The organism is Mycobacterium sp. E183, assembly GCF_001667735.1.
In the GTDB taxonomy this organism is placed as follows: domain Bacteria; phylum Actinomycetota; class Actinomycetes; order Mycobacteriales; family Mycobacteriaceae; genus Mycobacterium.
In genome coordinates this window covers 1-54,457 of record NZ_LZJN01000080.1, presented here as the reverse complement: position 1 = coordinate 54,457, position 54,457 = coordinate 1, and the positions used below count along the sequence as shown (strand labels likewise).

Sequence of the window (54,457 nt, the reverse complement as noted above, 5' to 3'; positions counted from 1 at the left end):
CGCGAACCCAGCCGATCCCGGATGGCCAGGCAGTCCTCGACCGTTCGCAGCATCAGCACCCCGTCGGGAACCGGGCCGCCCGGCCATTCGCGTGGCACCGCGCCGCTGGCGATCACCAGCCCGTCGAACGGCAAGCCGAACTCCTGGTCGGCATCGCGCACGTGGATGGTGCGCGAGGACATGTCCAGCTTGAGAGCCGATGCGCCACGCAAGACGCGCGCTTCGGTGTCGAATTGCGGCGCCAAGTCGACGCCGGCCCGGTGCACCGTGCCGGTGAGGAACTTCTTCGACAGCGGCGGGCGATGGTACGGGGCGTGCCGCTCGGCGCCGACGATGGTGAGTGCGCCGTCAAAGCCCTCCTGCCGCAGCGTCTCTGCCGCGCGGGTGCCCGCCACGCCGGCACCGACGACGACGACCTCTTTCAGGTTTCTCTGCTGGCGACCCGGCATCGCTTCAGTCCTTCACCGTGATCGCTTGGGTGGGACACGACACCTGGGCGCCAATCAACTGCTGGCGCAGCGCCTCTGGTGCCTCCTCCTGCAGTACGTGCAGACCGTCCTCGCGCACGTCGAACACCTCGTGGCAGATGCTCATGCACACGCCGTTGCCGTCGCAGGTATCAAGATCTACCGAAACCTTCATCACACCTTCGCCTTTCGTGCTCCGTTGCCGGAAGTCTCGATCCCTTGGGTTTGATCCGGCGACTTCCCTTGGGATCGCGCCCGCTCCTTGGCGGCCTTCGCCACCGGCGAGTACGCCAGGTAGTCGATCGCCATCTGTGTGGACCCTTCGTCGTTCGGGTGGTGGCTGGGCCGCAGATACCGGACCGGCGTCGTCACCATCAGCTTCCACGGGCCCGGAAGCTTGTACTCGCGAGCGGCCGATAGCCAATCCCGCCAACGCCACTTTTGGTCGATGGTCGGGTCTTGGGCCATCAGGTAGCGCGCTCCCGCGACCCACCAGGCGATGAACAGCGGCGTGGTGAAGAACATCGAGAACGCCCTGATCCAGTAGTTGCCGCTGACGTGCTGGAAGACGTCGTACACCAGCGCGCGGTGCTCGACCTCCTCGGCCCCGTGCCAGCGCAACAGGTCGAGCATCATGGGGTCGGCCTTCGCGTAGTCCAGACCTCGGTTAGTCAGCACCCACTGGCCCAACATCGCCGTGTAGTGCTCAAGCGCGGCTACGTCGGCCAGGCGCCGATAGAGCCACCACCGCTTCATGGCCGGCGGAAACCACTTGGGCGGGTCGCCCAGCGTCATCGACAACAGCCTCCCGAGCCGATCGGTATACGGCTTGGTGTCGATCCCCTGCTCGGCGAGGTGGTCGAGCACCACCTGGTGGGCCCACGCATGCCAGGACTCCTGCTGGATGAACGGTTTGATCGCCGCCTCCAACTCCGGATCGTCGACCAGCGACGACGCTTCGAGAACGGCCTTGATGAAGTGGCGCTCGCCCTCGGGCAGCAGGAGGTGCAAGACATTGATCATGTGTGTCGAGAACGGGTCGTCGGGCACCCAGTGCAGTGGCGTCTCCGACCAGTCGAAGCGAACCATCCGGCGGTACATGGGATGGCCGTCGTGGTGAAGTTGGACCTCGGGCATCGAAAGCTCCCTCCCGGATTGTCTGCGAACAGCCGTTCACTCGGCCGCGTACCCACGCCTGCCGCCGGTTATGCGTACCGGCGGTACGAGGTTTCTGAGAGTTGCCTACCGAGGCACGGATGTCCCCGAGCGGCGCGTAATCGGCGCAGATAGGACGGGGTCGCTCGTCGCCGGCGCTTCCGACATTGACTCGACACGGTGAAGCGCAGAAACCGATTGGATATCGACTAGTACGCGCCACTTATGTTGACAAAAGTCACAAATTTAACATCACGCGATGCAGGATTTGTCGGCGAATGTGCGGCCGTCGCGCCCCATTCCCCGGCGCGATTTATTGCGCTACGCCATTCCCCTGGCGGTACTACCGGCGCTGTATGCGGCATCGACGAGTGTGGCCCGCCCTGCCGCAGCGGCCGTCCCTCCCAGATTGATCGACTTCGCCATGCGCCAAATCCCGGCGGACCACATTCGGGCCGCCGGCTACTCCGGCGTCATCAACTACGTTTCGCTATCGCGTCCCGGCTCGACCATGGGCGCCAAGCCGATCACACGGCCCTACGCCGAGCAGCTGACCGCCGCCGGGCTGATGATCGTGAGCAATTACCAATACGGCAAGCCGGGCGGGACGGCACCGTCGGACTTCAGGCGCGGGTTCGAGGGCGGCGTTGCCGATGCTCGCACCGCGTGGGATTTGCATACCGCGGCGGGTGGCGGTCAGAGTGCGCCGATCTTCTTCAGCGTCGACGAAGACATAAACCACGACACCTGGAACAATTTGGCGCTCAAGTGGTTTCGCGGAATCAATTCGGTATTGGGAGTGCAGCGCACCGGCGTCTACGGCGGTATCGATGTGTGCCAGTGGGCCGCGGCCGACGGCGTCATCGGCAATTCGCGCACCCCCGGCCACCGCTGGGCCTGGCAAACCAAGGCCTGGTCCCGGGGCCAGGTCGACCCTGCCGCCGTCCTCTATCAACGCGTGGTGAGTACGCCGTCGAATCCAGGTCCGGAAGTCGGGGGCCTCCAGGTCGACGTCAACGACGTCCTCGCCGCGGATTGCGGTCAATGGAACCTGCACCGGTGAGGCCGCATCCCGCTTGATCCGCCCATTATCACCGCCGTCACTCTTTCCCACACTCACGCCACCGGGCGATCACCTGGCCGGCGAAGTCCAGCATCTGGTCAAGGGTGGGGAACAATGCGAAGGCATCCACGATCGCCTCGTCGGCACCGGACTGGGCGAGGCGCTCGAGCTTGTCGGTGACGGAGTCAACTGACGTGCCCGGGTCGAGGTTGATCCGCATGGCCGTCTTCAGCGCGTCCGGATCGCGGCCGGCGTCCTTTGCCGCCCGGCGCGCAATCGACCACAAGTGGTCGGTGACCTCGTCCTGCAGCCCCTCGACCCCGAGCCAGCCGGTGCCGCTGCGGCCGACCCGGCGCATCGCCGCCTCGCTGGCACCGCCGATCCAGATGGGCGGACCGCCGGCCTGGACCGGGCGCAGGTCGGCATGAACCGGCGGCAGGGAGAAGAACTCGCTCTCCCAAGAAACCGGGTTGGTCGTCCACCACTCGTGCAGGAACGCCAGCAGGTCATCGAGCATCCTCCCGCGCCGGCTCCAGTCCGCGCCGCGGGCGATGTCGTGTTCGTCCTTCATCCATCCGATTCCCACGCCAACGTCCAGGCGGCCGTCGCTGAGCACGTCGAGCGTGGTCAGCAGACGGGCCAGGTGCACCGGCTCGTAGTAGAACGTGCTGAGCGTGCTGGCGTTGAGCCGCACCCTGTTGGTCGCGGTCGCGGCGACGGTCCAGAGCAGCACCGGGTCGAGGTAGCGGGTCATCTGCGGCGGGTACGGCTGCTCTTTGCCCGGATAGGTGCTGTGCATGTCGACCGGCGTGACCAGGCGATCGCCGACCCACAGTGTGTCGTAGCCGAGGTCCTCGAGCCCGCGGCAGAACGCGCCGAGACCAGCGGCGCCGCGGACGGCGGGCCCGACGATGGGAAGTGCGAAGCCAAGGTTCATCGCTCGAATCCCTTCGGTGATAAATCAACCATTACTTTGGGGGCGCGGGCGCCCTTTGCTCGTTCACTCCTGGGCCGGGCGGCTCAGCCGGCAACGGTGGCGCCGAGGGCGAAGTCGAAATTCCCCACCCCGTGGCGGGCGAGGCCCATCACGACCAGGCCCGTTCCTTCCAGCCAGTGCGCCATGTTCAAGCCGCCGACGTCGAGCGGGCGCAGCTCGAGGCTTTTGATGAACTCCTCCACGGCCGCCTTGGCCCGCGCGTCGTCGCCGGCGATGAAGACGTCGAGCGGCCGGCCCTGCGCCAGGACAGCGCCAAAGATGGTGTTGAAGGCCTTCACCACGCTGGCGCTGGCCGGGGCCGTCTTGGCGACTTCCTGCGCGATCGAGGTGTCATCGGGGATGGCCAGCCCGTCGGCCGCGGCATTGAAGGGGTTGCTGATGTCGACGATGACCTTGCCCGCGAGGGCGTCTCCGTACTGGGCGACAACCGGAACGACATCGGCGTACAACACGGAAACGATGACGATGTCCCCGGCCGGGACGGCGCCGAAATCCCCCGTCGTCGCGCTGCCGCCGAGGCTCTTGGCCAGGTCGGCGGCCTTGGACTGATCGCGGCCGATGATCTCGACGGCGTTGCCGCCCGCTACGGCCAGCGCGCCAATGGTACGAGCCATGTTCCCGGTCCCGATGATGCTGATGCTGCTCATGAGATGTCCTGTCCTGAACTAGTGGTCGGAATGGTTGATGCGTCCACCTTATGGGGATTTTGATGACACGTCAACCACTTACCGGTAGCATGGGGGCCAATGGAACCGAACTGGCTGAACCCTAGGGAAGACCGCGCCTGGCGGGCCTTCCAGCACGCGCACCATCAGCTCGACGTGCACCTGAACCGGGGCCTGCAGAAATCGGGACTGTCCGGGGCCGACTACGAGATCCTGGCGGTGCTTTCCGGCCACGACGGGGACCGCATGCCCGCCCGCGACCTGTGCAATGCACTGGGTTGGGAGAAGAGCCGTGTCTCACATCAGGTGCGGCGCATGCAGAAGGACGGGCTGATCTGTCGCGAGCCCAACCCCGACGACGCCCGCAGCACCATGGTCTGCCTGCTGCCTGCCGGCCGCGCCGCCATCGAGAAGGCGGCGCCCGGGCACGTGGAGGACGTCCGCCGGAACTTCATCGACCTGCTTACCCCGGCCGAGCTCGAGATGCTCGCCGCCCTGAACGAACGGGTCCTGCGCCACTTGGCCAAAGACGAAGACTCCGCGGCCGACGACGAGCCCGCATAGCCTCGTCAGCCCTGAGGTGATGCCGGGCACGTAACGCGGTGGTCGAACCTCCCGCGACGAATCGCGGACCCGTGAATATCTGTGGAGCTAAGGGGACTCGAACCCCTGACCCCCACACTGCCAGTGTGGTGCGCTACCAGCTGCGCCATAGCCCCAAGTCGTGCCAATCGAAGCTACACCACTGGCCACCGACGTTCAAAGCTGCTGGTCAGGCGGGCTCGAGCGCCGTCCGCGTCTCGGGCGCGGGCACCCAGGCGACGGCGGCGACCAACAGAACAACCCCACTGATCGCGAACGCCCAGCCGTAGCTCAGCCGCTCGGCGACCCAGCCGACCGCTATCGAGCCGACGATCGCGCCCAGATCCGACGCCATCTGCACCGCGGCCACCGGCGTGCCCGCGCGAGCCTCCCTGCCGAGGATGTCGGCGACGGCGGCCTGCATAGGAGACATGAAGATCCCCGTCGTCACGCCGGACACAAACCCCACGACCATGAACGCGGGCAGCGACGTCACGACGCCCAGCCCGGCGGTGGCCGCACCGGACGCCGCCAGACCGACAATCAACAACGTGCGCCGCCCCATCCGGTCGGACAAGTAGCCACTGGGAATGACGGCCACCGCATTGCCGGCCGCGAACGCCGCCAGCACCACGCCGATGACCCCGACGCTGCGGCCCATGACGTCGGAAATGAACAGCGGGACCAGCGCGACGCGCAGCCCAAAAGCCGACCAGCCCATCGCAAAATTGGACAACAGCGCCGACCGATACGCGCGGAACCCCAACGCTTCTCGGATCGTCACCGTCGATCGTGTCGGCGGCAAAGGTGCGGCCAGCGTCGAATTACGCAAGCCATAGAACAGCACCACGGCCACCACCAGCATTGCGGCACCGTAGACGATGAAGGGAGCCGTCAGCCCCCAGCCCGCCGCCAGGGCGCCGACCGCCGGCCCACCGACCGCGCCGATCATGAACGAACTGGTAAAAATGCCCGCGATTCGCCCGCGGGCGTCGGGCGGGCTGATGTGGATCATCAACCCCAAGGCCGCGACGTAAAACAGCGTCGAACCCAAGCCGCTGAGGGCGCGAAAAAACAGGAGTTGCCAGTACGCCCGCGAGAACGCGCACGCGGCAGTGGCCAACCCCACGATCAGCAAACCACCGATGTAGATCCGCCGTTCACCCAACCGTTGCGCCAACAGTCCGCTTATCGGTGCGAAACACAGTCGGGTCAACGAGAAGACGGTGACCAAGAAAGTCACCGCCTCGATGCTGACCCCGAAGGTGCGGGCGAAGGCGGGCATTGCCGGCGAAATGACGCCGTAGCCCAGTGCCACCATGATGTTGGCCCAGCTGAGGATCCACACTTCGCGCGGAAGCCGCGCAGCAGAAGAGCCGCGTCCCCCCGGGCGGGCAAGTCGGAGGGAACAAGTCACCCAATGACTTTATTAACTACCTCGCGCGCGGTTTCCTGCACCTCCACCAAATGCTCGGGTCCGTTGAAAGACTCGGCATAAATCTTGTAGACGTCTTCGGTGCCCGACGGCCGCGCAGCAAACCACGCGTTGGCGGTCGTCACCTTTAATCCGCCCAACGGCGCGCCGTTGCCGGGCGCGGTGGTGAGTTTCGCGGTGATCGGCTCGCCGGCCAATTCGGTGGCGGTCACCTGCTCGGGTGAGAGCTTGGAAAGCCGCGCTTTCTGGTCGCGATCGGCAGGCGCGTCGACTCTGGCGTAGAACGGCGTCCCGTACTCGGCGGTCAGCTCCTGATAGCGCTGCGACGGGGTCAATCCGGTGACGGCCAGGATCTCGGAGGCCAGCAGCGCCAGGATGATGCCGTCCTTGTCGGTGGTCCACACCGAGCCGTCGCGCCGCAGGAACGACGCGCCCGCGGATTCCTCGCCGCCGAACCCGATGGTGCCGCCGATCAGGCCGTCGACGAACCACTTGAAGCCGACCGGGACCTCGAGGAGCTTGCGGCCGATGCCGGCGACCACCCGGTCGATGATGGACGAGCTGACGGCGGTCTTGCCGACGGCGATGCCGTCCGGCCACGACGGCCGGTTGGTGTACAGGTAATCGATGGCGACCGCCAGATAGTGGTTGGGGTTGAGCAGCCCACCGTCGGGCGTGACGATGCCATGCCGGTCGGAGTCCGCGTCGTTGCCGGTGGCGATCTGATAGCTATCGCGGTTGGCAATCAACGAGGCCATCGCGTCCGGTGAGCTGCAGTCCATCCGGATCTTGCCGTCGTGGTCGAGCGTCATGAACCGCCATGTCGCGTCGACGAGCGGGTTGACCACGGTCAGGTCCAACCCATGCCGCTGCGCGATCTCGCCCCAGTAGTCCACGCTCGCCCCGCCGAGCGGGTCCGCACCGATCCGCACCCCCGCCGCGCGGATCGCGTCGATGTCGACCACGTTCGGCAGGTCGTCGACGTAGGTGCCGAGATAGTCATAACGCTGGACGGCATCCAGCGCTCGCGCGAACGGCACTCGCTTCACCCGGGCGCCGTCGCGGAGAATTTCGTTGGCGCGCTTGGCGATTGCGTTCGTAGCGTCGGTGTCCGCGGGCCCGCCGTTGGGCGGGTTGTACTTGAAGCCGCCGTCGGGAGGCGGGTTGTGCGACGGCGTCACGACGATGCCGTCGGCCAGCGCGTCGGTGCGGCCGCGGTTGTAGTTGAGGATCGCGTGGCTGACCGCCGGTGTCGGCGTGTAGCGGTCGGCATTGTCGACGACGGCCACTACATCATTGGCGGCCAGCACCTCCAGCGCCGAGACCCATGCCGGCTCGGAAAGGCCATGCGTGTCCCGGCCGATGAAGAGCGGGCCCGTGGTGCCATGTGCGGCGCGGTACTCGACGATGGCCTGGGTGATCGCGACGATGTGGGCCTCATTGAACGCCCCGTTGAGCGCGGAGCCGCGATGGCCCGACGTGCCGAACACCACCTGCTGTGCGACGTCGTCGGGGTCGGGCTGAACCGAGTAGTAGGCCGTCACCAGGTGCGGCAGGTCGACGAGGTCTTCGGGCTGGGCCGGCTGACCGGCGCGAGGGTGGGCCATGGTTACCAATTCTGCCCGCGGCGCACGTCGCCGACCTGTCAGGTACTTTTCTGACGTCCCGGATTCACCCACCCGTAAATCCTGCACAGGGGAAAGGGATCACGTGGCGCACGACTATCGCGAACTGGCCGCGGTCTTCGCCGGCGGGGCGCTGGGCTCGCTGGCCCGCGCCGCCCTGGGCGTCCTCGCCGCGGGCGACCCGGCGAGGTGGCCGTGGCCGACCTTCACGGTGAACATCGTCGGCGCCTTCCTGGTCGGGTACTTCACCACCCGGTTGCTCGAACGGTTGCCGTTGTCGAGTTATCGGCGTCCCCTGCTCGGCACCGGGTTGTGCGGTGGGCTCACGACGTTCTCGACGATGCAGGTCGAGACGCTCAGGATGGTCGAGCACGGCCACTGGGCATTGGCCGCCGGCTACACCGCCACCAGCGTCGTGTTGGGACTGCTGGCCGTACACCTGGCCACCAAATTGGTGCGCCGGGTCCGGGTCCGCGGATGACGGCCGGCGCGGTCACGACGGTCGCGGTGTGGGTCGGTGTCGCGCTGATCGGCGGCGTCGGCTCGGTGCTGCGCTTCGTCGTCGACCGCGCGGTGGGCCGCCGGGTGGCCCGGTCCTTTCCGTTCGGCACGTTGGCCGTAAACGTCAGCGGCGCAGCGCTCTTGGGCTTTCTCGGGGGCCTGGTGCTGAGCAAGGAAGCGGCCCTGCTGGCCGGCACCGCGTTCGTAGGCGCCTACACCACTTTTTCCACCTGGATGCTGGAAACTCAACGGCTCGGCGAGGAGCGCCAGGTGCGCGCGGCAATCGCCAACATCGTCGTCAGCGTCGCGCTCGGCGAGGCGGCCGCGTTCTTGGCGCAGCGCATCGCCGAGCAGCTCTGAGTCAGCCGCCGGGCACGTCGTCGGGCGTGCGGGGCAGCGCGTAAAGCGCCATCCGCCGGTTCGACATGTCGTGCTCACCGAGGAAGACGCAGCCGCCCCGTTCGCAGAACGTGCGCGCCAGGACGTTGCGGTGATCCGGATCGAACATGATGCGCCGGCATTGCGGATCGAGGCCCAGGATGCTGCCCACCAGGTAGGGCAGCAGGTAACTGACGTGGCCCCGCTTGATGTAGTCCAGATCGGCGACCGCGACGTGCAGGCCCAGATCGTGGGGATCGTAGTCATAGCGGTCAGCAATGGAATCCTTTGCCGCCCGGTACAATTCGATGTAGGCACGAGGCATCGCGTACAGCGTGGCGATGAAGGGCCGGGAGAACCCGCCTTCGAGTTGCGCCCTCAGGTAGCGGTGCCAGCGGGTCACCGGCCAGGCGGACTCCCACGCTTCGGCCAGGTGCGGCCGATTCATCCACTCGGCGACCATCTCCGCGTCGGCGTCCGGATCGGCCAGACGCAACCCGTACGGCTCGGGCAACGCCGGTATGGGCGGGGGCGGGACGGCGCGGACCTCATCGGGGATCTCGGTCAACTCCCGCGGCAGTATCGGGTCGTCCTCGCTCACGCGGGCGCCCCTGCCATCCACCGTTCGGCCAGGGCCGAAACCCATTCGGCGGCCGCAGCGGGCCGCTCGGGCGGCGCCGCGACCAGAACCAATTCGTCGATGCCCAGATCGGCGAGGGCGCCGACATCACCGACGCCCGGATCGCGCAACGCCACCGAGAGCCGCAACTGCCCACGATCACGCCCCGCCTCGGCGCATAGCCGCTCCAATTCGGCGAGCCGGTCGTGCACGGCTTCGACGCCGTCGAGGTTGAAGCCGTACCAACCGTCAGCCCACGTCGCCGCCCGCCGCAGCGCCGAATCACTATTGCCGCCAACCACTATCGGGATGTGGCGGTCGCGCACCGGCTTGGGGTTGACCCGAATCGAGTCGAAGCTGACGAAATCGCCGTCGAACGAGGCGATGTCGTCGCGCCACACCGCGCGCATCGCGGCAACGTATTCGGCGGTGCGCTCGGCCCGACGGGCGAACGGCACCGAAAGCGCGGCGAACTCCTCCCTCGACCAGCCGACGCCGATCCCCAGGGTCAGCCGCCCGCCGCCGAGCCGGTCCAGGCTGGCGGCCTGCTTGGCCACCACCACCGGATTGTGCTCGGGCAACAGGAGCACGCCCGTCGCCAGCCCGATCCGGGACGACGCCGCCGCGGCGAAGCTCAGTGCGATCATCGGGTCAAGCCAATCCGCTTGTGCGGGAACGGCGATGACGCCGTCTTCGGAGTAGGGATAGCGGGAGGCCGGTCGGTCGACCATGACGACGTGTTCGCCGGCCCACAGCGTGGCGAAGCCGCAGTCGTCCGCGGTCGACGCGACGGCATCGATCACGGCGCGATCGGCGCCGGCGCCGATCCCCAGGGCGTGCAATCCCAGCCGCATCGCACGATCGTCTCACGCGCTCAGTGGCTTTTCAGCAGCTCCGCGAGGACGGCGGCATGGCTGATGTCGGGGTCGCGGGTCGCGGTGACCAGGGTGACGACGCCGCGCCGGGCCAGCTCGCGCAGCTCGTCGAGCGCCGGGTTGTCGTCGAGTTCCGCCTCGTAGCGCTTGGCGAATTCGTCGAAGTGTTCTGACCGGTGGTGATACCACTCGCGGAGGTCCTTGGACGGCGCGACGTCCTTGGACCAGATCCCCACCCTCGGGTCGCCCTTGCGCACTCCTCGCGGCCACATGCGGTCGATGAGCACGCGCTGGCCGTCGTCGGGGCCGACGTCGTCGTAGACCCGCGCCACCCTGATCCGGCTCTGGCCGCTCACACCCGCCAGCGTAGCGGCGGGCCTGTCGGTGGTTCCGGTTAGCATCGCACGTATGTTCGAAGAATTGGCGGTCATCGACCCGTCGGCCGACGAATCGGCGCTGATCGAGCGCATCGCGGAGCTGGAGGCGGCCAAGTCGGCGGCCGCCGCCGGGCAGGCCCGCGCGACGGCCGCGCTGGACGCGGCGCGTCGAGCTGCCGAGGCGGCTGCCGGCGTATCCGCGGCGCGGCGCGGCCGGGGCATGGCCACCGAGGTCGCGCTGGCGCGCCGCGATGCCCCGGCTCGGGGCTGCCGGCACCTGGGCTTCGCCAAAGCCCTCGTGCACGAGATGCCGCACACGTTGGCGGCGCTGGAGCGCGGGGTGCTGTCGGAGTGGCGGGCGACGCTGATCGTGCGCGAGAGCGCCTGCCTCGACGTCGAGGATCGCCGCGCGTTGGACGCGGAACTGTGCGCCGAGCAGGCGAACCTGGACGGCATGGGCGACGCGCGGGTGGCCGCGGCCGCCAAGGCGATCGCCTATCGCCTTGACCCGCATGCCGTCGTCGACCGGGCGGCCAGGGCAGAGCGGGAGCGCACGGTGACCATCCGGCCCGCGCCCGACACGATGACGTATCTCACCGCGTTATTGCCGGTGGCCCAGGGCGTTTCGGTGTACGCGGCGCTCCGCCGCGAGGCGGACACCCGCGGCGACGGCCGCTCACGCGGGCAGCTGATGGCCGACACCTTGGTGGAACGGGTCACCGGCCGCAGCGCGGCGGCCCCCACCCCGGTCGCCGTCAACCTGGTGCTCTCCGACGACACGCTGCTTGGGGGCGCCAACGCGCCGGCGGACATCTGCGGCTACGGCCCGATCCCCGCGGCGGTGGCGCGCGCGATGGTCAGCAGCGCCGTCACCGACCGGCGCTCGCGCGCGACGCTCCGCAGGCTCTACGCGCACCCCGGGCCGGGGCGCTGGTGGCGATGGAGTCGCGGGCACGGATCTTTCCGCGCGCGCTGGCCGCGTTCATCGAATTGCGCGACCAACGTTGCCGCACCCCGTATTGCGACGCGCCCGTCAGGCACCGCGACCACGCGCAGCCGTGGGCCGACGGCGGTCCCACCACCGCGGACAATGGTCTGGGCCTATGCGAGGGCTGCAACTACACCAAGGAAGCCGCGGGGTGGCGGGTGAGCGCCGCCGTCGACGAAAACCACACTCACACCGCGCAATTCACCACTCCCACCGGAAAGAGCTACCGATCGACGGCCCCGCCGCGAGCGCCCGTGATCACGGTCAGCGAGGTGGAATTCCGCATCGGGGTCTCCATCGCGCGCCATGCGGCCTAGGCACTGTTCAGGATTGGCCGGTGAGGCGCTCCACGTCGACGACCTCGCCGCGGTTGATGCTGACCCAGTCGCGTCCGTCCAGGTAGGGGCGCAGCGCGCGGCCGATCAACTCGGCGTCGGCCGGTGTCTTGGGCCGTTGCAACTCGTACACGTGGGGCAATTCGGCCATCCCGGTGACGACGTTCCACAGCGTCAGGGCCTCGGGCCCGGTCGGCGGGTCCACCAGTACCGGACCGAACAGGCACTGCCCCGACAAAAACAGTGTCGGCACCCCGTAGCCGCCCGCGTCGACGACCCGGTGGTGGTCGTGGTGGATCTCGTCGTGGGTGGTCGGGTCGTCGAGCGCCGCATCGAGGAGCGACGGTTCGGCGCCGATCTCGCCCAGCAGGCGGCGCGCAACCGCGGGGTCGTGCGGTTTGCCGCCCAGCGTGTGCAGTTCGCGTCCGATGGCGGCGTACCACCGGTCCAGCAGCGCCATGTCCGTTCGGCGCAGCAGCGCGCCGATCCGCATCAACGACCACCCGTAGGACCACTCCCGCTCCCAGGGGTGCTTCTGGCCCTCGGACCGGTTGATCTCCTCGAGGCTGAAAAATCGCCAGTCGACGGTGATGCCGAGTTGCTCGCGAACGTCGCGGATCCACAGCGAGGTCTGATAGGCGAACGGGCACATCGGATCGAAATGAAAATCCACCACGACGCTCATCTCGGACCCGCTTTGTCGCTCAGTAGTGATAGGTGTCCGACGGCGCGGGGGAATGATCCCGTTCTTCGTCGTCGAAGTCCGACGATTCTATGTCGTAGGCGCGGGCCAGCTCGAGGATCTTCGTGGCCCTGGCAATCCGCGGCAGGTCGGACCCGTTGCGGATCTCTCCCCCGTCGCGTTCGAACTCGGCGAAAAACTCTTTCGCCCAAGAAATTTCGTCCTGTGATGGCGACAGACCCTCGTTCACCACGCCGCATTGGTCCGGGGTGAGGCAGATCTTGCCCGTCATCCCGAATTCCACGGAGACGGCGGTGGCCTCGATCAACTTCAGGGCATTCGAGCCGATCGTGGGCCCGTCGATGGCGCTGGGCAGACTCGCCGCCTTGGCGGCGATGGTGAACCGGGACCGGGCGTAGGCCAGCGTGCTGGGGTCTTCTCCGAAGCCGGTGTCGCGGCGGAAGTCGCCGATGCCGAAGGCGAGCCGGAAGGTGCCCTTAGCCGCGGCGATCTCGGTGATGCGCTCCAGGCCGCGGGCCGTTTCCACTAGCGCCACGATCGGCACGTTGGGCAGCCGTTGCGCCGTCTCGGTGACGTGGTCCACCGATTCGACCATCGCCAGCATCACCCCGCCCACCGGTGTGCCGGACAGCGCGGCGAGGTCGTCCGCCCACCACGGGGTGCCGAAACCGTTGACGCGGACCCAATCGGTGTTGCCGGCGCCCAGCCAGCTCACCACGTTGTCGCGGGCGGCGTGCTTGTCTTTGGGGGCGACGGCGTCCTCGATGTCGAGCACGACGATGTCGGCCCGGGAGTGCGCCGCGGATTGGAACCGGTCAGCGTGCGCGCCGTTGACCAAGAGCCAGCTCCGGGCCAAAACGGGATCGATGCGGTAGCCAATGACGTCGTCGGGCTCCGTCGCGCTGCTGTTGACCTGGTCGTACATTCGTCTCTCGGGGTTATCGATATCGGACTGGTGCCTTAACCGTAGCGATGTCCCCCAACGGGCGGTCGGGTATGCCCCCCGGGCACAGAAATGGCTGGGCCGCCCGGGCGGAGGAACCCCTCGCCCGGGCGGCCTGGCTTTGAATGCTCGGCTAGTTGATGCCGACAACCTCCTGCGCGATCGCGGCGACACGCGTCTGGGCGGCCGACACGACCCGCTGGCGATTCTTGTTCGCCTCTTCGTAGGCGATGATGGCCCGCACGTCGCTCGGATTCGCAAGCTCCTTCACCTCGGCGACGGCCTCGCTGACGTTCAGCTCGTCGTAGTTGGCGATGGGCAGCTCGTCGGCGTCGAGGACCCCCACAGCGGCGCGTGCCGCATGCAGGGCGTCGGCCGTCTGCCGGGCACCTTCGCTGCGGGTGACCTTCTCGGCCGCCTCGAGCGCGGCGTTGCGCGACGCGGTGAGCGCGCGGGTTGCCACGTCACCGGCGTGCGCACCCCGGCTCACCAGCTCGTTGAACGTCGGCCGGGCCGAGCGCAGCGCGTCCGCGGCCCTGTCGACGCCCCGGACCGACCATTCGACCGGCAGGTTGACCAACTTCACCGCGGTTCCGGCCGCGGCCTGCAGCGGCGTGCGGCGCAGCGCGGCCGGGCCGCCGAGGGCGTCTTCGGCCAGCACGGTGGTCAGCCAGTCCACGGTCGCCGAATGCGCCGTGATCAGCCGCGTTGCCAGGCTCTCGACCTCGGGAAGCTCGGCCGCGACGGCCAGGGCCTTCAGGTAGCGGGACCGGTCCAGCAACTGATCTTCCAGCGCGAGGTCGCCCAGGAGCGCCTCGTCGAACGGCTGGGCCTGCTCGGTCAGCGCCTTGACCGCGGCCGCGGCCCGGCCCAGGAACGGCCCGACGATGTCGGGGACACCGCCGAGCCCACGGATCGCCTTCTCGATCGCCTCGGACCGCTCGCGGGCGTTGGACGCGTTCTGCGTGAGCTCACGCTGAACGGCCTCGGTACGTGCCTGCGCGATGCGGGTTTCCGCGACCTGGATCTCGGTGTTGGTCAGCTGGTGAAGCGCACGCAACTGCGCCAGCACCGTCGTCTTGTCCGATGAAGTCATCGAAAAATTCGCCTCCTGCGTTGATTGTGTGGATCGGCACGAAAGCGCCTTTCTAGCGGCTACCCGTTCGACCCTCGGCAGATAACATCCAATCCGGCGTGTGACGCAGATCGCTTTCGCGCCCGGCCACGTATCGTCGTGGTCGGCCCGGCCGGCAAACGAAAGTTGTTGCCTACTCAGATCTTTGGAGAGACGGCGGCCGACCTGCTGGCGGGGCACACAGGGCCCGTTTAGCCCCCTACGCAGCGGGTATGCGTGGCGAAGGCGCACACAGCCCACAGTGCGCAACCGAATTCGCAGAAACACTGGAGGTATCGGCGATGGCCGACATGATTGTCCAGTCGCCCGAGGAAGTCGTCGCATTCCTGAAGGCGCAGCACAACCTCATCGAGGACCTGTTCGACGAGGTGCTGCACGCATCCGATCCCCAGGCACGGGAAAAGCCGTTCGCGACGCTGCGTCAACTGCTGGCCGTGCACGAGACAGCCGAGGAAATGGTCGTGCACCCGCGCGTGCGCCGGGAGTCCGACGCCGGCGACGCGATCGTCGACGCTCGACTCACGGAGGAACACCAGGCCAAGGAGTTGCTTTCGAGCATCGAAGACCTCGACGTCACCTCCCAGCAGTTCATCGACGAGTTGAAAAAACTTCGCGAGGCCGTGCTGGACCACGCGCAGCACGAGGAAAGCGAGGAGTTCCCCGTGCTGCAGAAGGAAGTTGACGAAACCGACCTCAAGCGGATGGGGGTGGCGGTGCGCGCGGCTCAGGCCATCGCGCCGACGCACCCGCACCCCGGCGTGGAGTCGGCGAAGATGAACTTCGCCCTCGGACCGTTCGCGTCGATGCTCGACCGCGCCCGCGACCTCATCGGCCAGGCCCTCGGCTCGTAATTCGCCGTAGGCTCGTTGAGGTGAGTGTCGCCCCGGATATGACGGTCGCCCTGCAGGACCGGTTCTTCCGCGCATTGCCGGAGATGGCCGTCCGGTGGCAGGCGGAGCCGCCGGCCGAGCCGCGGTTGCTCGCCCTCAACGAGCGGCTCGCGGAGGAACTAAGCCTGGACGCCGACTGGCTGCGAAGCCCGGACGGGTTGCGCTTCCTGGTGGGCGACCTGCTCCCCAGCGACGCCGTTCCAGTGGCCCAGGCCTACGCCGGGCATCAGTTCGGGGGCTTCGTCCCCCGCCTCGGTGATGGTCGCGCCCTGCTGCTCGGCGAGCTCGCCGACGGCGACGGACGCCTGCGCGACATCCACCTGAAGGGCTCCGGGCCGACACCGTTCGCGCGCGGCGGCGACGGCCTGGCGGCCGTGGGGCCCATGCTGCGCGAGTACATCGTCAGCGAGGCGATGCATGCGCTCGGGGTGCCGACCACGCGATCGTTGGCCGTCGTCGGCACCGGCCGTCCGGTCCTGCGCGAGGCCGAACTCCCCGGGGCGGTGCTGACCCGCGTGGCCAGCAGCCACCTGCGCGTGGGCAGCTTCCAGTTCGCCGCCTCCACCGGCGACATCGACCTGCTGCGGCGCCTCGCCGACCACGCGATCGCCCGCCACCATCCCAGCGCCGCGAGCGCCGACCGGCCCTATCTCGCGTTGTTCGAGGGGGTGGTCGCCGTTCAGGCGGCGCTCGTCGCGCGGTGGATGCTGATCGGGTTCGTCCACGGGGTGATGAACACCGACAACATGACGATCTCCGGCGAGACGATCGACTACGGGCCGTGCGCCTTCATGGAGGCCTATGATCCCGACACGGTCTTCAGCTCCATCGACTTTTGGGGCCGTTACGCCTACGCCAACCAGCCCGTCGTCGCCGGCTGGAACCTCGCCCGGTTCGCCGAGACGCTGCTTCCGCTGCTCTCCGAGGATCTCGAGCAGGCGGTCGCGCTCGCGGAGACGTCGTTCGGCGTCTTCCAGCGCGAGTACGACGCCGTGTGGTCATCCGGGATGCGCGCCAAACTCGGTGTGCCCGACGCCGAGGACGGCGCCTCGGCCGCCCTGGTCGACGAGTTGCTCGCCCTGCTCAAGGACAGCCACGTCGACTACACCTCGTTCTTCCGCCTGCTCGGTCGGGCGGCGCGCGGCGACGCAGAGCCCGCGCGGGGCGTGTTCGTCGACCTCGCCGGCTTCGACGCGTGGCTTTCGCGCTGGCAGGCGCTGGGCCCCGACGCCGATGTCATGGACCGCGTCAACCCGGTCTACATTCCGCGCAACCACCTGGTGGAGGAAGCTCTGACCGCGGCGACCGCGGGTGATCTGGGCCCACTCGAGCAACTCCTCGCCGCGGTGACGTCGCCCTATGGCGAACGGCCGGGCCTGGAGCGCTTCGCCAGCCCGGCCCCGGAGGACTTCGGCAAGTACCAAACGTTCTGCGGCACTTAGCCTTACGACAACTTGGCGGACTCGGCCTGCAGCTCGTCGAGGCGCCGCAGCGTCTCGTCGCGCGGCTCGGTGGGCAGTTCCACCAGCAGGTGCTGCAACCCGAGAGCGCGGTAGCCCTCGAGCTCTTCGGCCGTCGGCGCGCCGCCATGGAAGCTGATCACCGGAACGTCCGGACCGGCCACGCCGCGCAGCTGCTCCAACTGGGGCGCCAAGACGTCAGCCGACGGTGTCATCGACAGCCAGCCGGCATGCAGCCGGGCGATGCGTTTGAAGCCCGCGGGCCCGCCGCCGAAGTACAGCGGCGGATAGGGCTTCTGCGCCGGCTTGGGCCAACTGTAGAGGGGCCCGAAGTCGACGAATTTGCCGTGGAATTCCGCCTTTTCGTGCGTCCAGATCTCGATCATCGCGTCCAGCCGCTCGTCGACCACCCGTCCGCGAACCGACGGGTCGACCCCGTGGTTGGCGATTTCCTCGCGCAGCCAGCCCACACCCACTCCGAACCGGAAGCGGCCCCGCGACACCAGATCCAGCGACGCCACCTCTTTGGCCAAGTGAATCGGATCGCGCTGGGGAACCAGCGCGATCCCGGTGCCCAGGACCAGCCGCTCGGTGGCGGCAGCCGCCGCGGTCAACGCGACGAACGGATCCAGGGTGCGGTAGTACTTCGGCGGGATAGGACCGCCTGCCGGATAGGGCGTGACGTCGCCCGCCGGAATGTGGGTGTGCTCGGCGAGGAACAGCGACTCGAATCCACGCTGTTCCAGCGCCTGCCCCAGCTCCCCCGGGCCGATCCCCTCATCGGTTACGAATGTCAGTACGCCTAAACCCATGGCGTCCAGTCAACCGCATCTACCTTGTTCCGGCGACCACCTGGCCGCGATCCGGGCCTCACTGCGCCGGTTCCTCGCTCCCCCGCGTGGTCCGGCGCGTCGCGCCCCACAGCCCCACGCCGATGCCGACGACGGCGCCACCCAGGCCGATGATTCGTTGCGACGGTCTCAGCTCTTGGTGGACGCTCATGCCGCCGAGCAGGTCCGCCGCGTCGGCACCGCCCGACGCCAGGAACCAGCCGCGGGTGTTCTTGCCGCGCAACGCCGCCGCGGCGAGCAGCCCACCGATCAACGCGTCGCGATATCCCATGGACCGCAACAACAGTCGCGCCGTCGGCGTCGGTTCCTCCGGATCCCCCCAGAATCGGTTCGCGCTCAAGGGGTCGACGAGGAACCAGACGCCGGAGGTGAGTCGGATACTGCCCGCCAGAAGTGCCGCTCGGTCGATTGACATGCCCGGCAGCCTAGGAGCAAACCGCTCCTCCGCGCACGGGTTTACCCCAACGGCGGTCACGGAGCCGGGCAGGCGTGGGCGATTTGGATGGAGGCGGGCCACAATGCCGTGGTCAAGCCGAAGGCCACGGCGTCGGCTCCCGTAGGGAACACCGCCTCCACCCGCGCCTGAATCTGTCCAGCCTCGTCGGGGTGAAAAACGGTCCACGCGAACCCGATACACAGGTATGGGATCGCCATCCACAGGGCCAGTTCGATGAGCGCGCCGACCCGGACCTGGTATCGCATGGTGCGCCGAAGCAGATCCACGGTCACTCCAGCGCGGGATCGGGTAGGCCGCACAGCCAGCACAGGGTGGCGAGGCCGTCGGGTGTGCCGGGCCAGTGCCTGGCCAGCGCATCGGGTCCCGCGATGCGGCTGATCCAGCGCAGCACCAGGCCGACGATGACCACGTCGTCGGCGAATCCGATCACCGGAATGGCATCAGGTATCAGGTCGATCGGTGAGACGACGAACGCGATCAACGCGACCAACACGACGCGGATCCGCCGCGGCAGTTCTTGATCGGCTGCGAGGCGTTTCAGCAGCCGAAGTACGTCGGGCAACAGCCGCACCAGGTCTTGCAATCTGGCCTTGGGCCTCAGCAGCCAGAAGGTGACGGCGAGGATCAGCCAGATCACCACGAACGCGCTCAGGATGCCCAGCGCGATCATCCACCAGTCGGGCCACATCTAGTCCATCTTGGCGGGACAGGCTGCCGCGTGCCAGCCCGGCTGCGAACGCCTGGCCTTGCTACGCCGCACCGGGCGGCGGAAACGGAATCCAGGGGAACATTCCGGTGTTGGTCGGAGGCGGCGGTGCCACCGTGTCCGGTTCCCCAATGTGCTGGGGGCAGTAGGCGTTCACCGCGCTGGTCGTGAAGCTGGTCGCCTCCGCCACCGTGAACCCGGCGTTCTCCGAGGACACGCTTTGGATGACAGCGGCTTTGGAGTGACCCTGGTCCATCAGTGCGCAGGCCTTCTTGCCCACCCGAATGGCGACGGCGCCGTCCTTGTAGGGAACGCCGGCCTGATCGAGCGCCGCCAAGAAGCTCGCATCGGGATTGCCGGCCGGATCGGCCCGCGCGGGCGTGGCCGCGCCGATGACGGCGGCGAAGCTCGCCAGCGCCAGAAGCATCCGCACCGTCTCAGCCTTCTACAGATGTTCGGCGTTGTCCTGTCGACCCGTTGCCGACCCCGTTAAGCAAACATTTTCCCAGGGCCCGGGTGTGGTACACAAGGCTTATGCCCGCGCCGAACCGTCAACCTGGTTGAGGGCGCCGTGGGCGACGATCGACTGTTGATCCTTGGGCGAACGTGCTGGCGTCTGGAGCGTGCCGACCGGTTCGGTCACATCATCGACGCGGCCGATTATTTCCGGCATGTCAAGACGGCGATGTTGCGGGCCCGGCACCGGATCGTGCTGATCGGTTGGGATTTCGACGCCAGGATGACGTTCGAACGGGGGGTCAAGACCCTTCCCGGCCCGAATCAGCTGGGCGCCTTTCTCTATTGGATGCTCTGGAAGCGGCCCGAACTCGAGATCTACCTATTGAAGTCCAATCTGCGTCTGCTGCCGGCCTTCGACGGCATCTGGTTCGGGCTGACTCCGGTGGCGCTGGTGAACCAGATCAGCAGCAGGCGAATCCACTTCGCGATCGACGGGGCCCACCCCACCGGCTCCGTCCATCACCAGAAGATCGTGGCCGTCGACGACTCCGTGGCGTTCTGCGGCGGGATCGACCTCACCATCGATCGATGGGACACCCGCGCACACGACCATGACGGTCCTGTTCGTCGGACGTTGGGACGCAGCTATGGGCCGCGGCACGACGTCGCCGCGGCGGTCGATGGCGCGGCCGCACGGGCACTCGGCGAGCAAGCCCTTCAACGGTGGCGGACGGCGACCGAGCAGTCGTTGCAACCGGTCACCGCCAAGCACACCGCGTGGCCCAGCAAACTCAAGCCGGCGCTGCGCGGCGTTGACGTGGGAATCGCTCTGACCCTGCCGGAACTCGGCCGGCGCCCCGAGACCCGGCAGGTCGAGGCGCTCAACCTGGCGGCCATAGCGGCGGCACGGGATTCGATCTATCTGGAGAACCAATATCTGGCGTCCCGGCGCATCATCGACGCGCTGGCCGCGCGGCTGAAGGAAGACGACGGGCCGGAGATCGTCATCGTCATTGCCCGCCGGGGGAACAACCCCCTCGAGCGGGGGACGATGGATTCGGCACGTCACCGGCTCATCCAGGTGCTGTGGGCCGCGGACGAGCATCGGCGGCTTGGCATCTACTGGCCGGTGACCGATGGCGGGGCGCCGATCTATGTCCACTCGAAGGTGGTGGTGGTGGACGACCGGCTCCTGCGCATCGGGTCATCGAACCTCAACAACCGATCGATGGGTTTCGACAGCGAATGCGACCTGGCCGTCGAGGCGGAGCCGGCTAGCCCCGAAGGCGATCGCGTGCGCGCCCAAATCACAGCGCTGCGAAGCCAATTGGTGGCCGAACACCTGGGAGTCACCGTCGGTGAGTTCGACGGCGCGACGCACGAACGCGGGTCGGTCCTCGCGGCCATCGAGGCCCTTCGCGGAGACGGCAAGACGTTGCGGCCGTTCACGGAGGGCACCGTGGCCGACGAAGCGGGCCCGCTGGCGGAGAACGAGCTCATGGATCCCGACCACGTCCCGCGATCGTTGACCCGAAGCGTGCAGCGATTCATCACCGGGTTGAGGGGTTGAGTTGAGGCCTACCCGGCTTAATCTGGACCGGGACGAAGGGCGAGTGCCAATGAACATCGACGACTCCGTCACGACGCTGGAAGACCTCAGGGGCGATCTGGCGCAGCGGTACAGGCGGACACCGACCGGCGGGAGTTCGGTCGACAGCAAGGTCGTCGACGCCGACATGGCGGCTATCGACCGCGACGGCTACGTGATCTGGCACGATCTGCTGACTCCCGAGCAATGCGACGAGATCCGCGAGGTCACTCAACCCTGGCTCGGGCACACGGGCCGCAATTCCTTCGAGGGCCGGCGCACCCAGCGCATTTACAGCCTGCTCAGCAGAACCCGGATGTGCGACGGGATCGTCGATCATCCGCGGGTGCTCGCGGTGCTCGATCGGCTGCTGATGCCCAACTACCTGCTTTCGGCCTTGCAGGCCATCAACATTCAGCCGGGAGAGGCCGCGCAGCTGGCCCACCACGATGACGGGTTCTACCCGATTCCGCGGCCCCGCGAACCCCTGGCGGCGGCGACGATCTGGGCCATCGACGACTTCACCGCCGACAACGGCGCCACCGTCCTCTATCCCGGCAGCCATCGCTGGGGCAAGCGCCGGCCCGGGCCGGACGATCGGGCCCTGCCCGTCGTGATGCCCGCCGGCTCGTGCGTCTTCTTCGTGGGCACGCTCTGGCACGGCGGGGGCGCCAACAGCACCGACCGCGACCGTCTCGCCGTCACCGCCCAGTACTGCCAACCCTGGCTGCGGCCGATGGAAGCCTTCACGCTGTCGATATCGCGCGAGACCGCGCGGGCGGTCTCCGACGACATTCGCCGCATGCTGGGCTACAGCATTCATCCGCCGTTCGTGGGCGCGGTCGACGGGCTGCACCCGCTGCGGCTGTTGGACAGCGACTCATAACTCCCAGTTCCGTTTGCCGCTGACACCCGCCAGGGACGGCTCTTGGGCCGGGCGGCTCTCGACCTCGATCGCCTGGCTGCGGCTCAGCGCGACAGCGGAGGCCGCCATCGCCGAGACCGCGACCAACAGCGCCAGCGCCGTCGAGCCGCCGACCGTCAGGTGTTCACCCAGCACCGCCACACCGAGCAGGACCGCGACCACGGGCTCCCCCACCAACATGATCGGCACCGACGCCTGCAACGCACCGGCGTGGAACGCGGAGTTCTGCACCACCGTCACCGCCACGGCCAGGCCGACCAATATGTATGGGGCGGGGACCGTCAGCAGCCCATGCCAACCGCCGACGGCGAAACGGTGCGTGCAGATCTTCGTCAACACGGCGATCATGCCGAGCAGGACCGCCACGGCGACCGCAAGCAGCATCGCCCGCGCACGGCCGATCGCGCGGCCGGCCGCCATCACGCAGACGACCAGCAACGGCACCGTCACCAGCAGCGTCAACGTCCACGCCGGTACCGCCGGACGGCTGTCACCCTCCCGGGGCTGACCGACGAGCACGAAGGCCGCCAGCGCGCCGGTCAGCAGCGTCGCCCAACCCCACTGGACCGCGCTGATGCGCTGGTCGCACAGCCGGGCGCCCAACGGCAGCGCGAACAGCAGCGAGGAAACCAGCAGCGGCTGGACCAGCAGCAGCGACCCGTGGGCCAGCGCGACGGCCTGGAACACGTAGCCCGCAACGGCGGCGACCAGGCCCGCCCACCACAACGGTCGCCGGACCATGGTCGTCACCATCGTCCCGGACATGCCCTGATCAGCGGGAACCTCCTGGGCGGCGCGCTGTCGAACGACGATGCCGACGGCCGCCCAGAACGCAGACAGCAACGCCGAAAAGATTGCGACCGCATGCGATTGCACCCACCCCATGCCCGCACGGGTACCCGGGGCGTCGGCGCGGCTAACTGCGCCGGGAGCGAACTACCTCATACGTCGTAGTAGAGGGCGAATTCGTATGGGGTGGGCCGGAGGTTGAACGGCGCGATCTCGTAGGTGCGCTTGTAGTTGATCCACGTCGCGATGACGTCGGGGGTGAAGACCCCGCCCTCGGTCAGGTATTCGCTGTCTTCCTCCAGACGGTCGATCACCGCCGACAGCTGCGTGGGTGCCTGCGGGATTTCCGCGGCCTCCTCCGGCGGGAGCTCGTAGAGGTCCTTGTCGACCGGCGGAGGCGGCTCGATCTTGTTCTTGATGCCGTCCAGCCCGGCCATCAACTGGGCCGCGAAGGACAGGTAGGGGTTGCCCGACGAGTCGGGGCACCGGAATTCCAGCCGCTTGGTCTTCGGATTGTTGCCGGTGATCGGGATGCGCACGCACGCCGACCGATTGCGCTGGCTGTAGACCAGATTGATCGGCGCCTCGAAGCCGGGAACCAGGCGCTTGTAGGAATTCACGGTCGGGTTCGTGAAGGCCAGCAACGACGGGGCGTGGTACAGCAAGCCGCCGATGTAGTGGCGGGCCATGTCGGACAGGCCGGCGTATCCCGTCGCGTCATACATCAGCGGCACGCCGTCCTTCCACAGCGACTGGTGACAGTGCATCCCGGAACCGTTGTCGCCGAACAACGGCTTGGGCATGAAGGTGACGGTCTTCCCGGCCTGCCACGCGGTCTGCTTGACGATGTACTTGTACATCTGGTGGTCGTCGGCCGCATGCAGCAACGTGTTGAACTTGTAGTTGATCTCGGCCTGGCCGCCACTGCCGACTTCGTGGTGGCCCTTCTCCAGGGAGTAACCGGCGTTGGTCAGGTGGGTGAGGATCTCGTCGCGCAGATCGACATAGTGATCGGTCGGCGCGACCGGGAAATACCCGCCCTTGGGACGGACCTTGTAGCCGAGGTTCGGGCTGCCATCCGCCTCGGCGTCCTCTCCGGTGTTCCACCACCCGGACGCCGCATCGACCTTGTAGAACGATTCGTTGGTGCTCGAGTCGAAGCTGACCGAGTCGAAGATGTAGAACTCGGCCTCCGGCCCGAAGTAGGCGGTGTCCGCGATGCCGGAACTGATCAGATAGTTCTCGGCCTTGCGGGCGATGTTGCGCGGATCGCGCGAGTACACCTCGAGGGTGAACGGGTCGTGCACGAAGAAGTTCACGTTCAGCGTTTTGCGGGCGCGGAACGGGTCGATCGTTGCGGTCTCGGGGTCGGGCAGCAGGACCATGTCGGACTCGTGGATCGACTGAAACCCGCGGATCGAGGAACCGTCGAAGGCCAGGCCTTCCTCGAAGACGCCTTCATCGAAGGCGTAGATCGGAATCGTGAAGTGCTGCATGGTGCCCGGCAAGTCACAGAAGCGGACGTCGACGTACTCGATGTTCTCGTCCCTGGCGAGCTTGAAAATATCGTCGGGCGTCTTCTCGGACACGCAACGCTCCTTAGCTTGATCGTCGGCAGTGGCGTGCGAGCGCTTTCTACGCCCTGACTATTTCGCCCGCGTCACCACCGCGAGTCGAACCTGTTGCGTCACAGAAAGACAGGCGATTGACCGCACGGCCGCCGGGTTCCGGTGGCACTTCCCAGCGCCTTGGCCGATAGTCATATGGACCATCCAGCCGCAGCAGAAGTAGGAGTAGTCATGCCACGCAACACAACCGGCGGTCATCCGGCGACCAGCCGTGGCGATCGACGCGCGTAAGAATCGAACGTAGCCCCGCGCAATGGGCGAGCTGTTTCAGTTTCACCGCGAGATCATCGTCAGCGGTGACGACGCGCTGTCGAAGACGATCGCCGAGGAATTGAGGGGCGCGGGCGCGCGAATCATCAAGATCAACACCGCCGCCGACCTCCTCGGGGCCGGCGTGCATCGGGCGCGTGCCGTCGTGTGCGCGGGCCCCAACGACGCCGTCAACCTCGAAATCGCCTTGCTGGCAAGGGAGTTCAGTCCAAACGTGCGGGTGGTGGCCCGGCTGGCCAACGACGTGCTGCGCGAAGCAGTGGTCGCCGTCAACGGACCCGGCGCGATCTTGGACGTCGCCGACCTCGCGGCGCCGTCGATCGTCGAGGCCGTCCTGTCCCGCAACGCGCACCAGTTCGACACGGCCGGTATCGAATTCGTCGTCTGGGGATCCGAGGCGCCCTACAACGCGACGCTCCGGGAGATCTACGCCGACCTGGCACCGGTCGCGGTGGTGCACGGCAAGAATTCACCCGCACCCGGCGAGGTGGTGCCATGCCCCGGACGAGATCTGCGGGTCTACGCCGGCGACTGGACGTCGATGATCGGCGTGAAGGACGAATTGGACGCCCGCGGAATCACGTTGCCTCCCCCGGCCGCGACGCGCGCTCGCCACTCCCCGGTGCGGCGGGTCATCGACGCGGTGCGCGCCATCCGGGACGAAGTGAACCCCATGCTCTTCCCCTCGCTGGCGTTCGCGCTGTGTCTCACCCTTGGCTCGACGGCGGTGGTGCACTTCGCCTATCACAACCCCCGAATGTCGTGGATCGACGCCCTCTACTTCGCCTCCGAGACAATCACGACGGTGGGCTATGGCGACTTCACCTTCGCCCAACAATCCACCGCCCTGCGGCTATTCGCGGTCTTGTTGATGTTCGGCGGCGCGAGCGTCACCGCCATCCTCGTCGCGTTCCTTGCCGACCTCCTCCTGTCGCGCCGCTTCGTGCAATCGGCCGGACTGCGGCGCGCACGCCACATGCGCGACCACGTCGTCGTCGTCGGGCTGGGTTCCATCGGGTTCCGGGTCGTCAGCGATCTGGCCGCGGCCGGCTACGACGTGCTGGTCATCGAGCCGGACGAGGGCAACCGCTTCCTGCCGACCGTGGCCGACCTCGACGTGCCGGTGATCTTCGGGGATCCGACGATGCGCCAGACCCTGGAATCGGCGCGCGTCGATCGCGCCCGCGGGGTCGCGCTGGTGACACAGGACGACATGAACAACATCGAGACGGGAATCGTGCTGCTCGAAATGCTGGGTTCCGACACGAGGGTGCCCATCGTCATGCGAGTTCAGGGCCGCGCGCTGGGCACCGCCGTGCATCGGCGGTTCGGTTTCGAGAACGTGCGGTCGATAGTCGACCTCGCGGCGCCGTGGTTCATCGGCGCAGCGATGGGCTTGCAGGTGCTCGGCACGTTCTGGGTCGGCCAGCGCTCCTTCATGGTCGGCGGAATGCTGGTGGCGGCGGGCAGCGAACTCGACGGGCTGCGGATGATCGATCTGTCCACGCAGACGCGCGTCATCGCGATCACACGGCCGGAAGGTCCGGTCAGGTTGCGCCCGCGCCGCGACGCCCGCCTGAAAGCCGGTGACACCGTCTATCTCATCGGCCCCTACCGGGAACTGATCGCGACGCTGCGCAAGGGCCAGCCTCCGCCAATGACCACGATCAACGGCGAGCGCGCCGTGGCTTTGGCGGCCGCACGGTCGACGCGCCGGCCAGATGCGCGTGCGCCACGGTGGGCGCCCGACCCGGACGGTTAACGAACGGCCAAAAGCCGCGCCACTTCATCGCGTCCGGTTGTGATGCACAGCACATTTGTGCTTTCTTTGTATCCGAGGTCACAACGCGACGGGAGCTCCTATGGCCGCACCCCACAGATCGGGCAAGTACGTAGTCGTTGCACCGCGCGCGAACGGAGCCGTGCATTCACATCGGATACTGCTGGCCCTGGTCGTGGTGATGGCCCTCATCGCGGCGATCACCGGCGTCGTCGTCGCGGCGTCGACGGGGCACGCCACCGCCGCGCTCGTGATAGCCCTGGTGGCCGGCGGGTGGTTTTCCGCCGCCCTCTGCTAGCGACATGATCCGCCGGACCCTCACGAGATCGGCGCTGGTCGCCGCGTCGTTGGGCGCGCTGGCAGCGCTGACGCCGGCGGCCCACGCGGACCCCGATCCCATCTCGGTCGCGGCCTACCTGCACACGCTGAACGTCTTGCACGTTCCCTACGACGACCCGGGGCGAATGGTCGGCATCGGAGACTCCGTATGCCAGCAGGCGCGGGGCGGCACCGACTTCGACGCCATCTACCCCGCCGTGGCAAGCAACGGCTATGCCGCGGTGCAGGCGGGCCAGATCATGGGCGCGGCCGTCGGGACGTTTTGTCCCGACATGGAAGCACCGTTCGATCGCTGGACCAACAGCAACTCGTGACCGTCGGCGATTAAGGTGCGCTAGCGCCCGGGCAATACTTGATCCGGCCCAGATCGACCCACATGTTGGCGCGCTTGGCGGCCTGATCCGGATTCAGCCCGGTCACGCCCTGGTTGTTCGCCTGTTGCATCGCCCCGACTATCTGGGCGCGCGACCAGCCGTCAGCCATGGCTCTGCACATCGTCTGTTCGGTCTGCATCTCGTAGTAAGGCCAGTCCGGCGGGAATCCGATCGCGTCGGCGCGGGCGGTGGCAAGCGCGCCCGGCAGGAGCGCCGAAGCAACGACAACCGAGAGGCCAAGGAGCAGCGTTCGCGTGGCCGACAGGGGTGAATGCGACTGATGCACGGATACTTCTCCTCGATTCGGCGCCTTGATGACCCGCAGGGTCGATGAGTGATGACCTTCGCCCATCAATGTTAGGACCTGGGAGGCTGTTGGCGGCGGGAAGAGCCCCAGAGGAGTCAACATGCACCTTCGCTCGGATAGCCTTGGCCGGGGCCGGCGGCCGAGAGTTCCGGACGACGACGGGGTCGCACGGACGATCGGACACTTCGAATGATCATCCCAATTCTTGCGGGCCGCCCGCTGCACACCGATCACCTCGAGTGAGGTTCTGGCGATGAGATTTGTGTTGGCGACCTTGGGAACACGCGGAGATATCGAGCCTTGCGCCGCCGTCGGCCGGGAGCTTCAGCGGAGAGGCCATCGCGTGCTTATGGCGGTTCCGCCCAACTACATTGGGTTCATCGAGTCGGCAGGCCTCACCGCAGTCGCGCACGGCCGCGACCAAGTGCAGCAGAATGCGGAGATCGTCCGCAAATACGGGACGACGCCGCCACCAGTCCTCATGGCGTGGGAAATTCTCAGCGATATAAAGCAACTCTGGCCACAGTTGGGCACGGCGCTCACATCCCTGGCCGACGGCGCCGACCTGCTGTTGACGGACGCAGGCGAACAGGGGCTCGCCGCGAATGTCGCCGAACACTACGACATTCCACACGCGGCGGTGCACATCTACCCGATCCCGCCGGACCACGCGGGTTCGTCCATCACCAAAGAGGCTGAAGACGGCCTACGCCGGGCGCTGGGCCTCCCGGCGACGAGGCCCTCGACGCGGCGAGCGCTCGAGATCCAGGCCTACGACGAACTCTTCTTCCCGGGGTTGGCAGCCGAGTGGGCCGGATGCGGCGCCCGACGGCCGTTCGTCGGCGGGCTGACCCTCGAGTTGCCGACGGAAGTCGACGACGATGTCTCGTCGTGGATTGAGGCTGGGACGCCACCGATCTACTTCGGCTTCGGCAGCAGCGCACGAGTCGCGTCTCCCACTGACGTCATCGCGATGATCACCGACGCTTGCGCGCAACTCGGCGAGCGGGCGTTGATTTGCAGCGGCGTGAGTGACTTGACCGCGCAAACGGATTCCGCCGACGTCAAAGTGGTGAGCGCGGTGAACCACGCGGCGGTGTTTCCCGCTTGTCGGGCCGTCGTTCACCACGGGGGGCCCGGCACGACGTTCGCCGGCATCCGGGCCGGAGTCCCCACGCTGGCCCTCGCCGTATCGGTCGATCAGCCGATGTGGGCGAGTGCGGTCAGTCAACTCGGAGTCGGAATTGGCCGGCGCTTCCCCGACACCACCCTGGAGTCTCTCGTCGCGGATCTGCGGTCCATCCTCACCCCGCCCTACGTCACTCGGACCCGCGAGGTCGCCGCGCAGATGACCGCGCCCGCTCAAAGCGCCGCCATTGCCGCCCAAGCGCTGGAAGATGCGGCCGCTCGTGGCCCGTTGGCCGATCAACGAACGCCGCGGGACGCGGACTGATCCACGCGCGCCCGTCAGGAAGTGGCGGCCGAGGGTTCGATCTGGCTCTCCGAAACGCTCCGATACGACGGCAACCCGAAATCGGGGAAGGCACAGATGTCGGCACAATCTCGGACTCGCTCCGACCAGAAACCCTGATCAGCGGCCGACGTGCAGGCGTAGATCTTCATGTAGGTCGCCGCGAACGGGAACAAACAGCCGTTGCCAACCGCCTGCCAGACCGCCGCGGCGACGCCGGGAGTCTCGACACCTCGATAGTCGTCTATCGCGATCACGCCCCGGTTTGCCGTGTGGGTCACGGCGAGGGCGATGTCGTTCGCGACGCACCGGTAGCTGTGACAGCCGTCGATGTGGACGAAGCGCAGTGCCCGTTCTCCGAGGTCGAGCTCCGATGACTCGCAGACTTCGAGCGTCGGCCGGCGAACGTGAAACCGATCCCAATTGGCGAGGAACTGCTGCTGCTCCAGGCCCGAATACTGCTGGCGTGGGGTCAGCGACATGTCCGCGTGATCCATTACGGCCTCGAACAAGTCGCAGATCACCAGTTCTTCATCGTCGCGCAGACCGTAACCCATCAGGATGGCGGACTTGCCCTGGTATGCGCCGATCTCGAGCATGTCCCCCTTGATGTTTTCCGCCGTCTGCGACGCGAGCAGCTTGGTGAAGAGCTTGACATCGGCCTCGAAGAACCAGCCGTCGACGTTGTCGACTTCCTCGGCATAGAGGCTCCAGGCGGCATCGGTCATGTGCCCATCTTTCCCCAGGCGGCCTCGAGCGGCATGGCCGGATGTACTCCGGCCAACTTGCTGACCCGACGGTGTCGCGGCGACCGCCGCGTAGGTCAGAGTGCAATGGTCGCTTCAATCGATGCCCTTGGTCCTTACTCCTTGCATCGCTTCGGCCCTGACAAATCAGGCGGTGCTGGATGATCCTGCCTGTGGGCACGCGGCCGATCAGAAACGAGCTGGAATGTGGCAACCCCCACCTAACGCGATCTTGGTAGGCGTCGACGGCTCGGCGGCGGCACTGGGTGCCGTGCGGTGGGCGGCTCTGACTGCCGCGTTGCGCAACGTGCCACTGGCCCTGGTCCATGTCGTCGACGATCCGATGCCGGGGTGGCTCCAGTCAGGCGCGCCGGTGGGGCACTGGCAGCAGCACCGGGCGCGCGAAGTGATCACGTCGGCAATGCGGGTCGCCGAGGAGAGCGCCGGTGAACTCGGTCCCATTCAAGTCCACGGCGAGGTGATCTATTCGACCGCCATCGCCACGCTCGTCGCCCTCTCCAGAGAGGTGGAGATGGTCGTCGTCGGCTATCGGGGGTATCGCGGCGTGGTGGTTCGCAGCGTCCTTGGCTCGGTGAGTTCGGGATTGGTCTACAACGCGCACTGCCCGGTCGCGGTGATCCACGACGGGGAACCGCCGCTCAGCAATGTCGACCGGGCACCCGTGCTCGTGGGCATCGACGGATCATCGGCGTCGGAAGCCGCGACCGCGATCGCGTTCGAAGAAGCGTCGCGACGAGGCGTCGCCTTGATCGCTTTCCATGCCTGGGCCGATCCGCGAGTGTTCAACTCCAACAACGCTTTTCAAGATTCCAAGTGGGACGCCCAGCTGTCCGAGGAGGAGGAGGCGCTCGCCGAACGGCTAGCGGGTTGGCACGAACGCTATCCCAACGTGGCGATTCGTCGCAGAATCGAAATCGGTGACCCGGCCCACTGGCTGATCGAGGCTTCCGAACTGGCGCAACTGATCGTGGTCGGCAGCCACGGCCGTGGCGGATTCGCCGGCATGTTGCTCGGCTCGGTTGGGTCGGCGGTGGTCAACAGGGCGAAGATCCCTGTCATCGTTGCGCGTCAGCCCTGAGCTCGTCACCCACGCGGTTCGTAGGCCAGAAAACACTGCACCTGCCGCACCGCGTCGGGCCGGTTGACTCCCATATCCACTAATCTCTCGACGATTTGGGCCGGCGGCACGGCCCCATCCACATCCGTCTCGATCACGTGAACGCTGGGAAACCAGTTCTCCGGACGCACCCCGGGCGGCGGGGGTTGCACGCCGCCTCCGACGCAACGTGCGTAGCCCTCGATGCCATTGTCAGCGTGAGCAGACGCCACTACCAATACGACCGGCGCGACGAGCGATACGGCGATGGCCATGCCGACCGCCGCAGCCACACGGATGAAGCGCATGCTCGAATATAACCTCGCGCCGTTCAACCGAACACAGAAATCTTGCACGCACCGTGGCGCACACTCGGCGTAAGGTGACGGCGGGCTCGGAGGGTCGGAAGAAGCAGGCGGTGAACACTGCATCGGGGTTGACGCGCTTCGGGCGCCGGTTTGCCGCCGCGGCCGGAATGCTCGCGGCGGGTCTGGTGCTGGTGCAATGCACGGCCGCGGCGCCGCCGCGCGCGGCCGCACCGTCTCCGTCTGCGGCCGCCCTGTCATCGTCATCGGCGGCGGCCACGCCGCCGGCCAACCCGCCGCCGGCCGCCGCCGCTGCGACCGTGGAAACGGTCACCGCGGCCGAACTCGGTGCGACGTGGCGGCCGGGTTGCCCCGTCGAGCCGGAACAGCTGCGACGGGTCGACGTCGACTACGTCGGTTTCGACGGCCAGACGCACCGCGGCCAGCTGATCGTGCATCAGGACTTGGCGCCGGAGGTCGTCGTGATCTTCGAGCAGCTTTTCCGTCTGGGCTATCCCATCGAGAAGATCCGCACCGTCGACCACTACCAGGACGCCAATGACGAGTTGTCGATGGAGGACGACAACACGTCGGCGTTCAACTGCCGCCTCATCCCCGGAACCAACGAATGGTCGCCACACGCCTACGGCCGGGCGATCGATATCAATACGCTCGTCAATCCGTGCCTGTACGCCAGCGGGTATTTCGAACCGCAGAACGCGGCGGCTTACCTGGACCGCAGCCGCACCGACCCGGGACTCTTACACCCTGGCGATCCGGCGGTGCGCGCCTTCACAGATCGTGGCTGGCGCTGGGGCGGCGAATGGGCGGCTCCCCTTGACTACCAACACTTCGAGCGGCCCTAGAGGCCCAGGGCCTGGGCCGCGGCGGTTGCCACCTCACCCCGGATGTCCGAGATCGGTGGGCTGCCGCGCGTATGAATCGAGTTGGTGAGCAGAACGACGTAGGTGTCCGAGGCCGGGTCGAGCCACACCGAGGTTCCGGTGAAGCCCGTGTGTCCGAAACTCCCGACGGGAAAAACCGCTCCGCGTGGCATGGACAGCGGCGTATCGATATCCCAGCCGAGACCGAGCAGATTCTGCCCGGCGATAGCCGGATAGCGGGCGGCAAGCAGCGGATGCGCGGTCTTCGACCTCTTCGCGGCTGCCGCCCGCGCGGCGTCGTCCGCCGCCTTGACCTGTTGGTCGGTGTGTCCCGGCTGCTGCGGGGTCGTCATCAACTCCAAAGTCTGTTGTTGGAGCGGGAATTCGCTCGGCCGGCCCGCAAGCCGATCGAGCAGCGCCTGCGCGTAGACGCCGACATCGTGCGCCGTGGAAAAGACGCCGGCGTGCCCGGCCACCCCGCCCATGCGGCGGGCGGTCGTGTCCTGCACGGTGCCGCGCAGCAGACGGTCGAGGTCGGGATTCTTGGCCGGATCGGCCCGGCCTTCTTCGTCCCGCGCCGTGGGTGCGATGCGCGCCAGGATGTCCGTGTCCCAGCTGCCCGCGGGACACGGCTGCCCCTCGCCTGCCGTCGACGCGGCGGCCCAACCGACCGCGGCTCCCCTGACCGCGTGTGGACCGCATGCCTTGTCCGACGGGAGATAGCGGGTGTCCCGCAGGCCAAGAGGCGCGAATACGTGTTCCTGGACGTAGACGTCTTCCGCCTCGCCCGTGACTTTCTCGACGAGCGCGCCAAGCAGGATGAAATTGATATCGGAGTAGCGGAAAGACCCGCCGGGGCTCGACTCCAGCGGCGTCGTGAGCGCACGATGAACGCCTTCGGTCTTGTCGGGTGTGGCCAGTCCCCATGGATCCTTGAGTTCGACGTCGCCCGTCTCACCCGACGTGTGCGTCAGCAACATTCGAACCGTCACGTTTGCGCGCCGTGGGTCGTTGGCCGGGTTGAACTCCGGCAGATAGCGCTGCACGGGATCGTCGAACTGAACCTTGCCTTGTTCGTAGAGTTGCATCACCGCGGTCGCCGTCGCGAGGCTCTTGGTCAACGACGCCAGATCGAAGATCGTGTCCTCGGTCATCGGCTCGGCCGGTGCGGGCGACCCATCCAACCCCGGCTCGCCCGCGAGCTTGCGCGATCCGAAAGCCTGATCGAACGCAACGGTGCCGCCGTGGCCGATCAGGACCACCGCGCCGGGCAGCCTGTTGGCCGCAATAGCGTCGTTGATCAGTTTGGATAGGGGTGCGAACTCCGGTCCGGGCGGCTTTGCGGCCGGGGAACCGGGGGGCTGTGCGGCCGGGGAACCGGGCGGCTTCGCGGTCGGGGCGTGCGTGAGCTGCCAGGAATCGCCGGCCGCCGGGTGCGAGGCTTGACCACGCCCGCACGCCGCCACGACCACGAGCGCGACGCCCGCAACGGCGATGGCCGTCCGCCGACGTAGGCGCCAGCGGTCGAGCGAGCTGTTGCCAACCGTGCTGGCCCGTCCCATCGGCACGCCTCCCGACCTGCTTCTCCTCCTACGGCCAAAGCCTAGTGCGGTTTCTCGCCGAGCCATCCGGATTTGCCTGGATGGTTATTACGCGGTTTGTCGCCACGAATTCGCCTTGTAACCAACAACTCTCAGGCATTGACGCGCAGCACGGCGCGCATTTCAGGCGGCGAAGTCGCCGACGACCGTCATCTTGTTGCCGTCCGAGGCGGTGGCGAAGCCGGCCGCGGTGTAAGCGCAGTTCAAAATGATCGCCCGGTGCGGCGGGCTTTGCATCCACAGGTCGAGCGCTTGGTTGATGTTCGCGGCGGACCCGGTACCCCAGAAGACGACCTCACCGCTGTAGGGGGTGCGGTAGCCCGCATCCGTGATGCGCGTCTGCGGTGAAGAGCCGTCCGAGCCGATGTGGCCGTTGACCCCGTTGGTAAGCATGTCGTTGGCGTGCCGCTGCGCCGCATCGGTCAGGCGTGGGTCCTGGCCGATCGGCCCGCAGGATTGGCGAAGCCGGTTCACGCCGCTGTACAACGCCCACCCTGATGCGTCTGCGCGGGCGGCGATGTCAACGGTCCCGGGAGCCGTTGCGACCAAGGCGCCGAGCGAGAACACTGCGACAACCTTGACTTTCCTCGTCATGTTGCCTCTTGCCACACCGTGTATTTCGGGCCGCGGGAAGCAAGCGTTACCGTCTCGTGACCATGGGAGGTCCCCGCGATCGGTCCGTTTCGCGACGTCGACCCCCGTATCGTGGTGAGGCGTGTGTGAGCCCGCGTCAAGCCGGCCGGCCGTTGTCAGCCGCCGCCAGATGCTGGGACTGGCCGGCGGCCTCGGGGCGGCGGCCGTGGTCGGGCCGCGCTCGAAGACCACACCGACGGGTCCGACGTCGACGGCAGACGTCCGCCTGACCGCTGGGAGTTCGGCCCTGTTGCTGTGCCGGGACGCCTGGGGCGCCCGGCCGGCCCGCCCCGGGGGCAGGCGTCACACCATCACCCGGATGACCCTGCACCACGAGGCCGTGGCCCTCGGTGACAACCGCAACGCCCCCAACCACCTGCGCCAGGACCAGCGCTACCACCAGGATCAGCACGGATGGATCGACATCGCCTACCACGTCGGCGTCGACCGCAACGGCAACATCTACGAATTGCGGAGCACCGAGCTCGCGGGCGACACGGCGACGGATTACGACACGACGGGCCATTTCCTCGTCCTCTGCGAGGGCGACTTCGATCAAGAGGCGGTCCCCGAGGCGCAGCTCCTGGGAGCGGCTCGGGCATTCGCGTGGGCCGCCCAGACGTTTCGCGTCGCGACCACCACATTGGCGGGCCATCGGGACCTGGCGTCGACGTCGTGCCCGGGCGCCAACCTGTATGCGCACCTGACTTCGGGCGACCTGAAACACCGCATCGACGATCTGCTGGCCGCGGGCGGGGTGGACCTGCAGCGGTTCTGCGGACCCGACGCGGCGGCAAGAGTCGCGGCGATCGAAGCGGGGAACTGAGGTTCGTCGGCGCTTCAATTGCGCTGCGCGGGTTTGCTAGGGATGCTACGTTGCTGACCAATCGGTAGTTCGACCGGCCTTTGCGAGGCAACATGTTCGACTCTCGGATCGTGGCCGCGGCGCCCGCGGCCCTGGCGGCCGCCTGCATCGGTATGGCCAGCATATCGACCCTATCGGCGTGCAGTGGGGCGTCACCGTCGATACGCGCAACCGCTACCTCAGCTACCGTCGACGGCGGCCGGACGCAGGCCAGCCCGCCCAGCACCCGAGCGATTGCCAGCGGCGTGTACGGCGACCCGGACGCCGCCGCCGAGTTCTGGCAGCAGCAGTCGTATGAGGACAACTGCGGGCTGGCTTCGGTGGCGGACGTGGTTGGGGAGGTCACCGGGCACTCCCCGACCGAGCAACAGATCATCAAGCTGGCACAGCACACGCCCTCGTCGATCCGCGACGGCCCCATTTACGCCCCCACCGGCGACCCGGCTCACGACGGCCCGAACGGTGGCATCGACATGGCCGACACGGTGGTGCTGCTCGAGCACTACGGCATCAAGTCGCACATGACCTATGACAAGCACCCCGAAGAGGTGGGCCTGTCGTCGCTGGAGCAGTACCTGGGCGCGAACCGCAAGGTCATCGCGTGGGTCAACTCCGGAACCATCTTGAACTCCAACGACCAGCGCACGTCGGCCGATCATTTGCTGGTGGTCACCGGCATCGACACCGTCAAGGATGTCGTCCACCTCAACGACCCCTACGCCGATCACGCCAACACCAAGGTCAGCATCGGCACGTTCATGACGGCCTGGAAGATCGGACAGGAATCGATCGTCGTGACCGCGCCGCCCGGCTAGGGATTCGTCACTGTGTATCGCCCGGGCCCGCCGTTTTCATGGCGTTCGGCGCGGTGATGGGAGCCGTCGCGGTCGTGGTCGGGGTCGCGCGGCTCGTCGGGCTGGTGGAACTCGTGGGCCGCCCGGAGCTCGTCGTCGTGGGCGTTGTCGGAGTCGTGGGCGTTGTCGGAGTCGTAGGCGTTGTCGGAGTCGTCGGACTCGTGGGAGTCGTGGGCGTGGTACTCGCCAGGCCGGGACCTTCGCCGCACCAGTCCGCCACATCCTTCGGGTACTGCTCGATGGGCGGTGGGCAGCGCTGCCCCGGCGGGAAATTGGCGCCGGCGTTGAGCAGATCGCAAGGCACGTAGACCTGCTTGCCCGTCTGGGTGTTGGTCAGGCACTTCGTCGGCGGCGCACCGTGGGCCGCGACGGGAATGACGGCGGCCGCCGCCGCCACCGCGCCCAGTACCAAGGCAAGGCGGCGATAGGTCATGAAAAGCTCCTCGTTATAGCTGCGAGAGTTCATCACGATTAAAGCCGCTCACCCCTGGCGCAACGCAAATTACCGCCGTGAGCAGGACATTCTCTGTGGAGGTGTTCGAGAATCGAGCCAGTCTCACCGCAGATACGGGCGCCGGCCCCACGGCTCATTGCGTGCCGAAGGCGAAAACAGTCGTCGAATCGTAGGTCTGGCCGGGGTTGAGCGTGGTCGTCGGAAAGTTCGGGTGGTTCGGCGAATCAGGGAAGTGCTGGGTCTCCATCGTGAATCCCGCACCCTGCCGGTAGATATGCCCGCTGGTGCCGGTGAACGCACCGTCAAGGAAGTTGGAGGTGTAGAACTGCACCCCGGGCTCGGTCGTGGAGACGGTCAGCGTGCGCCCTGTCTGCGCATCCTCCGCCCTGGCCGCTTCCACCAGGCCTGCTTTGTCGCCCCGGTTGATCACCCAGTTGTGGTCGTAGCCGTGCGCCATCAGCAGCTGTGGGTCGTTCGCGGTGATACGCGCTCCGATCGCGGTCGGTGAGGTGAAATCGAACGGCGTGCCCTTCACCGGGACGATCTGGCCCGTCGGGATCTGTGTGGCGTCGGTCGGCGTGTAGTTGTCGGCATGGATGGTGACCTTCTGGTCGTACACGTCGCGCGTGTCCTCGCCCGCCAGGTTGAAGTAGCTGTGATTGGTCAGGTTGATCACGGTCGGCGCATCGGTGGTCGCGTGGTAGTCGATGCGTAGTTCGTTCTGCCGGTTCAGGGTGTAGGTGACGGTGACCGTCAGCGTCCCGGGGTACCCCATTTCGCCTGCGGGACTGACATATTGGAGTTCCAGGCCAACGCTGTCGCCGCCGTCGCGCCGGCTTGCCTGCCACACCTTGGTATCGAAGCCCGCGGTGCCACCGTGCAGGCTGTTGCCGTTGTTGTTGATCGGCAGGTGATACTCGTTGCCGTTCAACGAGAATGCCGCCTTGGCGATCCGGTTGCCGTAGCGGCCGACGAGCGCGCCGAAATAGGTCTTGGCGGATCCGGTGTTGTTCAGGTAACCGTCCAGGGTCGGAAAACCCAACACCACATTGCCGATGAGTCCGGTGCGATCGGGGACCTCGATCGACTGAATGATGCCGCCGTAGGTCAGGATTCGCACGCGCATGCCGTGTCCGCTGGTGAGCGTATAGCGGCGCACGGGCGCCTCACCCACCTGACCGAACGGCTCGCTGGTTATCGACGGCGGCCCTGCGGGTGCGTTGCCGCGGTCCGTGGCGGTGTTTGTCGTCGTATTGACACAGGCGGCCAAGCCCGCGACAGCGAGGACGGAGATCAGCTGAAACGGTCGCTTACCGCGCATGGGCGCCCCTCGCCTTCGTCCATTCGGAGTAACCGGGCGAAGCGTTCTGTCCAGTCAAACGAAAGGACCGCCAAGCGGCGATCCATTTGGTGGAGCTGCCGGGAATCGAACCCGGGTCCTACGGCATTCCCTCAAGACTTCTCCGTGCGCAGTTCGCTATGCCTCTACTCGGATCTCCTGGTCACGCGAACAAGCCAGGATGACGATCCCAGTCGCTGTTGGTGTCCCGATGAGCCCCGCGACCGAACTCATCGGTTGATCCCTCTAGCTGACGCCAGGCTCCGGGTCGAGGGCTTTCCCGGTCTGACGGACTAGCTGTCGCTTAGGCAGCGAGAGCGTAGTCGCGCTGATGTGAATCGGCGCTTAATTGGTTGCAACGACGCTTACGGTGGTCTCTTGCCTGCACCGGCACGCTTCCCTTGATTCGATGCGCGAAGTCGAAACCGTTCAGCCCCTCGCATCCCCGCCGATTTTCGGCAGGACAATCAATAGTACGCCGTGATCAACGCGCGGCAACGAACGTATCTTCCCGGTCCGCGCTGCGATCAGATCACGAAATTCAGGTGCTCGACGACCTGGGCGGCCACGTCCTCGTCACCGCCGAGGTCGACGGATTGCGCCCGGGCGCGGCACATGGGCCGGCCGCCGGCCAGCCGGGTGAACTGCAGGCCGTCCAGCCGGATCGCCACCGTCGGCTCCTGGCCGCCGAAGTCATCGACCAACCGGGCCCGCCCATCGACGCTGACGCGGATGTTGCGGGACAGCGGCCCGGTCAGCTCGAACAGGACCCGCGAGCCCTCGGGCGCCTTGGCCCGCTTGCCCACCACGTAGCCCATGGTGGCGGCGATCTCGTCCAGGGACAGTTCAGCCGCGGGACTGGCGAGCTGCTCATCGGACGACGGCCAGCGCAGCGCCTCGCGGATGTCCTGCTCGTGCATCCAGCAGTCGAACACCCGGACGCGCATGAATCGCCCGTAGCTCTCCGGGCCCACCGGCGTCACCGTCACGGCGTCCCAGTCCTCGGCGGACATGTCCGTCAGCGCCGCGCGCCGGTCGTCGGTGATGTCCTTGAACCGTTTGAGCACGTCGCCGCCGGGCTCCGCGCTCAGGTAGCGCACCCAGCACTCGTTCATCGCGCCGATGTCGTTGCGAACATGCTCGAGCGTCGAGACGTCGATGTCGGGTTGCGGCGCGGGGACGCCGGCGAGGAACGACTCGGTGCCGATCATGTGCGCCACCAACGCCTTGACGTCCCAACCGGGCAGCGGGCTGGCCGCCTCCCACTCCGCCTCCGGCAACCCGTCCAGCAGGGCGGTGATGTCGTCCCACACCGCGAACAGACCCGCGAGCACTTCGGACTTGTCGAGCTTGGTGACAGGGCGATCGGCCATGGTCGGATAGTAGGCCGATCATTTCCCGATCAAGAGCCCGATCCGAATAATGACCAGGGCGCCCACGGCCAGCAGTCCGCCGACGGCGATCATCGCCGGGGGTCCGGGGTAGACGGTGACCCACGCCCCCGCCGCGATGGCGACCAGCGCGTGGATGGCGCGGGCGGCGGAGAATCGCTGCTTGCGCAACACGGACAGCAGCACGCCGCGCGGAATCGCACGCACTAGCCACCACAGCACGGCGATCATGGCCGCGGTGAGCAACCCCACGGCCACTCGCGCCACCGCGGTCGGACGCCCGTCGTTGTAAGCCCCCGCGGTGATGGCGAGCAACACGCTCAGCACACCGGCCCCGACGGTGACGCCAGCGAGCACCTTTCGCAGCACCACCCCGATGTTTCGGCGAGCCAGGTCCGCCAGTTCCGGGTCGCTTCCCGCGGCCTCGAGAAACCCACGCAGGGCGCGACCAAACTTGTTCCCATCCAATCGGTGAATGGCCAGATCGTTGAGCGCCTCGGCGTTGCCGGGATCCAACTGCAACGCTTGCCGATAGGAGGCGACGGATTCGGAACGCCGCCCGAGCCGATGCAGGATCGCGCCCCGCAAGTTCAGCGCATCGACATCGTTGGGTTCGAGCTGCAGCGCCCTATCGATGACGTACAGGGCCGTCGCCATTTGTCGCGACCTCAGCAGCAGAGCCGCGTACAGGCGGTATTGGGCTGCCTGGTTCGGATGGGCGACCACCCCCCGCCACGCCATCCACATCGCGTCATAGTTGCGGCCGAGACCCTCGAGCGCCAACGCGTAGACCCGCATCGCGAATTCGTGTTGCGGCGCGACCGACAACGCTGCATATGCGCTGTTGGCTGCGGGCCCATGGTTTTTGAGTGCGTGATCGGCCGCGGCGTGCAGGGCCAGCAGGTCAGGGTCGTTGGGATTTTGCGACAACGCAGCGTGGGTGACATCTCGTGTCCGCTGGTAATTCCTGGTCGCGTAATACGCGCGGGCGACCTGCAGGGCGCTGTCGGCTCGAACGCCGGGGTCCGACGTCACCGGTGGTCACCGAAACTTCCTGCGGCGCAGGTACTTCGCCAACTCGTCGTACGTGCCGTCACCGTTGGCGAATTCGACGACATTGCGCGCCGTCTCGAACCAGGGGCCGGTGCTGGGCCGGATCTGAGCGAGCGCGTTGTCGATATCGGCCATCAGCACCGGCCGCACCTGGCCGCTGCGCATCGAATCCGCCATCGCAAGCTGCGTCGCGATCTCGCACACGTAGGCCAGGTCGGCGCCGGAGAAGCTTTCGGTGCGGTTGGCGATCGTCTTGAGGTCGATACCGGAGACCGGCCGGTCCTGCAGGTGCGATCGCACGATGCCCGCTCGGGCGCCGACGTCGGGCAGGCCGACGAAAATCATCCGGTCGAATCGGCCCGGCCGCCTCAGCGCCGGGTCGACATCCCAGGGCGCGTTGGTGGCGCCCAGCACGTACACACCGTCGTTGATCGACCCCGCCGAATCCATCTCCTCCAGCAGCGTGTTCACCACCGGCCGCATCCCCGAGCTGCCGCTCAGGGCCGAGCGCCGATGACCCAACGCGTCCACCTCGTCGAAGAACAGCACGCAGGGCGCGTTGCGCCGGGCGGTGTCGAAGACGGCGCGGATGCTGCGCTCGCTGTTACCGAACCACTGGTGCAGAACGTCGGCGATGCCAACTTGATAGAAGTTCGCACCCAGCTCGCCCGAAATGGCTTTGGCAATGAACGTCTTGCCGCAGCCCGGTGGGCCGTACAGCAGCAGCCCGCCGCGCGCGGTCACCTTGTACGCCTTCATCAGCTCGGGATTCTTGATCGGGCCGAGCAGCGAAAGGTCCAGCTGCCGTTTGACGTCCTCCATGCCGGCGACGTCGTCGAGCCGGACGCGGACGCGCTGCACGACGTCGAAGTCGTCCTCGTTGACGGCGTCCGGGGGGCGCTCGACGAACGCGGGCTCGATGATGTCGGCGACCTCGCGTTCGGCGCTCGACCAGTCGAACCCCTCCTGGCCGGCGGGTGGCTCTCCCGGCGACGGCGGACCCTCGGACGATGCCCCCAGTGCCGCGGTGCACCGCTGCAGCAGGCTCAGTGCCTGGGCGTTGCCCGGTTGCTGGGTCAGCGCCGTACTGCAGTGACTCAGCGCCTCGGCGTACCGCCCCTTGTCCGCGAGCAAATTGGCGAGATGCAGCCTCAGCTCGATCACGTCGGGGCTGCGTTGCACCGCGCCCGACAACTCCCGGATGACCGGGTCCTCGGTATCGGATGCCCCCACCGTCATCTCCCCGCGTATGAGTGCTGGCAGCCCAATACTAAGGGGGCAGCGCCGTCAGCTGGCGGCGATCATGGCGACGGAGCCCATGGCCATCACCATGCCGAACCCCTGCCACCGCGTGAGCCGCTCGCGCAGCACGACCATCGCCAGCACGACCGTGGCCGCCGGGTAGAGCGAGATCAGGATGCTGGCCAGCGAGAGCAACCAGGTGTGCAACGCCAGCAGCATGGTCACGTTGGCGCAGATGTCCAGCACGGCCACGGCCAACGCCAGCTTCAACGGCTTCCCGCGCGGCGCCCGCAGGTTGTCACTGGCCGCGGCCATCACGAAGATCACCACGGTGGCCGCGAGCCGGGCGAAGACCAGCGGCCACAGTTTGCACGCGTGGGGCGCCTGGTGCAGAAAGACCAGGTTCAGTCCCATCGCCGAACCGGCCAGCAGCGTGAGCCACGCCACCTTCGGGGTGAATCGATACGGGGTGACGCCCTGTGCGGTCGCTTCCCGGCTCACCAGCATGACCGCGACCAACGCCAGCACGAAGCCCACCGAAGCGCCTGGCCCCGGCCGCTCCCCCAGCGCCACTCCGACCGCGACCGGGACGGCCGCGTTCAGCACCGCCGCCAGCGGCGAGACGACAGAGATCGGCCCGGCGCCCAGCGCGGCAAAGAAGGCCCACATGCCGACCGCCATTCCGACGCCGTAGAGGCAACCCCAGAAAACGGCGCCCCACGAGATCGGCCCGCCCACCGCCAGGGCCAGCGCGCCCAGCAAGAACGTCTCGATCGGATAGACCACCAGCATCACGCGCAGCGCGGCGACCCGGCGAGCGGCTACACCGCCCACGAAATCGCTGACGCCGTAAGTAACGGCCGACAGCTGCGCGTAAGCGGCCCCGATCAGCTCATGCCCTTGGCTCGGCGACCCAATTCACGGACCACTTCGCGCTGGGCATCGCGGCGGGCCATGTCCTGACGTTTGTCGTGCGCTCGCTTGCCGCGCGCTAACGCGAGCTCGACCTTGACCTTTCCTTCGGAGAAATACAGAGACATCGGCACGAGGGCGAGGTTACCATCTCGTATCTTTCCGACCAGACGGTCGATTTGTTGCCTATGTAACAACAACTTTCGGTTTCGACGTGGCTCATGGTTGGTCCAGCTACCGTGCTGATACTCGGGAATGTACAAGTTGCGCAACCACACTTCGCCGTCGTCGACGGTTGCGAACGCGTCGGCCAGGGACGCGTGTCCCTCGCGCAGACTCTTCACCTCGGTGCCCTGTAAAGACACTCCGGCCTCGAACTCCTCGAGGATCGAATAGTTGTGCCGCGCTTTGCGATTGGTGGCGATGATCTGTTTGCTGCCACGCTTGCCGCCCGCCGCCCTGGCCCGGCCGGGATCTTTCGCCACAGCTACCGCCGGATGTAGAGGCGCAACGTCGCGTAGGAGGTCAGCCCGGCGATCGACACGCCGAGCAGGAACAGCCACGGCGAGATGTAGAGGATGTCGGCGTAGTCGACCTTGGCGATCAAATGCGCTTGGTAGAACTGGCTCAGCGCGTTGTCCAGGAACCACGCTCGCACCAGAACCAGGCCGACGATCGCGATGGCGACACCGATGGCCGCGGCCAGCATCGCCTCCACCAGGAACGGCAGCTGGGTGTACCAGCGGCTGGCCCCGACCAACCGCATGATCTGGATCTCCGTGCGCCGCGTGTGCGCGGCGACCTGGACCATGTTGGCAATCAGCAGGATCGCCCCGATGGCCTGCACCAGGGCGACGGCGAACGCGGCGTCGCGCAAACCGTCCAGGACGGCGAATAGCCTATCTATCAAATCTTTTTCGTTGAGGATGCTGCGCACGCCCGGCTGGCCCTGCATCGCGGCGTCGAACTCCGCGTGCTGTTCGGGGTTGTTCAGCTTGACGATGAACGACGCGGGAAACGACTCCTTGCCCGCCACGTCCTTGAACTCCGGGAACTTCTTGATCGCGTCGTTGTAGGCGTCCTGCCGGTTGACGAAACGCACCGATTTGACGTCTTGGCGCGCATCGATCTTGTCCCGCAGCGCTTTACACGGGCCGGACCCGCATGTCGCGTCGTTGGCGGAGATGTCGTCGGTGAGGAACACCTGCGTCTCCACGCGGTCGAGATAGATCTCCCGCGAGTTGTCGGCCAACCGCACCACCAGCAGACCGCCACCGAACAGGCCGATCGAGATGGCCGTGGTGAGGATCATCGCCGCCGTCATCGTGACGTTGCGACGGAGCCCGGTCAGGACCTCGTTGAACAGGAAGCCAAAGCGCACTTAGCGGTCCATCCCATAGATGCCGCGCTGCTCGTCGCGAACCAGCCGCCCCAGAGACAACTCCACGACGCGCTGACGCATCGAGTCGACGATGTGGTGGTCGTGCGTCGCCATCAACACCGTCGTCCCCGTGCGGTTGATCCGCTCCAACAAATCCATGATGTCCTTACTGGTGTCTGGGTCGAGATTGCCAGTCGGCTCGTCGGCCAGCAGAACCAGGGGCCGGTTGACGTACGCGCGCGCGATCGCCACGCGTTGCTGCTCGCCGCCGGACAACTCGTGGGGCAGCCGGTTCGCTTTGCCGGACAGGCCGACCGTTTCGAGCACCTCGGGCACCACCCGGTTGATGGCGTCGGCCCGCCGGCCGATCACCTCCAGCGCGAAGGCGACGTTCTCGTAGACGGTCTTCTGCTGCAGCAGGCGGAAGTCCTGGAACACGGTTCCGATCACCTGGCGCAGCTTCGGAATGTGACGACCGCGCAGCTTGTTGACGTGGAACTTCGACACCCGGATGTCGCCGGAGGTGGGGTTCTCCTCGCCGAGCAGCAGCCGCATGAACGTCGACTTACCGGAACCCGACGGGCCGATCAGGAAGACGAACTCACCCTTGTCGATTTTGACGTTCACGTCCTCTAACGCCGGACGGGCCGACGCTTTGTACTTCTTGCTGACATGGTCAAGGGTGATCATCACGGCACGCCAGTGTAGCCGTGAATTTCGCTGGCAAGCCAAGTCAACTGGCCGGCGGTGGCGAACTGGGCGCCGGGCCGGGCCCCGGCTGCGGTAGCTGAGGCGGCGATGCGGGGCTGCTGGCGGTGGGCGGGCAGAAGGGCGGCGGCAGCAGGCACGGCAGCTGCGGCAGCGCCGGTGGCGGCGTGGTGGTGGTCGTCGTCACGGGCGGCGGTGGCGGCGGCGGCGTGCTCGTCGGGGTCGGCGTGTAGGTGACGGTCGGCGGCGGCTGCTGCACGCGACTGCGCGGCACCCAGGTGTAGTTCGGGTCGGGGACGAAACCGGGCGGCACCACCTGCTGCGCGGGTGGCTTGGGCGCCGGTTCCGGGCGGTAGGTGTCGTAGACCCACCACGCGGCGAAGAAGGCGATGATCAGCACGAGGGTCGAGGTGCGGAGCCGCCCGCCGAACATGTATTTCGGCCAGCGATGATCCGCGTCCGAGTCTTCGCTGCGCTTCTCGAAGATGCTCAGGGTGAATTTCAACGCTTCTGCACCGCACCTTGGACGTCGTCGTCGATTCGCTCCTCGGCCGCCTGGGCCACCGGGACGGACGGGTCTTCCACCAGCCCGACCTTCGCGTCCGCCGCGGTCATGATGCCGACGCGGGCCAGCGCCCGTATGACCAGGACACGCAGCTGTCGGCCGGCCTCGAACTGCTTGCCGGGCAGCGTGCGGGCCACCAGACGCAGGGTGACGGTGTCGACTTCGATGCTCTCCACACCCATGACGGTGGGCGCGTCCAACAGCAACTCGCCCAATAGCGGGTTTTCCATCGCGCGGTCGCATTCCTGGTGCAAGACCTCGTTGACCCGGTTCAGGTCGGCGCTGGTGGACACCGGGATGTCGACCACCGCGCGCGCCCAGTCCTTGGACAGGTTGACCACCTTGACGATCTGTCCGTTGGGGATGGTCAACACCTCGCCGTCCGCTGAGCGCAGGCGGGTCACCCGAAGCGTCACGTTCTCGACGGTGCCGCTGGCCTCCGTCGAGGAGACGACGGTGAGGGTGACCAGGTCCCCGAAGCCGTACTGGCGCTCCGCCAAGATGAAGAACCCCGACAACAGGTCCCTGACCAGCTGCTGCGCCCCGAAACCCAGGGCGGCGCCGACCACGGTGGCCGGCGCGACCAGTCCCCCCACGGAGAACTGCAGCACGTCGGCGATCTGCATGATCACCCAGATGCTGATCAGGACCACCGACACCCAGGAGATCACCGAAGCCATCGCCTGGCGGTGCTTGGTCGCCTCCGAGCGCACCAGCGCGTCGCTTTCGGCGAAACCCAGGTTGAGCTGACGGGTGATCTGCTGCGCCACCCAGTTGACGAACCGGGCCGCCAGCACCGCCACGATCAGCACCATCACGATCCTCAGACCGCGGGTGATGATCCACTGCCCGATGTCGCCGCGCCAAAATTCGTGCCAGCCCAGCGCCCTTGTCAGGGCGGTCGAGGCAAGAAGAGTTGTGTTAGTCGTCATCTTTTCGGTTGCGCCACCGGATTCCCGCTTCCAGGAACCCGTCGATGTCTCCGTCCAGGACGGCCGCCGGATTGCCGACCTCGTACTCGGTCCGCAGATCCTTGACCATCTGATAGGGATGCAGAACGTAGGAGCGCATCTGATTGCCCCACGAACTGCCGCCTTCACCTTTCAACGCGTCGAGTTCTGCGCGTTCTTCGGAACGCTTGCGCTCCAACAACTTTGCCTGAAGCACTCGCATCGCCGAGACCTTGTTCTGCAATTGCGATTTTTCGTTCTGGCAAGTCACGACGATACCCGTTGGGATGTGGGTTAGACGAACGGCCGAGTCGGTGGTGTTCACGGATTGGCCGCCGGGCCCGCTGGAGCGGTAAACATCAACGCGCACATCGCCTTCCGGGATGTCGATGTGATCGGTGGTGTCCACCACGGGAAGCACCTCGACCTCCGCGAACGACGTCTGGCGTCGATTCTGGTTGTCAAAGGGGCTGATCCTGACCAATCGATGGGTACCCTGCTCGACCGACAACGTGCCGTAGGCGAACGGGGCGTGCACGGCGAACGTCGCGCTCTTGATGCCCGCCTCCTCGGCGTAGGACGTGTCGAACACTTCGACGGGGTACTTGTGCTGCTCGGCCCACCGGATGTACATCCGCATCAGCATCTCGGCCCAGTCGGCCGCGTCCACCCCGCCGGCGCCCGACCGGATGGTGACCAGCGCCTCCCGCTCGTCGTACTCCCCCGAGAGCAGCGTGCGCACCTCGGTGGCTTCTATATCGGCCCTCAGCGCCTTCAGCTCGGCGTCCGCCTCGGCGAGCGCTTCTGTTTTGCTGGCGGCGCCCTCCGCTTCTTCGGCCGCCAGCTCGTAGAGCACCGGCAGATCATCGAGCCGTTGCCTCAGCTCTTCGATGCGACGCAGTTCCCCCTGGGCGTGGGACAACTGGCTGGTCACCCGCTGCGCGTTGGCCTGGTCATCCCACAATTGGGGATCGGACGCCTCGTGTTCGAGCTTCTCGATCCGGCTGCGCAGACCGTCCACATCGAGCACCCGCTCCACCGTGGTCAGGGTGGAGTCAAGGGCGGCGATGTCGGCTTGACGGTCGGGTTCCACAGCGGACAACGTTACCGGGACGCTCCGAGCGCCCCGGCTCCCGGCGAGTGCCCGGGCCACGACCAGCGGTCATGCGTTTAGCATCGAGTCACGGTCATGTGCACCCCGCGCCGCGCGCCGCCAGCCCCCCGCGCGCTAACCGGGCACGAATAGAAGGTCGAGTATGCGTCCATACCACGTTGCCATCGTCGGCTCCGGACCGTCCGGGTTCTTCGCCGCGTCCTCCCTGCTCAAAGCGGCGGACGCGGCCGAAGACATCGAGGTGGCCGTCGACATGCTGGAGATGCTGCCGACCCCGTGGGGGCTGGTGCGCTCGGGCGTCGCGCCCGACCACCCGAAGATCAAGTCGATCAGCAGGCAGTTCGAAAAGACCGCCGAAGATCCCCGCTTCAGATTTTTCGGCAATGTGGTGGTCGGCGAGCACGTGCAGCCCGACGAACTGTCCGAACGCTACGACGCGGTGATCTACGCCATCGGCGCGCAATCCGACCGGTCGTTGAAGATTCCCGGCGAGGACCTGCCCGGCAGCATGGCCGCGGTGGAATTCGTCGGCTGGTACAACGCGCACCCACACTTCCAAGAACCCGGCCCCGACCTGTCGGGCGCCCGGGCCGTGGTCGTCGGCAACGGCAACGTCGCCCTCGACGTCGCCCGCATCCTGGTGACCGATCCCGACGTGCTCGCACGCACCGACATCGCCGACCACGCCCTGGAGTCGCTGCGGCCGTGTGGCGTGGAGGAAGTGGTGATCATCGGGCGGCGCGGGCCGCTGCAGACCGCGTTCACCACGCTGGAGTTGCGCGAGCTGGCCGATCTGGAAGGCGTCGACGTGATCGTCGATCCGGCGCAGCTCGAGGGCATCACCGCCGACGACGAGGCCGCCGCGGACAAGACGACGAAGCTGAACATCAAGGCGTTGCGCGACTACGCCACGCGGGCGCCACGGCCCGGCCATCGCCGGATCGTGTTCCGGTTCATGACTTCGCCGATCGAGATCAAGGGCGACGGCAAGGTGGAGAGCATCGTGCTCGGGCGCAACGAATTGGTCAACGACGACAGCGGCCGGGTATCCGCCAAGGACACCGGCGAGCGCGAGGAGCTGCCGGTTCAACTGGTGGTGCGGTCGGTCGGGTACCGAGGTATGCCCACCCCCGGTCTGCCGTTCGACGAGAAGACCGCGACCATCCCCAACGCCGCGGGCCGGGTGGAGGGCAGCCGCAACGAATACGTCGCCGGATGGATCAAGCGCGGGCCGACCGGTGTCATCGGCACCAATAAGAAGGACTCCCAGGACACCGTCGACACGCTGATCGCCGATCTGGACCGCGCGAAGGAATCCGGTCTGCCGGACTTCCCCGACGACCACGCCGACCAGCTGGCCGACTGGCTGGCCTCACGCCAGCCCAAACTGGTCACCTCCGCGCACTGGGAGGTCATCGACCGTCATGAGCGCGCCGCCGGGGAGCCGCACGGGCGCCCGCGCGTCAAGCTGCCCAACCTGGCCGAGCTGCTGCGGATCAGCCACGGCTGATCACCGGGCGACGGTTGCCGGCGGCCCGTCGTCCAGCGCCCGTCCATGAAAACGACGCAAGAGCGCCACCACGTCGGCGCGGTCGATCAGATCCGCCGTCACAGGTTGCTGCACCGTATCGCCAGCACCGAATGCCCCACGTTGCAGACGTCGGCGGCGGTGTGGGAGTCGGTGACCAGCAACTGGCCCGCTTCGGGGTTGGCGTGCAGGTACTGCTCCACACTGCCGCGCACGATCGCGGATTCCGCCCGGACGTCGGGATACAGTCGCGTCCACCGCGCGAGCCGCCGGCTCAATCGTGCTTGGGCCGAACGCATTCCGTCGCCGGCGTCGTGCGAGTCCTCGCCGTATACCCAGAGCGCGTGCAGCGTGGCTCGGCGCAGCCTCGCCTCCTCGAAAGCGTGCCGCAGCACCATGCCGTTGTCGACTTCGGCGAGGACGCTCCCGACCTTCGGCGCCGCCGAGCGGCGGGCCGGCTGATGGATGACGGCCACCGGGCACCGGGCCGAGCCGGCCAGGGCGCTCGCGACGGACGTTCCGCCGTGGCGGGCGTGGTTGAGCCCGATCGAACCGATGCAGATCATGGCCGCCGACCTCGCCTCCTCCATCAACTTGGTGAGTGGCCTGCCATAAAGGATGTCGGCTTCGATCTTCACCTGCGTGCCGGTGGCCTCCACTGCCCGGTGGGCGTCGGCCAGCGCCGTGCGTGCGGCGGCGAGGCGCGCCTCGCTGGCGGCCGCGGTCGGCGCGTCCCGTGGATCGACGACGTAAACCAATCGCATCGGGATGTCCCGGCTGACTGCCTCGTCGATCGCCCACAGGGCCGCCTGCACCGCCCCACTCGATCCGTCCACACCCACGACGATCGCCGGAGCGGGATAGCTGGTGCTCATCGAGGGCTCCTTCGCTCAGCTGTGGGCGGGCACTTTCCGGTCGCTCGGTGACGACGCTATGACCGGGAACCCCTCTCCCACAGAGGCATTGGTCCCCGAATATGTGCCATTCGGCCCCTGGGTACCGGCGGCGGCGGACCGCAGGCCACGCCAGTTATCAAGCGGTTCAGCGGCTTTCGCTATTTGTCAGGCGTTTGATAAGACTGGGACTGGTTAACGTAAGGTAAACGCTCGGCAAACGGAGTCTGAATTAAGGGTGGCCGGCTCCGCGAAATCAGCAAAACCCCGCACGTGTGGTCCGCACCTGCGACCTTTGAAGTGCCCGAACATCGAAGGTTTCTCGCGATGCCCTGTGCGCACGGTCCGCCAACTCGATAACCGCCACGCTGCCCGGTAGCCAGCCGTGGAGCGATTCCGCCCGGGCCGCCTCTCGTCCGTTCGCCGGGGAGGGCTTCGCCTGCCCGCCGACCGGCACGAGCGGCCAAAGACCGTCGCTAATCATTCTTGCCCACAACGCACTTGAGGGATGGACACTATGGATTGGGCTTTTCTTCCGCCAGAGGTCAACTCTGCCCGGATGTACACCGGCCCGGGGCCGGGATCGCTGTTGGCCGCCGCGGGAAGTTGGGATGCGCTGTCGGCCGAACTGACCTCCACCGCCGCGTCTTACGAGGCGGTGCTGTCGAGTCTCGGCCTGCAATGGCGGGGCTCCGCTGCCGACGCGATGGCGTTCGCGGCCGCCCGCTACCTGGCGTGGTTGCAGGCGACCGCCGAGCAGACACAACAGACAGCCATGCAGGCGCGAACCGCGGCGGCGGCTTACGAGCAGGCGTACACGATGACGGTGCCGCCGCCGGTGATCGCGGCCAACCGCACCCTGCTGGCATCGCTGGTGGCGACCAACATCGTGGGCCAGAACACCGCGGCCATCGCGGCCGTCGAGGCGCAATACGCCGATTTCTGGGCCCAGGACACCGCAGCCATGACCGGCTACGCCGCGTCCTCTTCGGCGGCGATGCAGCTGCCGAAGTTCGCCAGCGCGAACAAATCCACCGCGGAGTCCGGGGTCAGCGCCCAGCATGCCGCCGTGACCGCGGCCGGCATGAAGGCCGCCGCGTCCAATGCCGTCAAGCAGTCGCTCTCACCGCAATCGGCGCAGACGTTGCTGAGTCCGAATCCGGCGGCCGCACCCATTCAGCAAGCGGCCGCGAACAACAACGGCGCCTTCCGGCTCCTCGACGCGATTCAGGGAACGGGCGTCGGCTTCAGTGCTCCCTACAACATGGAGCAATTCGTATCCGGAATCATTGGCGCCGAGAACAATCTGGGCATCCTGGCCAAGCCGGGGGCGGCCGCGGCCAATCTCGCACCCGCGGTCGCGGCGCCCGCACTTCGCGGCGCGGCCGCGGGCTTGGGCGGGGGCTTGGGCAACGTCACCGCAACGCTGTCGCACGCCGGGTCGATCGGGCCGATGTCCGTGCCGGCCAGCTGGTCCGCGCCCACGAGCACCCATATCTCGCCGTTATCACCCGCCGGGTTCACCACGCTGCCGGGCACCGAGGAGCCGGTGTCGTCCGGATACCCCGGCTATCCGGGCATGCCGGGCGCCGGCAACTCGCGAGCCGTCGGCGTGGGTGCGCCGCCCCGCTACGGGATACGGCTCAACGTGATACCGCGGCCGCCGGCCGCCGGGTGACATGCGGTCGATCCGCCAACGGCCGGCCAGGGAACGAACCGCTCGACGCATGCGGCTTCGTGGTGCGCGCTCATAGGGCTGTAGGACAATGGATTTCGGCATTCTCCCACCAGAGGTGAACTCCGGCCGGATGTACGCCGGCCCCGGTTCCGGCCCGCTGCTGGCCGCCGCGGGAGGGTGGGACTCGCTGTCGGCGGAGTTGACCGTCACGGCCGCGGTGTACGAATCGGTGCTGTCGGGGCTGACGGGGTTGCATTGGCACGGACCGGCATCCCGGGCGATGGCAGCCGGCGCAGCGCCCTACGTGGCGTGGCTGCATACCACCGCCGAGCGTGCACGGCAGGCCGCGATGCGGGCCCGGGCCGCGGCGGCGGCTTACGAACTCGCCCATGCCATGACGGTGCCCCCGCCCGCGATCGCCGCCAACCGCAGCCGATTGGCGCAGTTGATCGCGACGAACTTCTTCGGCCAGAACACCGCCGCGATCGCGGCCACCGAAACCGAGTACGCCGAGTATTGGGCCCAGGACGCGTCCGCGATGTACGCCTATTCGGCGGGTTCGGCTGCCGCGGCGCAGCTTTCGCCGTTCCTCTCCCCGCGGGCGGCCACCGATGCGGCCGGGATCGCGGACCAGCAGCAGGCCGTCGCACACGCCAGCACGAACTCGGGGTCTCAGGCGGTGGCCTCCGCGGCGCCGGGCTCGACCTCGGGACTCTTCCGAATCCTCGACAGCATCCAGGCTGTCCAGACCACGTTCAACGCCCTTTTCAACGCCGAGGGGTTTCCCGCCGGAATCATCCAGGCGGACAAGAACTTGGGAATCCTGCCGAACCTCGCGGCCGTCCCGGCCGCGGCGCCCACGCAGCCCGCGCTCGGGGGGCCGGGATCGGGTGTGGGGAACGTCCATGCCGTGTTGGCCCGCGCCGGGCGGATCGGGGCGATGTCGGTGCCCGCCGGCTGGACGGCCGCGACGGGCAGCCCCGTCGGGGGACTTCCGGGCGGCGGGCCATCCGCGCTGCCGACGACCGAGGCGCTGGCCCGAACCGGATCCGGCACGCCCGGGGTGCCCGGAATTCCAGGGGGCAGAGTCTCGCGGGCCGCGCTGGTCGTACCGCGTTATGGCGTCCGCATCTCGGTGATGGCCCGCCCGCCGGCGGCCGGCTGATGGATCGCTAGACCGGGGGCGGCTCGGACGGCGCGAACTTCCAGTTGTCCGGATTCTTCGGCGAATACACCACCGGAAACAACTGGCCCATGGTCGGCCACTGCTCGACGTCGACGGCCATGCGCTGATACACCGCGTGCTCGCTGACCGTCGGCCCGTTGATGACCCCGGCGATGGTGACGAATTGCTCGCCGGTCGCGTCCGGCCGCGGGCTCACCCCGGTCACCAGCAGCGTGCCGTTCAAGAGGTCTCCACGTGGGCCGCGGGGGAGGAACCGCTGAGCAAGTGCGACCGCCAAGACGCCCAGCAGCAGGATCAGGACTCCGAATTCCCACACCCCGCCATCGTAGGGCCGTGATAGGACTGCGTCATGAGCCGGGACGATCTGACGCTGGCGCTCGCGCTGGCCGACCGCGCGGACGCGCTGACTTCCGCCCGCTTCGGCGCGCTGGACCTGCGCGTCGACACCAAGCCCGACCTGACCCCGGTTACCGACGCCGACCGCTCGGTGGAAACCGAACTCCGCGAGACGCTAGGGAGCGAACGGCCACAGGACAGCATTCTCGGCGAGGAGTTCGGCGGCACCGCCGTTTTCACCGGGCGGCAGTGGATCATCGATCCCATCGACGGCACCAAGAACTTCGTGCGCGGCGTGCCGGTGTGGGCCAGTTTGATCGCATTGCTCGAAGACGGTGTGCCGACGGTCGGCGTCGTGAGCGCGCCGGCGCTGCAACGCCGGTGGTGGGCGGCTCGCGGCCTCGGCGCGTTCGTCACGGTCGACGGCGCGCCCCCGCGGCCGCTATCGGTTTCCGCTGTGGCGCAACTCGACTCGGCCAGCCTGTCGTTCTCCAGCCTGTCCGGCTGGGCCGAGCGCGGTCTGCGGGACCGCTTCATCGGGCTCACCGACGCGGTCTGGCGGGTGCGCGCGTTCGGCGACTTCCTGTCCTATTGCCTGGTGGCCGAGGGGGCCGTCGACATCGCCGCCGAACCCGAGGTGTCGGTGTGGGACCTCGCTGCCCTCGACGTCCTCGTGCGCGAAGCGGGCGGAACGATGACCGGACTCGACGGCGTCGCGGGTCCGCACCGCGGCAGCGCCGTGGCGACCAACGGGCCGCTGCACGAACTCGTGCTTCGCGCCCTCGACGCCGGCGGTCTGTGAATTAGTTAACAAGTGTTCTCTGTGATCTTACTCCGGAGTAAGATAGCCTTGTTCGCACTGCCCCGACTAACCACAGGCTGCCGACATGACCGACACAGGTTCCGGTTCCACAAAGACTTCCAAGTCCGCCCGCTCCGGTCGCAAGCGGAAAGACCAGCAGAGCGCGGTAGGGCTGCAACACCACAAGCGCACGGGCGTCGACATCGCCATCGCGCTGCTCACCCCGCTCATGGGCCAGGAATTCCTGGACAAATACCGTCTGCGCGATCCGGTCAACCGGGGCCTGCAGTACGGCACGAAGACCGTCTTCTCCACCGCGGCGGCCGCCTCCCGGCAGTTCAGGCGGGTGCAGAATCTGCGCGGCGGGCCGACCCGGCTCAAGTCGAGCGGCAAGGACTACTTCGACCTGACGCCCGACGACGAACAGCAGATGATCGTCGAGACGCTTACCGAATTCGCCGACGAGGTGTTGCGGCCCGCGGCGCCCGGCGCCGACGAGGCGGCGACCTACCCGGCCGACCTGATCGCCAAGGCCGCCGAGCTGGGCATCACCGCGATCAACATCCCCGAGGACTTCGAGGGCATCGCCGCCCACCGGTCAAGCGTGACCAACGTGCTGGTGGCCGAGGCGCTCGCCTACGGCGACATGGGTCTCGCGCTGCCGATTCTGGCCCCGGGCGGTGTGGCCGCGGCGCTCACGCACTGGGGCAGCGCGGACCAGCAGGCCACGTATCTGCACGAGTTCGCGGGCGAGAACGTTCCGCAGGCCTGCGTCGCCATCGC

Annotated in this window: 60 protein-coding genes, 1 tRNA gene, 1 other RNA gene and 1 pseudogene (1 of these 63 cut by a window edge); 22 read left to right on the top strand and 41 right to left on the bottom strand. The window is 67.3% G+C overall.

Annotation, left to right across the window (positions count from 1 at the left end; all coding sequences use genetic code 11):
* The 3 genes in view from A5691_RS07965 to A5691_RS07955 are tightly spaced (at most 4 nt apart) and all read right to left on the bottom strand, a layout consistent with a single transcriptional unit that may run on beyond the window.
* On the bottom strand, nucleotides 1-449 hold the beginning of the coding sequence (locus A5691_RS07965) for an NAD(P)/FAD-dependent oxidoreductase (RefSeq protein ID WP_067756869.1). It extends 775 nt beyond the left edge of the window; 449 of the gene's 1,224 nt are visible here — the first part of the coding sequence; the start codon lies at nucleotides 447-449; its stop codon lies off the left edge, out of view.
* Nucleotides 450-453: 4 nt separating this feature from the next.
* Nucleotides 454-642 (bottom strand): ferredoxin, encoded by a 189-nt coding sequence (locus A5691_RS07960; protein ID WP_067757081.1) that lies wholly within the window; start codon nucleotides 640-642, stop codon nucleotides 454-456.
* Entirely contained in the window at nucleotides 642-1,604 is a 963-nt protein-coding gene (locus A5691_RS07955; RefSeq protein WP_067756872.1) for a metal-dependent hydrolase, read from the bottom strand. Before A5691_RS07955 ends, A5691_RS07960 begins: the two co-directional genes overlap by 1 nt.
* A gap of 277 nt (nucleotides 1,605-1,881) precedes the next feature.
* Between A5691_RS07955 and A5691_RS07950 the strand changes: the two genes are divergently transcribed.
* Complete coding sequence (locus A5691_RS07950; RefSeq protein ID WP_068015398.1) at nucleotides 1,882-2,685, top strand: DUF1906 domain-containing protein; 804 nt, start codon at nucleotides 1,882-1,884, stop codon at nucleotides 2,683-2,685.
* 37 nt (nucleotides 2,686-2,722) lie between these two features.
* Here the strand turns inward: A5691_RS07950 and A5691_RS07945 are convergent, their stop codons facing one another.
* Complete coding sequence (locus tag A5691_RS07945) at nucleotides 2,723-3,622, bottom strand: TIGR03619 family F420-dependent LLM class oxidoreductase (RefSeq protein ID WP_067783962.1); 900 nt, start codon at nucleotides 3,620-3,622, stop codon at nucleotides 2,723-2,725.
* Between the two features lie 83 nt (nucleotides 3,623-3,705).
* Complete coding sequence (locus A5691_RS07940) at nucleotides 3,706-4,329, bottom strand: NADPH-dependent F420 reductase (RefSeq protein WP_068015395.1); 624 nt, start codon at nucleotides 4,327-4,329, stop codon at nucleotides 3,706-3,708.
* 99 nt (nucleotides 4,330-4,428) lie between these two features.
* On the opposite strand from A5691_RS07940, the gene A5691_RS07935 reads away from it, so the two are divergent.
* Complete coding sequence (locus A5691_RS07935; protein WP_067756884.1) at nucleotides 4,429-4,911, top strand: MarR family winged helix-turn-helix transcriptional regulator; 483 nt, start codon at nucleotides 4,429-4,431, stop codon at nucleotides 4,909-4,911.
* An 82-nt stretch (nucleotides 4,912-4,993) separates the two neighbouring features.
* Here the strand turns inward: A5691_RS07935 and A5691_RS07930 are convergent.
* The 3 genes from A5691_RS07930 to pgm form a co-directional block, all read right to left on the bottom strand.
* Nucleotides 4,994-5,066: transfer RNA gene (locus A5691_RS07930), tRNA-Ala, on the bottom strand.
* Between the two features lie 53 nt (nucleotides 5,067-5,119).
* A complete protein-coding gene (locus tag A5691_RS07925) occupies nucleotides 5,120-6,271 on the bottom strand; it encodes an MFS transporter (RefSeq protein WP_368664939.1) in 1,152 nt (383 codons plus the stop codon).
* Between the two features lie 71 nt (nucleotides 6,272-6,342).
* Nucleotides 6,343-7,971 (bottom strand): phosphoglucomutase (alpha-D-glucose-1,6-bisphosphate-dependent), encoded by a 1,629-nt coding sequence (gene pgm / locus A5691_RS07920; protein ID WP_068015392.1) that lies wholly within the window; start codon nucleotides 7,969-7,971, stop codon nucleotides 6,343-6,345.
* A gap of 103 nt (nucleotides 7,972-8,074) precedes the next feature.
* Between pgm and crcB (A5691_RS07915) the strand changes: the two genes are divergently transcribed.
* A complete protein-coding gene (crcB, locus tag A5691_RS07915; RefSeq protein WP_068015389.1) occupies nucleotides 8,075-8,470 on the top strand; it encodes a fluoride efflux transporter CrcB in 396 nt (131 codons plus the stop codon).
* A complete protein-coding gene (gene crcB, locus A5691_RS07910) occupies nucleotides 8,467-8,850 on the top strand; it encodes a fluoride efflux transporter CrcB (RefSeq protein ID WP_067756893.1) in 384 nt (127 codons plus the stop codon). The genes crcB (A5691_RS07915) and crcB (A5691_RS07910) overlap by 4 nt, the downstream gene beginning before the upstream one ends.
* A gap of 1 nt (nucleotide 8,851) precedes the next feature.
* Here the strand turns inward: crcB (A5691_RS07910) and A5691_RS07905 are convergent, their stop codons facing one another.
* From A5691_RS07905 to A5691_RS07895, 3 genes are read right to left on the bottom strand one after another with little or no spacing between them, the layout of a single operon-like run.
* On the bottom strand, nucleotides 8,852-9,469 hold the full coding sequence (locus tag A5691_RS07905; RefSeq protein ID WP_082950198.1) for a GNAT family N-acetyltransferase: 618 nt from the start codon (nucleotides 9,467-9,469) through the stop codon (nucleotides 8,852-8,854).
* Entirely contained in the window at nucleotides 9,466-10,341 is an 876-nt protein-coding gene (locus A5691_RS07900; protein ID WP_067785503.1) for an LLM class F420-dependent oxidoreductase, read from the bottom strand. The genes A5691_RS07905 and A5691_RS07900 overlap by 4 nt, the downstream gene beginning before the upstream one ends.
* A 20-nt stretch (nucleotides 10,342-10,361) precedes the next feature.
* Nucleotides 10,362-10,718, bottom strand: coding sequence for a DUF488 domain-containing protein (locus A5691_RS07895; protein ID WP_067891679.1), 357 nt, complete (start codon nucleotides 10,716-10,718; stop codon nucleotides 10,362-10,364).
* A 52-nt stretch (nucleotides 10,719-10,770) separates the two neighbouring features.
* Between A5691_RS07895 and A5691_RS07890 the strand changes: the two are divergent.
* Nucleotides 10,771-12,044, top strand: a pseudogene (locus A5691_RS07890) (DUF222 domain-containing protein).
* A 7-nt stretch (nucleotides 12,045-12,051) separates the two neighbouring features.
* Here A5691_RS07890 and A5691_RS07885 read toward each other — a convergent pair.
* The 3 genes from A5691_RS07885 to A5691_RS07875 form a co-directional block, all read right to left on the bottom strand.
* The gene (locus tag A5691_RS07885; RefSeq protein WP_067756906.1) at nucleotides 12,052-12,747 is read right to left on the bottom strand and encodes a DsbA family protein; all 696 of its coding nucleotides are present in this window, start codon (nucleotides 12,745-12,747) and stop codon (nucleotides 12,052-12,054) included.
* 19 nt (nucleotides 12,748-12,766) lie between these two features.
* Nucleotides 12,767-13,690, bottom strand: a complete 924-nt coding sequence (locus tag A5691_RS07880; protein WP_067756909.1) for a CoA ester lyase — start codon at nucleotides 13,688-13,690, stop codon at nucleotides 12,767-12,769.
* Nucleotides 13,691-13,841: 151 nt separating this feature from the next.
* Nucleotides 13,842-14,804 carry a hypothetical protein gene (locus tag A5691_RS07875; protein ID WP_067782486.1) on the bottom strand — a complete coding sequence of 321 codons (963 nt, stop codon included), beginning with the start codon at nucleotides 14,802-14,804 and terminating at the stop codon, nucleotides 13,842-13,844.
* 320 nt (nucleotides 14,805-15,124) lie between these two features.
* On the opposite strand from A5691_RS07875, the gene A5691_RS07870 reads away from it, so the two are divergent.
* Together A5691_RS07870 and A5691_RS07865 are read left to right on the top strand one after the other, a co-directional pair.
* A complete protein-coding gene (locus A5691_RS07870; RefSeq protein ID WP_067756915.1) occupies nucleotides 15,125-15,694 on the top strand; it encodes a hemerythrin domain-containing protein in 570 nt (189 codons plus the stop codon).
* A 38-nt stretch (nucleotides 15,695-15,732) separates the two neighbouring features.
* Nucleotides 15,733-17,175 (top strand): YdiU family protein, encoded by a 1,443-nt coding sequence (locus A5691_RS07865; protein ID WP_197499076.1) that lies wholly within the window; start codon nucleotides 15,733-15,735, stop codon nucleotides 17,173-17,175.
* A 2-nt stretch (nucleotides 17,176-17,177) separates the two neighbouring features.
* Here the strand turns inward: A5691_RS07865 and A5691_RS07860 are convergent, their stop codons facing one another.
* The 5 genes from A5691_RS07860 to A5691_RS07840 all read right to left on the bottom strand — a co-directional run bounded on the left by A5691_RS07860 (nucleotide 17,178) and on the right by A5691_RS07840 (nucleotide 19,634).
* Nucleotides 17,178-18,005, bottom strand: a complete 828-nt coding sequence (locus A5691_RS07860) for an LLM class F420-dependent oxidoreductase (protein ID WP_067756922.1) — start codon at nucleotides 18,003-18,005, stop codon at nucleotides 17,178-17,180.
* 58 nt (nucleotides 18,006-18,063) lie between these two features.
* Nucleotides 18,064-18,459: a DUF4267 domain-containing protein gene (locus A5691_RS07855; RefSeq protein WP_067756925.1), complete on the bottom strand. Its 396-nt coding sequence runs from the start codon at nucleotides 18,457-18,459 to the stop codon at nucleotides 18,064-18,066.
* A gap of 56 nt (nucleotides 18,460-18,515) precedes the next feature.
* Complete coding sequence (locus A5691_RS07850; RefSeq protein WP_067756928.1) at nucleotides 18,516-18,746, bottom strand: hypothetical protein; 231 nt, start codon at nucleotides 18,744-18,746, stop codon at nucleotides 18,516-18,518.
* A gap of 23 nt (nucleotides 18,747-18,769) precedes the next feature.
* Nucleotides 18,770-19,189: a YkvA family protein gene (locus A5691_RS07845; protein WP_067756931.1), complete on the bottom strand. Its 420-nt coding sequence runs from the start codon at nucleotides 19,187-19,189 to the stop codon at nucleotides 18,770-18,772.
* A gap of 61 nt (nucleotides 19,190-19,250) precedes the next feature.
* Entirely contained in the window at nucleotides 19,251-19,634 is a 384-nt protein-coding gene (locus A5691_RS07840) for a DUF732 domain-containing protein (protein WP_082950194.1), read from the bottom strand.
* A gap of 144 nt (nucleotides 19,635-19,778) precedes the next feature.
* On the opposite strand from A5691_RS07840, the gene A5691_RS07835 reads away from it, so the two are divergent.
* Nucleotides 19,779-21,236 (top strand): phospholipase D-like domain-containing protein, encoded by a 1,458-nt coding sequence (locus A5691_RS07835; RefSeq protein WP_067782483.1) that lies wholly within the window; start codon nucleotides 19,779-19,781, stop codon nucleotides 21,234-21,236.
* A 49-nt stretch (nucleotides 21,237-21,285) separates the two neighbouring features.
* Nucleotides 21,286-22,140 carry a phytanoyl-CoA dioxygenase family protein gene (locus tag A5691_RS07830; protein ID WP_067756940.1) on the top strand — a complete coding sequence of 285 codons (855 nt, stop codon included), beginning with the start codon at nucleotides 21,286-21,288 and terminating at the stop codon, nucleotides 22,138-22,140.
* On the opposite strand, the gene A5691_RS07825 is transcribed toward A5691_RS07830, so the two are convergent.
* Nucleotides 22,135-23,064, bottom strand: coding sequence for a DMT family transporter (locus A5691_RS07825; protein ID WP_067756943.1), 930 nt, complete (start codon nucleotides 23,062-23,064; stop codon nucleotides 22,135-22,137). The two genes, A5691_RS07830 and A5691_RS07825, sit on opposite strands and share 6 nt — an antisense overlap.
* A gap of 56 nt (nucleotides 23,065-23,120) precedes the next feature.
* Entirely contained in the window at nucleotides 23,121-24,557 is a 1,437-nt protein-coding gene (gene glnA / locus A5691_RS07820) for a type I glutamate--ammonia ligase (RefSeq protein ID WP_067756944.1), read from the bottom strand.
* Nucleotides 24,558-24,849: 292 nt separating this feature from the next.
* On the opposite strand from glnA, the gene A5691_RS07815 reads away from it, so the two are divergent.
* The 3 genes from A5691_RS07815 to A5691_RS07805 all read left to right on the top strand — a co-directional run bounded on the left by A5691_RS07815 (nucleotide 24,850) and on the right by A5691_RS07805 (nucleotide 27,299).
* On the top strand, nucleotides 24,850-26,628 hold the full coding sequence (locus A5691_RS07815; protein WP_082950193.1) for an NAD-binding protein: 1,779 nt from the start codon (nucleotides 24,850-24,852) through the stop codon (nucleotides 26,626-26,628).
* Between the two features lie 160 nt (nucleotides 26,629-26,788).
* Nucleotides 26,789-26,944, top strand: a complete 156-nt coding sequence (locus A5691_RS07810; protein WP_197499077.1) for a hypothetical protein — start codon at nucleotides 26,789-26,791, stop codon at nucleotides 26,942-26,944.
* A 4-nt stretch (nucleotides 26,945-26,948) separates the two neighbouring features.
* On the top strand, nucleotides 26,949-27,299 hold the full coding sequence (locus A5691_RS07805) for a DUF732 domain-containing protein (protein WP_067756946.1): 351 nt from the start codon (nucleotides 26,949-26,951) through the stop codon (nucleotides 27,297-27,299).
* Nucleotides 27,300-27,309: 10 nt separating this feature from the next.
* Here A5691_RS07805 and A5691_RS07800 read toward each other — a convergent pair whose 3' ends face one another.
* On the bottom strand, nucleotides 27,310-27,645 hold the full coding sequence (locus A5691_RS07800) for a hypothetical protein (protein WP_156670163.1): 336 nt from the start codon (nucleotides 27,643-27,645) through the stop codon (nucleotides 27,310-27,312).
* Between the two features lie 274 nt (nucleotides 27,646-27,919).
* Here A5691_RS07800 and A5691_RS07795 point away from each other — a divergent pair, with 274 nt between their 5' ends.
* Entirely contained in the window at nucleotides 27,920-29,119 is a 1,200-nt protein-coding gene (locus A5691_RS07795) for a glycosyltransferase (protein ID WP_068015388.1), read from the top strand.
* A 14-nt stretch (nucleotides 29,120-29,133) separates the two neighbouring features.
* On the opposite strand, the gene A5691_RS07790 is transcribed toward A5691_RS07795, so the two are convergent.
* Nucleotides 29,134-29,865, bottom strand: a complete 732-nt coding sequence (locus tag A5691_RS07790; RefSeq protein WP_067756952.1) for a class I SAM-dependent methyltransferase — start codon at nucleotides 29,863-29,865, stop codon at nucleotides 29,134-29,136.
* Nucleotides 29,866-30,088: 223 nt separating this feature from the next.
* Here A5691_RS07790 and A5691_RS07785 point away from each other — a divergent pair, with 223 nt between their 5' ends.
* Nucleotides 30,089-30,982 (top strand): universal stress protein, encoded by an 894-nt coding sequence (locus tag A5691_RS07785; protein ID WP_067756955.1) that lies wholly within the window; start codon nucleotides 30,089-30,091, stop codon nucleotides 30,980-30,982.
* Between the two features lie 5 nt (nucleotides 30,983-30,987).
* Here A5691_RS07785 and A5691_RS07780 read toward each other — a convergent pair whose 3' ends face one another.
* On the bottom strand, nucleotides 30,988-31,308 hold the full coding sequence (locus A5691_RS07780; RefSeq protein WP_067756958.1) for a hypothetical protein: 321 nt from the start codon (nucleotides 31,306-31,308) through the stop codon (nucleotides 30,988-30,990).
* Between the two features lie 74 nt (nucleotides 31,309-31,382).
* Between A5691_RS07780 and A5691_RS07775 the strand changes: the two genes are divergently transcribed.
* The gene (locus A5691_RS07775; RefSeq protein ID WP_369827036.1) at nucleotides 31,383-32,171 is read left to right on the top strand and encodes a M15 family metallopeptidase; all 789 of its coding nucleotides are present in this window, start codon (nucleotides 31,383-31,385) and stop codon (nucleotides 32,169-32,171) included.
* Here A5691_RS07775 and A5691_RS07770 read toward each other — a convergent pair.
* On the bottom strand, nucleotides 32,168-33,751 hold the full coding sequence (locus tag A5691_RS07770) for a serine hydrolase (RefSeq protein ID WP_067782480.1): 1,584 nt from the start codon (nucleotides 33,749-33,751) through the stop codon (nucleotides 32,168-32,170). The two genes, A5691_RS07775 and A5691_RS07770, sit on opposite strands and share 4 nt — an antisense overlap.
* 162 nt (nucleotides 33,752-33,913) lie before the next feature.
* Nucleotides 33,914-34,384: a CAP domain-containing protein gene (locus A5691_RS07765; protein ID WP_197499074.1), complete on the bottom strand. Its 471-nt coding sequence runs from the start codon at nucleotides 34,382-34,384 to the stop codon at nucleotides 33,914-33,916.
* 121 nt (nucleotides 34,385-34,505) lie between these two features.
* Here A5691_RS07765 and A5691_RS07760 point away from each other — a divergent pair, with 121 nt between their 5' ends.
* Both A5691_RS07760 and A5691_RS07755 read left to right on the top strand, forming a co-directional pair.
* Nucleotides 34,506-35,249: an N-acetylmuramoyl-L-alanine amidase gene (locus tag A5691_RS07760; RefSeq protein ID WP_231972854.1), complete on the top strand. Its 744-nt coding sequence runs from the start codon at nucleotides 34,506-34,508 to the stop codon at nucleotides 35,247-35,249.
* A gap of 92 nt (nucleotides 35,250-35,341) precedes the next feature.
* Nucleotides 35,342-36,103: a C39 family peptidase gene (locus A5691_RS07755; RefSeq protein WP_067756967.1), complete on the top strand. Its 762-nt coding sequence runs from the start codon at nucleotides 35,342-35,344 to the stop codon at nucleotides 36,101-36,103.
* On the opposite strand, the gene A5691_RS28290 is transcribed toward A5691_RS07755, so the two are convergent.
* The 13 genes from A5691_RS28290 to prfB all read right to left on the bottom strand — a co-directional run bounded on the left by A5691_RS28290 (nucleotide 36,100) and on the right by prfB (nucleotide 47,230).
* A complete protein-coding gene (locus tag A5691_RS28290; RefSeq protein ID WP_067782477.1) occupies nucleotides 36,100-36,351 on the bottom strand; it encodes a hypothetical protein in 252 nt (83 codons plus the stop codon). The genes A5691_RS07755 and A5691_RS28290 overlap by 4 nt on opposite strands.
* A gap of 378 nt (nucleotides 36,352-36,729) precedes the next feature.
* Nucleotides 36,730-37,917, bottom strand: a complete 1,188-nt coding sequence (locus A5691_RS07745; protein WP_067756975.1) for an aldose epimerase family protein — start codon at nucleotides 37,915-37,917, stop codon at nucleotides 36,730-36,732.
* Between the two features lie 87 nt (nucleotides 37,918-38,004).
* Nucleotides 38,005-38,372: a transfer-messenger RNA gene (gene ssrA, locus A5691_RS07740) on the bottom strand.
* 90 nt (nucleotides 38,373-38,462) lie between these two features.
* On the bottom strand, nucleotides 38,463-39,308 hold the full coding sequence (locus A5691_RS07735; RefSeq protein WP_067756980.1) for a maleylpyruvate isomerase family mycothiol-dependent enzyme: 846 nt from the start codon (nucleotides 39,306-39,308) through the stop codon (nucleotides 38,463-38,465).
* An 18-nt stretch (nucleotides 39,309-39,326) separates the two neighbouring features.
* The gene (locus A5691_RS07730; protein WP_068015383.1) at nucleotides 39,327-40,361 is read right to left on the bottom strand and encodes a tetratricopeptide repeat protein; all 1,035 of its coding nucleotides are present in this window, start codon (nucleotides 40,359-40,361) and stop codon (nucleotides 39,327-39,329) included.
* A gap of 6 nt (nucleotides 40,362-40,367) precedes the next feature.
* Nucleotides 40,368-41,612 (bottom strand): AAA family ATPase, encoded by a 1,245-nt coding sequence (locus tag A5691_RS07725; RefSeq protein ID WP_231980955.1) that lies wholly within the window; start codon nucleotides 41,610-41,612, stop codon nucleotides 40,368-40,370.
* Nucleotides 41,613-41,666: 54 nt separating this feature from the next.
* Nucleotides 41,667-42,416 (bottom strand): EamA family transporter, encoded by a 750-nt coding sequence (locus A5691_RS07720; protein WP_197499075.1) that lies wholly within the window; start codon nucleotides 42,414-42,416, stop codon nucleotides 41,667-41,669.
* Between the two features lie 92 nt (nucleotides 42,417-42,508).
* Complete coding sequence (gene smpB, locus A5691_RS07715; RefSeq protein WP_067756993.1) at nucleotides 42,509-43,018, bottom strand: SsrA-binding protein SmpB; 510 nt, start codon at nucleotides 43,016-43,018, stop codon at nucleotides 42,509-42,511.
* A 2-nt stretch (nucleotides 43,019-43,020) separates the two neighbouring features.
* Entirely contained in the window at nucleotides 43,021-43,914 is an 894-nt protein-coding gene (gene ftsX / locus A5691_RS07710) for a permease-like cell division protein FtsX (protein WP_067756996.1), read from the bottom strand.
* On the bottom strand, nucleotides 43,915-44,604 hold the full coding sequence (ftsE, locus tag A5691_RS07705) for a cell division ATP-binding protein FtsE (protein WP_067756999.1): 690 nt from the start codon (nucleotides 44,602-44,604) through the stop codon (nucleotides 43,915-43,917).
* Between the two features lie 43 nt (nucleotides 44,605-44,647).
* Nucleotides 44,648-45,127 (bottom strand): hypothetical protein, encoded by a 480-nt coding sequence (locus tag A5691_RS07700; RefSeq protein WP_068015377.1) that lies wholly within the window; start codon nucleotides 45,125-45,127, stop codon nucleotides 44,648-44,650.
* Complete coding sequence (locus A5691_RS07695) at nucleotides 45,124-46,119, bottom strand: mechanosensitive ion channel family protein (RefSeq protein WP_067757005.1); 996 nt, start codon at nucleotides 46,117-46,119, stop codon at nucleotides 45,124-45,126. The genes A5691_RS07700 and A5691_RS07695 overlap by 4 nt, the downstream gene beginning before the upstream one ends.
* Complete coding sequence (gene prfB, locus A5691_RS07690; protein WP_067757008.1) at nucleotides 46,109-47,230, bottom strand: peptide chain release factor 2; 1,122 nt, start codon at nucleotides 47,228-47,230, stop codon at nucleotides 46,109-46,111. Before prfB ends, A5691_RS07695 begins: the two co-directional genes overlap by 11 nt.
* Nucleotides 47,231-47,393: 163 nt before the next feature.
* Here prfB and A5691_RS07685 point away from each other — a divergent pair, with 163 nt between their 5' ends.
* Nucleotides 47,394-48,761, top strand: a complete 1,368-nt coding sequence (locus tag A5691_RS07685) for an FAD-dependent oxidoreductase (RefSeq protein WP_067757011.1) — start codon at nucleotides 47,394-47,396, stop codon at nucleotides 48,759-48,761.
* 98 nt (nucleotides 48,762-48,859) lie between these two features.
* Here A5691_RS07685 and A5691_RS07680 read toward each other — a convergent pair whose 3' ends face one another.
* Nucleotides 48,860-49,654, bottom strand: a complete 795-nt coding sequence (locus A5691_RS07680) for a universal stress protein (RefSeq protein ID WP_067782465.1) — start codon at nucleotides 49,652-49,654, stop codon at nucleotides 48,860-48,862.
* 535 nt (nucleotides 49,655-50,189) lie between these two features.
* Between A5691_RS07680 and A5691_RS07675 the strand changes: the two genes are divergently transcribed.
* On the top strand, nucleotides 50,190-51,350 hold the full coding sequence (locus tag A5691_RS07675; protein WP_068015374.1) for a PPE family protein: 1,161 nt from the start codon (nucleotides 50,190-50,192) through the stop codon (nucleotides 51,348-51,350).
* Nucleotides 51,351-51,438: 88 nt separating this feature from the next.
* Nucleotides 51,439-52,515 carry a PPE family protein gene (locus tag A5691_RS07670; protein ID WP_067782459.1) on the top strand — a complete coding sequence of 359 codons (1,077 nt, stop codon included), beginning with the start codon at nucleotides 51,439-51,441 and terminating at the stop codon, nucleotides 52,513-52,515.
* 7 nt (nucleotides 52,516-52,522) lie between these two features.
* On the opposite strand, the gene A5691_RS07665 is transcribed toward A5691_RS07670, so the two are convergent.
* Complete coding sequence (locus A5691_RS07665; RefSeq protein WP_067757014.1) at nucleotides 52,523-52,852, bottom strand: hypothetical protein; 330 nt, start codon at nucleotides 52,850-52,852, stop codon at nucleotides 52,523-52,525.
* A gap of 33 nt (nucleotides 52,853-52,885) precedes the next feature.
* Here A5691_RS07665 and hisN point away from each other — a divergent pair, with 33 nt between their 5' ends.
* Complete coding sequence (gene hisN / locus A5691_RS07660) at nucleotides 52,886-53,674, top strand: histidinol-phosphatase (RefSeq protein WP_067757017.1); 789 nt, start codon at nucleotides 52,886-52,888, stop codon at nucleotides 53,672-53,674.
* An 85-nt stretch (nucleotides 53,675-53,759) separates the two neighbouring features.
* A partial coding sequence (locus tag A5691_RS07655; RefSeq protein ID WP_197499073.1) for an acyl-CoA dehydrogenase family protein occupies nucleotides 53,760-54,457 on the top strand: 698 nt, incomplete at its 3' end.

Excerpts from the sequence above, each read along its gene's own strand:
- A5691_RS07960 (WP_067757081.1), bottom strand. The coding sequence starts at position 642 with ATGAAGGTTTCGGTAGATCTTGATACCTGCGACGGCAACGGCGTGTGC.
- A5691_RS07955 (WP_067756872.1), bottom strand. The coding sequence starts at position 1,604 with ATGCCCGAGGTCCAACTTCACCACGACGGCCATCCCATGTACCGCCGG.
- A5691_RS07950 (WP_068015398.1), top strand. The coding sequence starts at position 1,882 with ATGCAGGATTTGTCGGCGAATGTGCGGCCGTCGCGCCCCATTCCCCGG.
- A5691_RS07945 (WP_067783962.1), bottom strand. The coding sequence starts at position 3,622 with ATGAACCTTGGCTTCGCACTTCCCATCGTCGGGCCCGCCGTCCGCGGC.
- A5691_RS07940 (WP_068015395.1), bottom strand. The coding sequence starts at position 4,329 with ATGAGCAGCATCAGCATCATCGGGACCGGGAACATGGCTCGTACCATT.
- A5691_RS07935 (WP_067756884.1), top strand. The coding sequence starts at position 4,429 with ATGGAACCGAACTGGCTGAACCCTAGGGAAGACCGCGCCTGGCGGGCC.
- pgm (WP_068015392.1), bottom strand. The coding sequence starts at position 7,971 with ATGGCCCACCCTCGCGCCGGTCAGCCGGCCCAGCCCGAAGACCTCGTC.
- crcB (WP_067756893.1), top strand. The coding sequence starts at position 8,467 with ATGACGGCCGGCGCGGTCACGACGGTCGCGGTGTGGGTCGGTGTCGCG.
- A5691_RS07900 (WP_067785503.1), bottom strand. The coding sequence starts at position 10,341 with ATGCGGCTGGGATTGCACGCCCTGGGGATCGGCGCCGGCGCCGATCGC.
- A5691_RS07885 (WP_067756906.1), bottom strand. The coding sequence starts at position 12,747 with ATGAGCGTCGTGGTGGATTTTCATTTCGATCCGATGTGCCCGTTCGCC.
- A5691_RS07880 (WP_067756909.1), bottom strand. The coding sequence starts at position 13,690 with ATGTACGACCAGGTCAACAGCAGCGCGACGGAGCCCGACGACGTCATT.
- A5691_RS07875 (WP_067782486.1), bottom strand. The coding sequence starts at position 14,804 with ATGACTTCATCGGACAAGACGACGGTGCTGGCGCAGTTGCGTGCGCTT.
- A5691_RS07870 (WP_067756915.1), top strand. The coding sequence starts at position 15,125 with ATGGCCGACATGATTGTCCAGTCGCCCGAGGAAGTCGTCGCATTCCTG.
- A5691_RS07865 (WP_197499076.1), top strand. The coding sequence starts at position 15,733 with ATGACGGTCGCCCTGCAGGACCGGTTCTTCCGCGCATTGCCGGAGATG.
- A5691_RS07860 (WP_067756922.1), bottom strand. The coding sequence starts at position 18,005 with ATGGGTTTAGGCGTACTGACATTCGTAACCGATGAGGGGATCGGCCCG.
- A5691_RS07855 (WP_067756925.1), bottom strand. The coding sequence starts at position 18,459 with ATGTCAATCGACCGAGCGGCACTTCTGGCGGGCAGTATCCGACTCACC.
- A5691_RS07850 (WP_067756928.1), bottom strand. The coding sequence starts at position 18,746 with ATGCGATACCAGGTCCGGGTCGGCGCGCTCATCGAACTGGCCCTGTGG.
- A5691_RS07845 (WP_067756931.1), bottom strand. The coding sequence starts at position 19,189 with ATGTGGCCCGACTGGTGGATGATCGCGCTGGGCATCCTGAGCGCGTTC.
- A5691_RS07840 (WP_082950194.1), bottom strand. The coding sequence starts at position 19,634 with ATGCTTCTGGCGCTGGCGAGCTTCGCCGCCGTCATCGGCGCGGCCACG.
- A5691_RS07830 (WP_067756940.1), top strand. The coding sequence starts at position 21,286 with ATGAACATCGACGACTCCGTCACGACGCTGGAAGACCTCAGGGGCGAT.
- A5691_RS07825 (WP_067756943.1), bottom strand. The coding sequence starts at position 23,064 with ATGGGGTGGGTGCAATCGCATGCGGTCGCAATCTTTTCGGCGTTGCTG.
- A5691_RS07815 (WP_082950193.1), top strand. The coding sequence starts at position 24,850 with ATGGGCGAGCTGTTTCAGTTTCACCGCGAGATCATCGTCAGCGGTGAC.
- A5691_RS07805 (WP_067756946.1), top strand. The coding sequence starts at position 26,949 with ATGATCCGCCGGACCCTCACGAGATCGGCGCTGGTCGCCGCGTCGTTG.
- A5691_RS07795 (WP_068015388.1), top strand. The coding sequence starts at position 27,920 with ATGAGATTTGTGTTGGCGACCTTGGGAACACGCGGAGATATCGAGCCT.
- A5691_RS07790 (WP_067756952.1), bottom strand. The coding sequence starts at position 29,865 with ATGACCGATGCCGCCTGGAGCCTCTATGCCGAGGAAGTCGACAACGTC.
- A5691_RS07785 (WP_067756955.1), top strand. The coding sequence starts at position 30,089 with ATGTGGCAACCCCCACCTAACGCGATCTTGGTAGGCGTCGACGGCTCG.
- A5691_RS07780 (WP_067756958.1), bottom strand. The coding sequence starts at position 31,308 with ATGCGCTTCATCCGTGTGGCTGCGGCGGTCGGCATGGCCATCGCCGTA.
- A5691_RS07770 (WP_067782480.1), bottom strand. The coding sequence starts at position 33,751 with ATGGGACGGGCCAGCACGGTTGGCAACAGCTCGCTCGACCGCTGGCGC.
- A5691_RS07765 (WP_197499074.1), bottom strand. The coding sequence starts at position 34,384 with ATGACGAGGAAAGTCAAGGTTGTCGCAGTGTTCTCGCTCGGCGCCTTG.
- A5691_RS07755 (WP_067756967.1), top strand. The coding sequence starts at position 35,342 with ATGTTCGACTCTCGGATCGTGGCCGCGGCGCCCGCGGCCCTGGCGGCC.
- A5691_RS07745 (WP_067756975.1), bottom strand. The coding sequence starts at position 37,917 with ATGCGCGGTAAGCGACCGTTTCAGCTGATCTCCGTCCTCGCTGTCGCG.
- A5691_RS07735 (WP_067756980.1), bottom strand. The coding sequence starts at position 39,308 with ATGGCCGATCGCCCTGTCACCAAGCTCGACAAGTCCGAAGTGCTCGCG.
- ftsE (WP_067756999.1), bottom strand. The coding sequence starts at position 44,604 with ATGATCACCCTTGACCATGTCAGCAAGAAGTACAAAGCGTCGGCCCGT.
- A5691_RS07695 (WP_067757005.1), bottom strand. The coding sequence starts at position 46,119 with ATGACGACTAACACAACTCTTCTTGCCTCGACCGCCCTGACAAGGGCG.
- A5691_RS07685 (WP_067757011.1), top strand. The coding sequence starts at position 47,394 with ATGCGTCCATACCACGTTGCCATCGTCGGCTCCGGACCGTCCGGGTTC.
- A5691_RS07680 (WP_067782465.1), bottom strand. The coding sequence starts at position 49,654 with ATGAGCACCAGCTATCCCGCTCCGGCGATCGTCGTGGGTGTGGACGGA.
- A5691_RS07675 (WP_068015374.1), top strand. The coding sequence starts at position 50,190 with ATGGATTGGGCTTTTCTTCCGCCAGAGGTCAACTCTGCCCGGATGTAC.
- A5691_RS07670 (WP_067782459.1), top strand. The coding sequence starts at position 51,439 with ATGGATTTCGGCATTCTCCCACCAGAGGTGAACTCCGGCCGGATGTAC.
- hisN (WP_067757017.1), top strand. The coding sequence starts at position 52,886 with ATGAGCCGGGACGATCTGACGCTGGCGCTCGCGCTGGCCGACCGCGCG.